General features: G+C 62.2%; 32 protein-coding genes (1 of these 32 cut by a window edge). 12 read left to right on the forward strand and 20 right to left on the reverse strand.

The annotated features are described in order from the left end of the window. The 5 genes from AC1DX5_RS20550 to AC1DX5_RS20570 all read left to right on the forward strand — a co-directional run. Window positions 1–1623: the final stretch of a hypothetical protein gene (locus AC1DX5_RS20550; protein WP_478017160.1), read on the forward strand. The gene continues 1971 nt to the left of window position 1, outside the view; 1623 of the gene's 3594 nt are visible here — the last part of the coding sequence; its start codon lies beyond the left edge, outside the window; the stop codon is at window positions 1621–1623. After that, on the forward strand, window positions 1616–2230 hold the full coding sequence (locus AC1DX5_RS20555; RefSeq protein ID WP_478017162.1) for a hypothetical protein: 615 nt from the start codon (window positions 1616–1618) through the stop codon (window positions 2228–2230). Before AC1DX5_RS20550 ends, AC1DX5_RS20555 begins: the two co-directional genes overlap by 8 nt. After that, entirely contained in the window at window positions 2227–3054 is an 828-nt protein-coding gene (locus AC1DX5_RS20560; RefSeq protein WP_478017164.1) for a hypothetical protein, read from the forward strand. Before AC1DX5_RS20555 ends, AC1DX5_RS20560 begins: the two co-directional genes overlap by 4 nt. Beyond that, the gene (locus AC1DX5_RS20565) at window positions 3051–4598 is read left to right on the forward strand and encodes a sigma-54-dependent transcriptional regulator (protein WP_478017166.1); all 1548 of its coding nucleotides are present in this window, start codon (window positions 3051–3053) and stop codon (window positions 4596–4598) included. The genes AC1DX5_RS20560 and AC1DX5_RS20565 overlap by 4 nt, the downstream gene beginning before the upstream one ends. Before the next feature lie 179 nt (window positions 4599–4777). Next, window positions 4778–5248: a hypothetical protein gene (locus AC1DX5_RS20570; protein WP_478017168.1), complete on the forward strand. Its 471-nt coding sequence runs from the start codon at window positions 4778–4780 to the stop codon at window positions 5246–5248. A gap of 221 nt (window positions 5249–5469) precedes the next feature. Here AC1DX5_RS20570 and AC1DX5_RS20575 read toward each other — a convergent pair whose 3' ends face one another. The 6 genes from AC1DX5_RS20575 to AC1DX5_RS20600 form a co-directional block, all read right to left on the reverse strand. Beyond that, the gene (locus AC1DX5_RS20575) at window positions 5470–6096 is read right to left on the reverse strand and encodes a papain-like cysteine protease family protein (protein ID WP_478017170.1); all 627 of its coding nucleotides are present in this window, start codon (window positions 6094–6096) and stop codon (window positions 5470–5472) included. Window positions 6097–6178: 82 nt separating this feature from the next. Beyond that, a complete protein-coding gene (locus tag AC1DX5_RS20580) occupies window positions 6179–10678 on the reverse strand; it encodes a hypothetical protein (protein WP_478017172.1) in 4500 nt (1499 codons plus the stop codon). Further along, on the reverse strand, window positions 10671–17495 hold the full coding sequence (locus tag AC1DX5_RS20585; RefSeq protein ID WP_478017174.1) for a hypothetical protein: 6825 nt from the start codon (window positions 17493–17495) through the stop codon (window positions 10671–10673). Before AC1DX5_RS20585 ends, AC1DX5_RS20580 begins: the two co-directional genes overlap by 8 nt. Window positions 17496–18310: 815 nt before the next feature. After that, a complete protein-coding gene (locus AC1DX5_RS20590) occupies window positions 18311–18640 on the reverse strand; it encodes a putative quinol monooxygenase (protein WP_478017175.1) in 330 nt (109 codons plus the stop codon). A gap of 226 nt (window positions 18641–18866) precedes the next feature. Beyond that, a complete protein-coding gene (locus AC1DX5_RS20595; RefSeq protein ID WP_478017176.1) occupies window positions 18867–19628 on the reverse strand; it encodes an SDR family NAD(P)-dependent oxidoreductase in 762 nt (253 codons plus the stop codon). 106 nt (window positions 19629–19734) lie between these two features. Beyond that, window positions 19735–20919 (reverse strand): acyl-CoA dehydrogenase, encoded by a 1185-nt coding sequence (locus AC1DX5_RS20600; RefSeq protein ID WP_478017198.1) that lies wholly within the window; start codon window positions 20917–20919, stop codon window positions 19735–19737. A 450-nt stretch (window positions 20920–21369) separates the two neighbouring features. On the opposite strand from AC1DX5_RS20600, the gene AC1DX5_RS20605 reads away from it, so the two are divergent. After that, a complete protein-coding gene (locus tag AC1DX5_RS20605) occupies window positions 21370–22590 on the forward strand; it encodes a CaiB/BaiF CoA transferase family protein (protein ID WP_478017177.1) in 1221 nt (406 codons plus the stop codon). Between the two features lie 159 nt (window positions 22591–22749). On the opposite strand, the gene AC1DX5_RS20610 is transcribed toward AC1DX5_RS20605, so the two are convergent. The 6 genes from AC1DX5_RS20610 to AC1DX5_RS20635 all read right to left on the reverse strand — a co-directional run bounded on the left by AC1DX5_RS20610 (window position 22750) and on the right by AC1DX5_RS20635 (window position 28543). After that, window positions 22750–23952 carry an MFS transporter gene (locus AC1DX5_RS20610; RefSeq protein ID WP_478017178.1) on the reverse strand — a complete coding sequence of 401 codons (1203 nt, stop codon included), beginning with the start codon at window positions 23950–23952 and terminating at the stop codon, window positions 22750–22752. Window positions 23953–24334: 382 nt separating this feature from the next. Continuing rightward, window positions 24335–24901, reverse strand: coding sequence for a cysteine hydrolase family protein (locus AC1DX5_RS20615; protein ID WP_478017179.1), 567 nt, complete (start codon window positions 24899–24901; stop codon window positions 24335–24337). A gap of 208 nt (window positions 24902–25109) precedes the next feature. Next, window positions 25110–26213 (reverse strand): NADH:flavin oxidoreductase, encoded by a 1104-nt coding sequence (locus AC1DX5_RS20620; protein WP_478017180.1) that lies wholly within the window; start codon window positions 26211–26213, stop codon window positions 25110–25112. A 185-nt stretch (window positions 26214–26398) separates the two neighbouring features. Further along, a complete protein-coding gene (locus AC1DX5_RS20625; RefSeq protein WP_478017181.1) occupies window positions 26399–27496 on the reverse strand; it encodes an amidohydrolase family protein in 1098 nt (365 codons plus the stop codon). After that, a complete protein-coding gene (locus AC1DX5_RS20630) occupies window positions 27450–28013 on the reverse strand; it encodes a thiamine pyrophosphate-dependent enzyme (RefSeq protein ID WP_478017182.1) in 564 nt (187 codons plus the stop codon). The genes AC1DX5_RS20625 and AC1DX5_RS20630 overlap by 47 nt, the downstream gene beginning before the upstream one ends. Before the next feature lie 14 nt (window positions 28014–28027). Next, entirely contained in the window at window positions 28028–28543 is a 516-nt protein-coding gene (locus AC1DX5_RS20635; RefSeq protein WP_478017183.1) for a hypothetical protein, read from the reverse strand. 263 nt (window positions 28544–28806) lie between these two features. Between AC1DX5_RS20635 and AC1DX5_RS20640 the strand changes: the two genes are divergently transcribed. The 5 genes from AC1DX5_RS20640 (at window position 28807) to AC1DX5_RS20660 (ending at window position 33955) form a co-directional block, all read left to right on the forward strand. Continuing rightward, window positions 28807–30297 (forward strand): aldehyde dehydrogenase family protein, encoded by a 1491-nt coding sequence (locus AC1DX5_RS20640; RefSeq protein WP_478017184.1) that lies wholly within the window; start codon window positions 28807–28809, stop codon window positions 30295–30297. A 91-nt stretch (window positions 30298–30388) separates the two neighbouring features. After that, the gene (locus tag AC1DX5_RS20645) at window positions 30389–30769 is read left to right on the forward strand and encodes a nuclear transport factor 2 family protein (protein WP_478017185.1); all 381 of its coding nucleotides are present in this window, start codon (window positions 30389–30391) and stop codon (window positions 30767–30769) included. A 162-nt stretch (window positions 30770–30931) separates the two neighbouring features. Next, window positions 30932–32257, forward strand: coding sequence for a histidinol dehydrogenase (hisD, locus tag AC1DX5_RS20650; RefSeq protein ID WP_478017186.1), 1326 nt, complete (start codon window positions 30932–30934; stop codon window positions 32255–32257). Between the two features lie 8 nt (window positions 32258–32265). Continuing rightward, entirely contained in the window at window positions 32266–33033 is a 768-nt protein-coding gene (locus AC1DX5_RS20655) for an SDR family NAD(P)-dependent oxidoreductase (protein WP_478017187.1), read from the forward strand. A 64-nt stretch (window positions 33034–33097) separates the two neighbouring features. Further along, a complete protein-coding gene (locus AC1DX5_RS20660; protein WP_478017188.1) occupies window positions 33098–33955 on the forward strand; it encodes an acetoacetate decarboxylase family protein in 858 nt (285 codons plus the stop codon). Window positions 33956–34209: 254 nt separating this feature from the next. Here the strand turns inward: AC1DX5_RS20660 and AC1DX5_RS20665 are convergent, their stop codons facing one another. The 8 genes from AC1DX5_RS20665 to AC1DX5_RS20700 all read right to left on the reverse strand — a co-directional run bounded on the left by AC1DX5_RS20665 (window position 34210) and on the right by AC1DX5_RS20700 (window position 42736). Then, the gene (locus AC1DX5_RS20665) at window positions 34210–34893 is read right to left on the reverse strand and encodes a helix-turn-helix domain-containing protein (protein ID WP_478017189.1); all 684 of its coding nucleotides are present in this window, start codon (window positions 34891–34893) and stop codon (window positions 34210–34212) included. Window positions 34894–35098: 205 nt separating this feature from the next. Beyond that, entirely contained in the window at window positions 35099–36751 is a 1653-nt protein-coding gene (locus tag AC1DX5_RS20670) for a thiamine pyrophosphate-binding protein (RefSeq protein ID WP_478017190.1), read from the reverse strand. A 97-nt stretch (window positions 36752–36848) separates the two neighbouring features. Further along, on the reverse strand, window positions 36849–38066 hold the full coding sequence (locus tag AC1DX5_RS20675; protein WP_478017191.1) for a CaiB/BaiF CoA transferase family protein: 1218 nt from the start codon (window positions 38064–38066) through the stop codon (window positions 36849–36851). Window positions 38067–38095: 29 nt separating this feature from the next. Further along, a complete protein-coding gene (locus AC1DX5_RS20680; RefSeq protein WP_478017192.1) occupies window positions 38096–38512 on the reverse strand; it encodes a Zn-ribbon domain-containing OB-fold protein in 417 nt (138 codons plus the stop codon). Further along, the gene (locus AC1DX5_RS20685) at window positions 38509–39612 is read right to left on the reverse strand and encodes a thiolase family protein (RefSeq protein WP_478017193.1); all 1104 of its coding nucleotides are present in this window, start codon (window positions 39610–39612) and stop codon (window positions 38509–38511) included. Before AC1DX5_RS20685 ends, AC1DX5_RS20680 begins: the two co-directional genes overlap by 4 nt. A gap of 42 nt (window positions 39613–39654) precedes the next feature. Then, entirely contained in the window at window positions 39655–40434 is a 780-nt protein-coding gene (locus AC1DX5_RS20690) for an enoyl-CoA hydratase/isomerase family protein (protein WP_478017194.1), read from the reverse strand. A 3-nt stretch (window positions 40435–40437) separates the two neighbouring features. Further along, window positions 40438–41661 (reverse strand): acyl-CoA dehydrogenase family protein, encoded by a 1224-nt coding sequence (locus AC1DX5_RS20695; RefSeq protein ID WP_478017195.1) that lies wholly within the window; start codon window positions 41659–41661, stop codon window positions 40438–40440. Between the two features lie 184 nt (window positions 41662–41845). Further along, the gene (locus AC1DX5_RS20700) at window positions 41846–42736 is read right to left on the reverse strand and encodes a hypothetical protein (protein ID WP_478017196.1); all 891 of its coding nucleotides are present in this window, start codon (window positions 42734–42736) and stop codon (window positions 41846–41848) included. A gap of 341 nt (window positions 42737–43077) precedes the next feature. Between AC1DX5_RS20700 and AC1DX5_RS20705 the strand changes: the two genes are divergently transcribed. After that, window positions 43078–43383: 2Fe-2S iron-sulfur cluster-binding protein (locus AC1DX5_RS20705; protein ID WP_478017199.1), on the forward strand; the 306-nt coding region annotated here is incomplete at its 3' end.

Below are 43383 nucleotides of genomic sequence, written 5' to 3' on the forward strand. Positions count from 1 at the left end.
GGCCGGTCCCGCGACAAGCTGCAACTCGACGTCAAGGCAACCGTCTCGTCCGACGACCCCGACCTTCTCCAGATCAGGATCGTCGATCCCAGAACGCGGCTTGAGCGGGACGGCCGGCTTGTCGATTCACATCGCGAGGACAAGGACGTTCCGCTGCCGGTTCGGATCAATGGAATAATCGATGACGCGCCAATCCTCGACTCGACAGGAGCACCCATGGCGGGCTTCTGGGGAATCCGCGAGATGCAGATCTGTGCCCATTATCTTCGCGGCAAGCGCCTTTCGGAACTGGAGCTCAAAGAGCCGGGTCCCGCCGTACTCCGCGCCGGCACGCACACCCTCGATAATGGCAGTCATTGCCTCAAATATGAGTTCTACCTTCAACGCCCCAAGATCGCGCTGATCGTACGTCCGGGGCACAGCAATCGGGAGCCGGCGGGTCTGGGCATCGCGGCGATTGAGGTTGACGAGGAACCCGATTGGGGGCGAATCGCCGAGGCCGCCCGCGGATACAGTTTTCTGATCGTCGACACCAACCTCAAAGCGACAGCAGCGATCAACCAGTGGGGCGCGCAACTGCCGGTGCGCACTCTACAACTCGCCCCCGATGCGATCGCGGCCTTTCTGGCAAAGGCCATCGAAGGCAGGGCCTGGATAGAAGACCTGCACCGTGCGGTAGCGCTTGGCTATCGCGATCAGCACCCGGTGTGGCAAGGCCGACCAATAGTCGGGATCGCTGGTTCGGACTGCGATGCGCTGCCGCTGTCGGGCGTCGACGGACCGATCTTGTTCACGCGCCTCGCTGACCCGTACATGACCGATACCTTGAAATTCCCTTATCCGCTCGATCGTGAGTTCCTTCCTGCTCCGCATTTGGGTAGCGATCATCTGGCCGCGATCTGGCTCGATCATGCCGGTGAAGAGAAGTTCAGCCCCGCCCTGGGAATCGACAAGGCGGCCCAATTCGACAACGCCGGGATGCCGGAGCGGCCTTACTGGATCAGCGCCGAAGCGGCGAACGGTATGTGTGTCCATTCTGCCGCGCTTCATGAAGCAGCACGGGACGGGAGTGGATGGGAATTGCTCGCTGCCTCCCTGGCGCGCGTCGCGATATTGGACGAGCGCGTTCAATCCCAGGCTGGCATTCTCGCCAGAAATGGCGCGCCGCATGATATTGTCTGGAAGCGCTCGGGCATCTGCATACCGGACAAGCGGCTCGCCGATCTCGATTTCCCCGACCTTGAGGAATGCCGATCCTTCCTTATCAACCCACCTGCGGGCGTAACCCCCGGTCCTATTGACTGTCTGGTTCTTCATCTCTCGACGCTGGAAGCATTGAGCGCGCAGGTGAACGGTGGCCTGGTCGAAGCGGCCGAAGCGCTTGTTGACAACACCCGGGCCGCCAGGGCGGAAATCTTCATCGTGACGGGACGCGGCGTCCCCAGCGTCGCGATGACATCCGAGCGCGCCTCGACGCCGAAATTTCGCTATCTGCCGGTTTCGGCGCTGCTTGAGAATCTCGTGTCCAACCCGAGCAAGCTCGGGCTGATGCGGACCCTGTGGAGCGCCGCGCAACCGGGCGTACGCGGCGCGCGCGCCGCTGCGGTAACCTGCGATGGCTAACCCGATCGTGGCCTTTTTCGACCCGGACAAACGGCCCACGCACATGGTGCGCGCGTTGCCGCTTGGCTGGACGTTGGATGACCGGCTGGTGGATCCCTTGGTCGAAGCCGAACACTGCCAGTTGCTGCTGCTCGACGATCGCTCGCCCGTTCCCTCCGGCCTTCTCCACTCAAACCGGGTCCCGGCAGCGACCCTTGGCGTGATCTGGCACCTGAACTCGCTGGTAAACACCGCTCCTGAGCAAGACCCCAACCTCCAGATTCTGGGCCGCGCCAAAATCATCACGGGTTTTCACCATGTCGACCCGGACGATACATTCAAAGCCCTGTCCGAGTTGATCGCCGGCAAGGCAAAGGCCAGCCAATTGTGCGCAGACTGGAACGCGCAGGCAGAGCACGAGGCGCTCACCGAAATGGCAATGCTGTGCCAGCAAAAGCTCCTTGATCCCGACGCGGTGATCGAGGCGGAATGCCGCACGCTGCTGTCCTCGTCGCCACACCGGCTACACCGCAAGCTCGAACGCTGGTTGGAGTATCCCTCCCCTGTCTGGCAGCGCGAGATCGAAGATCTCGTATTTGTCGTTAACCGGCTGGAAAATGCGCGATGAACTCGCCACCCGGCATTAGCATCGCCTGGCCCGCTATGGAGAAGATCATTTTGCGGGCGCTCCGCGACGCGGGCGTGACGGTGGAGAACCTGATCCTGGTCGAGCGCGATCATGATCCTGAGGTCGGGCATGCCGTGCTTGCCGGCGTACGGCATGCTCGCGACCGGCTGCTGCAGTATCGGCTTCTGGGTGCTCAACCTGCAGCCATTCTGGTCATCGGCTGGTCCACACCGGATGAAACCGACGACGAAGCCTTGCTCGCCGTGCGCGCATGGCCCGGACTCGTATTCTTGACCTATGGGTTCTCACGCGACGATCTCGAGCGCGCAGCGCGAAGCGCGCTCATCGGACGGGCGGCGCCGCTCCCGCATCTTGGGGTATCAACGCAAAATGAGGCTATTATCCAGTTTGGGCGCATCGCCCATTGGCTTGCTGGACGGGAGAGCACGCTTGGCATGCTTCGGGAACATATCGCCCAGGCGCTCAACGACGGAAGCGTGCTCCCTGACGGATATCTCGAGGCCAACGCGTTCATCACGCCGCAGCGGCGATATATGATCGACTACGCAGTGCAACTTGGCGCCAGCGTCGCGCGCGCCGGCACCCAGCGCGCGACACTTGATCGTTTCGAGCGGGGGATGTTCGATCTTGAGGCCCGTGCCGAGATGCTGAACACGGCGCGGCGGGCCTGTCGCCAGTCGGGGGTCAGTGGCCAGCCGCGCCTGCTCGCCATGATGGACGCCGTCAGGGGCGAGCTCGCCGGGCTGCACCGTGCCGCTCTCGATATGCAGGCGGCACTCCAACCCGCGAGGCAATTGTCATGACGAAGATCCTGGTCGTCGATGATGACGAAGACATCGTCACGCTCCTGGAGACGGTCCTTCCGAACGGCACTTTCACATTGCACCTGGAGCCGAATCCCGACCTGGCGCTCCGGACGATTGATCGGTTTCTCCCCGATCTTGTGCTCCTCGACCTCGAAATGCCGAGTCGTATCTATGTCGGCGTCGGGCGAACGGCGGGCGGGCTGCTGCTGACCGAGATCAAGCGCGCCCACCCTGATTTGCCAGTGCTGATCTGGTCCACCCGCCTCGCGCGGCAAGATGTGGAGTTTGAGCAATTCGACGTCCAGCCCGATGCGATGATCTTCAAGCCGTCGCCCGCGGAGCCACAATGGGGGGCGGACTTCATGGCCACGACGAATGAGGTGATGGAGGACAGCAAACGTCGGTCCAGGCCCAATCTGGACCTGCCCTTCGTGGTAGGATCGACACCACGCATGATGGAGATCGCCCGGCGCATCCCCGCTGCGGTCCGCGCCGGCGGCCCGGTCCTGCTGCTCGGTGACTCTGGAACGGGCAAGGAGCTCGTTGCTCAGGCGATCTATCAGGAGCGCACGCGGCATTTTCCAGGCACCAGGTTGGTCGTGATCAACGCTGGCAATCTGACCGAAACCCTGGGTGTGGCGGAGCTTCTTGGTCATGAACGCGGTGCCTTTACCGGCGCGACCACTCAGAATCCCGGGCTGTTGCGCGAAGCAAATGGCGGCACCTTGTTCATTGACGAGGTAGCCGACCTCAACGCCGCAGCGCAGACGGCGCTGCTGCGCGTGATTGAACAGGGAACGTTTCGCCCACTGGGCTCGGGACATGACACACACGTCAATTTGTTCGTGATCGCGGCCACCTGCAAAGATCTGACAGCAGAAATAGAAGCTCGCCGATTTCGCGCCGACCTCGAATACCGGCTGAGAAATACCACGCTCACGCTCCCGCCACTGCGCGAGCGGCTCGGTGATCTTCCGGCGCTGTTCGAGCGCTTTGTCAATGAGGCGAACGAAAAACAGGGAAGGCACGTCCGCCCGATGTTGCGTGACGAAACGCGCCGCAAACTCGAAGGCTATTCGTGGCCCGGCAACATCCGCGAGTTGCAGAACGCCATTCGCGCCGCCGTCTCGCGCAACCGCGGCATGATCCTGATGCCAAACGATATCGAACTGCCTGAAGACGCAGCGACGCAGTCCGATGCCACATCGCCTTCACACATAACGCCGAACGCGGTGCCTGCGCTGGAGGCAGGTGTAAGTGCGCGCCTATCTGCGCTGTACGCAGCGCCGATCGAACGACGTTATGCACTGCTCAAGCGGGACGAGGATCCAAAGGAATTGCTGACGGCGCTTGCGCGCCATGTCGCTGCGCAGCACGGCCGGCGCCCCGACCACAAGCAGCTCGCTCAATTGTTGCACCCGACGGGCTCAACGGCTGCAATGCAGAAAACGATCGACGACAAGATACGCAAGTTCGTCAGCGTGCATATTACATTGACCGATCCCGCAATCTATTCCCCGGGCGCGTCCGTACAATTGTGAGCCTGTGAGATAATATTTTGTGCCGGCATTTCTGTTTCTCACAAAATCACAGGTGAGCGAATTCACGTTTCCCCATAATATTAATCTTTTCAATTACTTAAAATTACTCCAATCGATCGCCTGATCATGGCACGAACCTTGCTGAATGATGAAGGCAACATTCAGATTGGAGAAAGGAAATGGTTGCCGACTATATCCTCCTCGTTCCCGCGCTGGCGACGACAGGGGGCACCGCGACCGCAGCGTATCTGTGGCAGCGCACCCGCGACCGCGAGCTCCGCAAGGACCTGACGTCCCGCCTCGACGCGATCCTCAACGACGCACGGCGCCAGACGCTCGACGTGATTGGCACCCGCAATGTGGACGCACTCGTCTTCGACCATGACGCGCGCGACGAAGCCCTGGTAGCATTTCTCGAACTGCAGAAAATTGCGAGCTCGGTTACCGACAATCCGCGCCTGTGGGACAAGGCACTTGCCCATGACGACCATGAGCGAGTTCGTTTGGCACTCGAGCGCGCGCGTCCGCTGCTCCAGATGATCCGCTGCACGGTGGTGCCGCTGAATCGCCGGGTGTGGAATGGGCACCGTGCCAAGGCGTTCGACGCCCTCATCAAGGCGCTCCGCATCAAATTCGAGACGCCGCAATAACGACTTGCAAGACCCGTCCCGGAAGGTGGCGTCAGCCACCTTCCGGGACGGCCGATTTTCGGCGGCTGATCAGTATCGCAGATCAACGGAGTGGGGCATTGCCGCCGGCGATCAAGGGCGCTGCGCCGCGAAGGCGCCGCACCGATGACGTCTGCCAAGGTCAACTCGTTCGGCTGCGAAACGGTTGAGCACGGCAGGTCTGGCGACCGAGCATTTCTATCTCACGGATAGTGAATGATCTGCGGATTGAGGTTCGCCCCCGCGCCCAGATCCTGCTGTGCGATCGTCTGGAGTTCGGTTGCAAACGCGGTCACCGAGCTTTGATACCGACGTCCGCCATCGGGATCGATAATGTCGAGCCTGGACCCATCCATGGTGCCGTCACCCGAAATGCCGGCGACAATACGAATGTGGCGATAGACCCTGTTCGGAGAGGAAATCGCGGTCCCGACCCAAAGGGGCCCGTGCGCAAGCAGGCTGCGATACCCTTGCGCATTATAGTTCTGCGGCACTTCAACCGAAAGGTTCAGCGCTCGCGCCAGCTCGGCGATCTCCGGCCCCAGAATGCCGGTGTTGTTATTGAACGCGATGACGAAATTGGGTCCAGCTGCCTTGGCTGCCGCGAATTCGCTGGTCGGCAGGTTGGTCTTCCACTGGATGAGCATCGCTGCGGCGGCCGCCCAACAGCTCATCGTCTTGCTTTGCGCCACGACGGGGACGTTATAGGAAATGGCAAACCCGGCTGGCGAAGTGGCAATGGCGGTTCGAGCCTGACATGCCGCGCTCAACAAGACGCCGAGTGCAAGGGTGAGCACTGCGGCCCGTCGATAAACCCATATCAGTGGCATTTTCGGCCTCCTCTACCTTCGTCGTTGCCTCAATCTGAGCAGCTTTGCCGCGTGTTCGAATACGTCCGCACCGTCAGGTCATTCAGGGCGGCGGCTTGTGCGTCGCCTGTTGGAAGTCCACGATCTGGCCATAAACGATGCGCTTGTGCTCGTTGCCCTGCTCGTCCCGGTAAACCTCATATTCCTCAATGAGCACACCCAGCCAATTGTCGCTGAAGTAGCGATCCTTCGGCATCTTGAACTCGGCGACCGTCCATCCATCGGCGTTCGGCTTCAGACCTTCGAGTTTCGCGATCTTTCCACCACTGACCTGAGCGATCCAACGCGGCCGTTCATGACCGTTATCGACGCGCACGAGCGCGGTGACATCGAGCACTGAATGATATTTTGATCGCGGATCGACCTGCCCGGAGAGTTGGAGCGAGAACCGTTGCCCTTCGGACCTTCGTCTGAACTTGATCTTGCCGACGCGGCGCGGAAACAATTGAATGGTGGTGCCAACCGGGAGGGACAGTTCGAGCCCCTTGACGGAATGTTCCTGATATCGCGCCAGACCCAGTTGCACGAACGGCATATAGGCCTCTTCGACGCCGCTCGTCGGAGCGATCTCGATTTCGCTGTAATAGGTGCCGGTTTTAGGGTCGAGGATGAGTTTGAAGGGAAGCGCGGTCGCGGAAATGGGCTTTGCCGTGCTGGTGCTTCCGTCAACAGGATCGGCTCCTGGCAAGAGCCGGAGCGCATTGACGGGTGGTCCAACCGAACCCTGGAACCGCGCTGGCGAGATGTTGCGTTGTGGCACCGGTGAATAGTGCAGCGGATCGCGGCCCCACCGGGTCAGACAGGAGGCAAAGGGTTTGAGGGTCTCTTCCGCATAGTCGCAAATGTCCGGATCGCCCGAGGGAAAGACGAGAGCGAGCTTTTCATCTTCGCCGCTCGTAAATCCGTCGCGTCCGATTTCCACTCGGTAGCTTATGTCGCGGGAGAACGTATATTCCTGTTCACCCTGTTCGCCCGTTTGATGATAAGTGAACCAGGGCGTGACGCGCTTGATATCGAAGGCGCTCGGTCGGTAGGTGCACGGTATCCAGATTTGCTGCCACGCGGTGGACGCGCGCTCACAGTCGCCGGCCTCGCCAGGCACATTCCCCGTTGGATTCTTGACATCATAATATTCGGCGAATCGCGATACTGCCATCAAACGGGTTCGAAGCGAACGGGCACGCCCATCGCGGAAGCTGAACGCCAGGTTGCGCGGCTTCTTCATGTTGTCCAGAACGAGAGAAACTTCATCCTCGCTCACGCTATTGGGGCGGTTGATGTCACTTTCGAGCTTGGTAAGCGAAAACAAGCGCCCCGACTGCGCCGCCGGTTGTTCAATCCAGCTATTGGTCTTGCGATCCCATGTGACCATCTGGGGTTCGAAATCATGCCAGGTCGCATCCAGTCCCAGCGCGCCGGTCGACGGAGCGTCGAGCCCGACACTGCCCGTAAAGAAACAGGTGGCGCCGCCGGGCTGGCTCCATTCCGAGAAGGGTGCGCCCGCACTCGAATTCGTATCGATGATCTCTTGCCATGAAGGGTTGGTCGGCGACGACTTTCCTTCGGGCGCGACCGTCACGAGCACAGGGACCAGTTGGATCGAGCGGGCCGGGATGAGCGGTTTCTGGACCGCGTGAACGAGACGCAGGACCGATTTGCCCTGAAGATCGTCGATCCGGCCTGCGGTCAACGCCTTGGCCAGCTTTGTGCTTGCCTTCGGTATGTCCGCCAAATGGTTCATGCCCCATGCCGCCATCAACGGGGCCGACAGCAAATGACCCGCAAGCGCCGCGGCGGGATCGAAATCGCTATCGAGCGCGATGTCGACGATGGTGGCAGGCGCGAGCGCGATGGCGATCTTGTTGAGCGAATAGCCGTTGGGTTGGTCAGGCGAGACCTTGTCATTGACGTCGATCCAGGCACGTCTCGGGTCCGTCGTCTTGCCGGGCTTCAACTCGAGCATGACCGGGCGCGCGCTGACGGCCGGCTCGGTCGCCTTGCGGTAGCTCGCCGGTTTCGTCATGGGCGAAAGCGTCGCGCCGCTGGCGGGAACATTCGCCGTGAAGCGCGCCCAGACCCCTTGGCAGTAGCTATCCGGATAATAGGGGTCTGCCTGCACATCGTCGGGATCCGCGAACTGCGCCACCGGCCCTCGACTGTTCTTGGCCTTGGGATCGTTTTTAGGGTCCGTCGAATCGACCTTGCCGTCGACCGCCCGTGGAAAGTCGCCGGACGCGGTTCTGGTCAGGCCCACTCTCTGGAACGCGCCTTCGGGTTCGTCATCATCCTTGCTGCCAAACATGTCCTGCTGCTCGGCGCGGTCGAAGGCGATCCGGGCCGGATACAGATAACGCTGCGCGCGATTGCCGTCCTCCTGACGGATGACCAGGGTCGTCAGGTTCTCGCCCTTCAGCCTCTCGATATGGCGTGTCGTAACGAGCTCGGATTGGTCTGGCAGGAGGATAACCGGCGGCGGGATGCGCTCGCACCTTACGTAACGAAAGGCACCGCCGTCTTTGGCGCCGAGCACATGCCTTGTCGCTGTCGCGCTGGCAGGTTTGGGCCTCGTCGCGTTGGCATGCGCCGTGACTGAGTCGGCGATCGTCGGGCCACATCCGTTTAGAAAACATGCGCTGACGCCGACGACATATGCACGACCTTCGCGAAGCGGCAGCAACCCGATACCGGGTGCAGGCTGTGGCAGGTCATAGGTGATATCGACAGGAAGGTCGGTCGCGGCATCCGCCACGAGTTCGTTGGCAGCGGCGGCGTTATGGCTAGGCACGCCGAGGCTGTCACCGGTCCAGACGAACAGTTCCTGGAACAGCAGCGATTGGCCATTCTGCTCGGAAGCGATGGTTTTGACATGACCGTGTTCCCGTTCGGCATCCAGGGAGGTTCGCACGAAGGTATCATCGATCGTCGCGCCATAAGTAATCTTGCGGGCAACAAGCGAACGCCATCGGTCGGAGGGAATGTTGAGCGCGTCGTTGTTCCTGAGCGCTATGCCCATCATCGGACGGTACCCGTTGACGAGATCGCCTGCGAACAGGAGTTTCGTGGCCGTTGCGCGCTGCAGATCGTCGTCGCGCTGCTTCGCCGCATGCGCGTCCTCGACACAGTCGCGATCCAGCAGCGCGATGCCGCGGCCACCTATTTCCGGCTGTTCGTCGTCGAACGGCGTCGACGCTAACGACGCCTCGTGCTGCCGCGCGCTGAAGGCCGTGTGGCGCATGAACGACGGCATCGGGTCGACCACCTCCAGCGCATAGCGAGGACTCCCGGGGCTATGTTTCGAAGGCGCCCCCAGATCGAGCATACCGCGGATGAATTTGCGATCTGATTCCGGGGCCAACCCCAGTTCCGCAGGGTCGGCGGGACCAAAATAGCCAGGCGGTCCGTCTTGGATCGCCGGAAGATCGACATAAGCGGTCCATGTCGTCCCGAGGTCGGTCGCGGCAGAGCCAAAACTGGCCGAAACCGCGACGGCCCGCGGATTGCCGAGTCGCTTGAGCGCACCTGCCCATTCCGTCCTAGGAATCTGGATGTCGAACGACATTCCGAGATATTTGGCGACCGTCGGATAGTTCAGAATCGCCGTGAGCTTGCGGCGAACATCGCGCGACGGATCGGGGGCATCCTCGCTGGCCTTCGCCGTCGTTGTTGGCGCGTTGAGCACGAGCGCGAGACTCTCCACCCGGCTGGCAATGAGTTCGAACGGATCCTCCGGTCTTGTCGCCTTGACCGCGGCATCAAGCCCTGGATCGAACCGGTTCATCACCTGTTCCGCGCAGTGCATCGCGTCGAGTTCAGCGTGCGAGTTGGCGTCGTGCCAGAACAGCCGGTCGGCCCCTTCCGGCACGAAGCTGGCGAGTCTGCTGCAGAAATCGCGCCTCCGCTGCGAAGCGAGTTCGGACTCACGCACTTTCGCGAGCGCCCCGCGCGCCGGAACCGGCAATGCCCAGGCTTCGTGCTCGGTGATCGGCGCATCAAGTGACTTTGGCGGCGCGACACGACTGGCGACGGCCGCGCCGTGAGGGCCGGTCAGGGCATCGATGCACCTGACCAGAGACCTGGCGCGCGTTTCGATCAGCGCCTGGCAAAGGGTGGCGCTATCCAGGCGCGGGGCGAGCCTGGCACTGGCCGCTTGTTGTGTTGTGACTGGGTCGGGTGGCTCGGGCTTCGCGAGTTCATCCCAAAGCTGCGCAACCTCGATCGCGGAGAAGGTCTGCTGCCAGAGACGCATCGCACCGTTCGCGGCTGAACCGCTGAAGCCCAAGGGCGCATACTGCCCGACCGTTACGGTGTTGTTTTTGATCGTCGTGACGGTATCGACGGTAGCAAGGTCGATGCGGAATTTGCCGTTGGCGATCGCCGCGACTGCATCCGGCCAGGCCTCAAGCGCGATTGGTGCGAGCGACGACGCACCGCCCGCCGGGTCGGGGCGAAATGGCGTTACCCTGAGGTTTAGCCGAAGCACATTCTTGTCGCCGCCATTTGGAATGACGACGATCGCTGGCTGGACCGGATACGAACTAATCACGGAGAAGCTCCAGAGAGACGTAGCGGCGATATCGCGTCCATGCGTGAGATTTGCTGGGCACGATGCTTTCATGCTTGTGCTGCGCGGGCGGTACTCCCACGGCGCGGAGCGCCTCGTCGGCAAAATACGTCACGCGCTGGAAGCCGGCCTCGAGCATCGCTATTGCAGTTGCAGGTCGGGGAGGGTCACGATGCGTCGGTCCGGCAAAATGCCGATGCGCGACAACCTTATACTTGAAGGTGCAGAACGACACCTTGAATTTGAACTCGAGTATGGCCTCGCCGTCGAGACTACCCGTCGCGTTGTCGTGCGTGAGGAAAATTCCGATATAGATCGAGATAGAGAAGCACGCGATATTGCCCTCGCCGACCGCCTGGACGAAAGACGATATCTTGTCGCCCATGAATTCGATGCCGGCGCAAATCCGCCCCTGGCCCTGGAGCGGGCCAAAATTGATCGGCGCGACCGCGCCGAACATCAGGGAAATTCCGATGTCGAAGTGCCGGCCGGTGCCGACATTGCCCGGATGGGAAATGACACTGACCCAGCCGCCGCCGCCATAAGGCGGATAGCTGATCAGGAATGGCCGTGCGGCGCTCGCGAACAGGAAGCCGAACTCGGGCGACTCACCGCCGAACGGTAGCTCAGCATAGACATCGAGCGCGACGTTGCTGACGATGAGCGGACCGACATTGACCTGATCGCGCGAGAAACCGTAGCCGACACGAATCCTGTCAAGTTGCGGTAGGGCATAGAGGCCATTGCCGGAGGACCCGAGGAGCTCCTGGAGTTGTTGCAGGAATGTCAGTGCGGGACCGAGTTCGACATTCTTGAAACTGGCACTGAACGTCGGGCTCGCACCATTCAACGACGCAAAACTCGCGCCGTCGAAGTGCAGCGTGAAGAAAGTCCCGCTCCCATCGATGGCAAGGCTGAACGGTTCGAGTTTGCCGGTGATACTGGCCGTGCGCTGGCCGCTCAGAAAATCGAAGTCGATGGACGACGCGATCGTCAGGTTGGTGTCCGCGGGAACGTCCATCTTGAAGGCCAGGAGGCCGGCATCGACGTCCCCGATTTTAGTGTTCCAGTCATATCGGGTCTGAATCTTTGTCGGGACGAACTGTTTGATGAGATCGCGCAACTCCTCCTCGAGTTGTTTCATCAGGTTGCGGATGGTGTCGCCAACGAGTTCGCTAAACTTTCCTTTGAGAATTGCGTCGACGAAGGCACCTAGTCCGCTGACGGCGCGCAGAAGCGGGATTCGTTGGCCCTTCCAGGCCTTTTGCAAGGCGCCGGTCGCAGCAACGAGCGAAGCGAAATCAGGGGCATTTTCGATTGCTTTGAGGCGTTTGATGTCGGCCTGCACATCGGCAACGATTGTGTTGAAGTCGGCAAATCCAGCTAGCAGATACGCGACCACTGGTTGCCTGTTACCCAGTTGCTGCACCGTCAGAAGCGGTTGCAGTCCGGTCTCGTGCAGCACACGAAGCGAGCCTGCCGCGCCCTTGATCAATTTGGTCGCGACATCTTCGATTTTGCCCCGGGCGTCGTCTGCCAATGCCACCGTTTCGACGATCAAACCGGCAAAACGTCGGTCGGGGTCGGCTAGCAGGATCGCCTGCTCGGTCAGGTCGATCAGCAGATCAGGCGTGGCATTGACGAGTGCGGTGCGGATCGCTGTTCCTTGCACGATCAACGCTGCGTAGCTGGCTTGAAGGTCCGTTTTGAAGTCGTCGACAGCTATATCGTTCAACAGGCGATCTTTCGCCTTGGCAACCGTGTCGTGCCAGATCCCTGGCTGGCCCGCGTTACCGGCGAGGGTGACGCCGGCAACGAGGTTTTTGGCGAGGCTGATGATTTGTCCGAGGTGGACAGCGACAGCGGTTTTGAAGTCCCCGGGCGAAGTGTTCGTCAATCGGTCGAGCGCGCGAATTTGCAACACGACGCCACGCATCGCACGGATCATTCGGCCTCGCTCGGCTATACAATCGGCGAGCGATTTCGCGAACGCCGTCGTTGCAGCGCACGTATCGGCCGATGTCATCTGGCTGAGCCTGGCGCGGGCGGTGCCAAGCCGTTGCGCCGCCGCGAGTGCGGCCGCGACCGCCCCGCCAAAATCGGTCTTTATCGTATTGAATTGCTGGACGACGGGCGCTGGTACGCTCGCGGGAAGCTGTACCTGGGCGATTTCCGTTCCGATCTGCGCGATCCAGGTCTCGATCATGGGCTGGCTTGCCAGGACCTGATCGCCAATCGCCTTGACGACGCCGAGCACGCCATCGACGACATTCATGCACCAACTGGTCGTCCGGTTGCTGGCGACTACCGCCAACCGCTCCAGCGCATCCGCTCCGTCAAGCGCCGTCTGCAAGGCTTTGAGCGCCAGGTCGACGACGACGTCGAGCGCTTTCTGCTCAAGCGCCCGGACAACGGGAAGCACCTCTGCGATCTTGCGTGTCAGGGCGGCAACGACCGTCGTCATCAGCGCACTGGTCACAGCGGCGGCGAAGCGATCCAGTGCGATTTGCGGGTCATCTGCGCGGAACCACGCCCGGTGGAGCCGCATCTCCGCATCCAGCGCGCCGGAAATTGCGAGAAACGTTGCCTGGCCTGAAGCGAGATCGCCCGATATGCGCTGCAGCGTGGCGATCGCCGTGTCGAGATCGGCTGAAGTCGTGACTGCTCGAATCTTGGCCAGCGCCGCGTCCGCCAGTGCCGCCGACAGCGCCTCGATCTGCTCTTCGCGCAGGATATTGGGGGCGCTATCGCGCGGATCGTCAACAAGCACGCCGGCCAGCGAACGTATCGTTTGATGAATCGCGTCTTCGGCGGCATCGTGGAGTTCTGTCCAGTCCAGCAGGATGGTGCCGGACAGTTCGACGAGCAATTGCTCTGCCGTGTCGAGCAACCGGACGATCGGTACGCCGATCTGCTCGAACAATAATGTTTCGCCCAGTCGTGCGCGCGCTTCTGGCTTGGTTGCGAGATCGAGAACCGTCTCGCCGCTGTCCAGCCCCAGCAACAACGCCAGTTGATCGGCGCCAAGGGCGGTCAGCCTTGCGAGCTCCTGACGGACCAGGGCCTGCAATTTAGCTGCGATAGAGTTAGGCAGCTCCCCGATAAGCTTGGCGAAGTCCTCCCAATATCCGATGATCTGGTTGATCAAGTCGTTGACCAGCGGCGGAACGGGATCTCGCGCTATTCGACCGACTTCCGAAAAGAACGGTTTCGCCAGCGCGCTGACGCGAACTGCCGCAGTAGTCGCGTCCGCGAGATCACTGTTCGGCGACGCGACGATAGCAAGTTGTGCGTCGAGGCCCGTCATGAGCGCGACATAAGCCGCATTGAGCTCTGGGTAGAGTTGTTGGAATGTGATGCCGTTATGCAAATTTAATCTGAATTGCTCGACAGCAGCATCGATATTTTTTCTAAGTTTGCCGACCTCCGCTCTGGCCGCTGTTGCCGAGGCCCGGATTGCCTCTGCTCGATCTTTGCCGACACCTTGTTCGACAAGTTCGGACAGTCGCGGCGCGCGGCCGAATTCCTTCGAGAGACTCTGCAGGCCCGACAGGATGTCGATTCCGAAGACTTTGGGGCTGAAGAATTCACTGGGGTCGAACTCACCCCTGGCAGCGCTGCTGAAGTCGAGCGTGGCGTCAGCATCGTTGCGCGGCGCCAGGGTTGTGATCGTGCCACCGCTTTTGCCGCCAACCACGCCGTTTATCCGCGACAATGCCGCAACGAGGGTTTTGGGTTGCGCGACCCCGCCCGTCGCCGGATGACCTTCATCGGCGACGTCGAGCTTGATGATCGGCCACATCACCTCGAGGAAAATTTCAGCCTTGTTGTGCGTCGGGTCGAAGCCGGACGAGACATAGGGCTGGTATAGCCGTGTCTCGATCACGCCCTGTGGCCTGCCCACCAGCCGGTCGATGCTCTGCGCCGAGATCGCAGCGCGGCGTATGCTCGGATAAAATGGCGGCTGGTCCGCCCCATTCATCCGGGCATCCATCACGAAGTTTTCGGAATCGTCACCGTCACTCGAGCGGCCACGCGCGATCAGCAACCAGCTATCGGTATCATAGGCCGTATCGACTGGGGGAAGCTCACCCGGACTTCCCGGCATTGATGGCGCAGTCTCACGGCGCGCAGCATAGGTTCGTCGCGCGCCGCCGAGTCTCGCCACGTTATGGGCGGGCCAAGTCGCTCGCCGACCAGGGTCGCTGGTCGCTATCGTGCCATTATAATATTCGACGATCTTCTTGACGTCATCCTCACCCGTCATCGTCTGGTCGACGAACAGCATGCGGTTGACGAGCGGCGTCACGTCACTGTCGATGATGCACTTCCAGTCGAAATCTACCACCTCGGTCGCGCTGACCTTGATCCGGGGCCAGAACACCGTCTTCGGCTTGAAACCGGGCACCAAGCCGCCTGCGGCGTCGTCGGGCGCGACCAGATCGGGGGTCTTCGTCGTCTGCATGGTCAGTTTGCTGACCGGAAAATCCAGGCCGTCGTCAGGCTGATTGACGGCCGGAAATCGCTTTGAGTCACTCGATGTCGTGATAAACCGACGCCTGACCTCCTTGGCGATCGGCTTGCCTAGCGGACCGCGCAGGAACACCCGCTCGGCAACAATGATGAAGCTTGCCGGGATACCGAACGGGAAAAGATACCCCTTGTGGACCGCGATCACCCTGACATCGCGCCCAAGCCAGGTCTGATACAACAAGCGCTCCAGCGAGAAACTTTTCGGTACGGTATTGTCGCGCGATCGCAACAAGGGGGGCTGCCCGCTCCATTCGACCCGCATGGTGGCGCCAAGCGACGTTAACGTCACATCAGCGGTCTGAAACACGCTCGCGAGCGCTATTCCGGTCTCCGGCGCGCCTTTGGACAGGGCAGTATCGATTTCTTTGAGATAGGTGAAGCCGTCGGGCCGCACGACGCCGCTCCGCGCGACCTTCGTCACGATCAGATTGGGGTCCCCAGGCGCCTTCTCGATCGCTTCCTTTGTCTTTTCGTCCGAAATTCGACGAAAGGCCGGCAATCCATATACGGAGGTCTGACCGATAATCTCCCAATGCTCCTTTGCGGTCAGGGGCGCGTCGGGCTCGTCTGCTGTCGAGAGATCCGCCTCTTTGGGAATCGATCCTGACAGCCCTGGAATTCTGCGTGAGTATAGCGCACGCAGACGCGTCGTCGCGGCAACGCTCGCATTGCCCGCATTTCCGATCCGCATGCCGAAAATGGGTGTCGATCCACCGCTGGGCAGCTCCGAGCGCTCCCAGACCGCTTTCTCCGATGGCGAGAAGACCAGCTTGTCGACCAGCTCGAGCGCCGTTTCCGAAGGCTTGGGCATGACGATCGTTCTGCCAATCGCGGCGAGCGCGGTCGCGACGCTGTCATTCTTGGTTATCCCGGCAGCCTTTATCTGCGCGTCAATGTCGGCGTCGCCGATCACGGAATTCGCGCGCGGGTCGACCTTCATCTCCAATCCGGCCCAATTGGTCAGGTTGTCGATGGTCAGTGGTTGCGATTTCCAGATCGCCAGGCTCGACGGGTTGCGCGGGAAGGTGAATGCGACACGAGAAGGGCCAGAGAGACGCGCCGCGGTCGTCGCGTCCGCATCGATGCAGCCGGGCTGGCCCTGCGGGTCCTGGATTGTCTCTGTCAGATGCTGGGGTGGGAATTCAACGACCATTGACCCGTCGACAAAATAGCCGCCGCTCTTGGTTCGTTCGAGCAGGGGGGCTCCCAGTTCGCCCCAGCTCAGCTCGAACCCTTCGAAAGAGAATTTCAAATCGAGCAGATTTTCCGGCGACCTCACCCTGATGACGGCCTTGTCGAGCTTGGTGACAATTGCCGGGTGATCATCGACGACGATCAGTTCGTCGATCTGGCGTGCGAGCGGTCTCGTCGAGAGCACCATCGGTTGGTCCGGCAGCGCGATTTGGGCTTCGCCGCCGGCCATCGGTAATCGAATCTCCGAGGTCCGCACCAGCGCTTCGAAATGGGCAGGACTATTGGCGGCGAACACAGCGCTGAAGGGTGTCGCGTCTTCGCCACGATACCGAACGGCAACATGCTTGGATCTGATATAGGCCGGGACGCTGCTGATCGTGCCGGCAATCCCGATCCGGTCCCGGTGCAAAGCGGTGAAAGCGCGATTGAATTGTAGTGGGGCACCGTCGAAGTTGCGGCGACGCAGTTCCAGACGAGCAGGGCCGTCAATGAGGAACGCCTCATCCGATCCGGCGGGCGTGTCAAAGAATTCGCCCGACACATTGTTCGCCTTGTCGATGCGAAGCAACGTCAGGTCAGCGCCGCTGCCGCACGACAATGCTCTGCTCGATACCTTCGGCGTGTCGACCTCGAACTGGCTCACCCAATCCATCTGCTCGAAGCCGGTGTGGAACACTGCATTCCGACGAGCGGTCCGCAGCGTCAGCCCGCGACCGTCGCACTGCGCACGACCGTTCAGCGCGACCTTTCCGCTGAAATTGACGGCCAACCCGCCGTCGCTTGATAGCGTCGCGCGTCCGCGTTCGACCGTGAGCGTCCCCTGGCCGGCGCGATAGCGACTTGACAGACTGCCCGACTGTGCGGGCTTTCCGCGCATCCAATCCGCCAAGTCCATTTCGGCGGCAATGCGCAAACCGGGAATGGAGATATTGATTCGCCACGTCCGACGCTGAAACAGCGATATCTCGAAGCTGACCGGGACCGAAGTTCCCGGCATCGTCGCGCGAGCGAGGCGGATCGTATGCCCACCGGCCGTACGCAAAAGGCTGACGGAAGCCTTGCGGCCGAACATCGACTGATCGATGGTCCAGTGTTGCCCGGCATAGGATAGCGAGAAGCCACCGCGGGTCCGGCGGAGCGAAAAGACGACGTTCCGGGGAACGACGGAGTGAGCCGCTACGAGCGAAGAGGCGCCAAGCGAGCCAAGAAACGCTCGGCGACTCAGCTTGGAACAAGTTGGCCAGGCTTCGACCGGCACGGAAGCCAGCCGATCTCGCAAGAACTCTTCGAGCAGACTACGAGTGGACACTAGCCTCCCCCCCCGGTCGGCACAGCTAACGCTGCAGCATTCTGGACAGATGCTTCAGGTAATCACGTATCTCTCGCGATCTCGATCTTCTGACCGAGTCGATTCGCTTGAAAGCGTACGCGCAAATCTGTCCCCGGAATATATAATTTATAAAGCAATAAAGAACCAAAATGGATGGATATTTTTCCAATTCCCGGAGAGTTGCGACGTACATTCCTGGTTCAATTGTCGTCGCAATGTTCACGACGAGCTTGCAAGTCTCGCCTGGCACCCGCCAGAACGCGTCCGCCGGGCGTCCAGATCATCAAACCGGCCGTTGACTGAAGGACAATATTATATCGAGGCAGCGATTTGGGCCATGCTTTGCGCCCTCGCACTGTCGTCGACGGAATCTTTCGCGCCACATCCTTCGATGCTGAGACGATACAGTTTATGCCGGAACCCGGTAGCGCCTGGACGATCCGTCGGCACGTGCCTTAGAGCGCCGGATCGGCAGCGACGTCCCGCCGGGCACTCAAATGGCCGGTCCTGGACACCCTTGACCGCCATGAGCATTGCACGATCAGATTGCGCCCGCTTTACGACCGCTCCGGTCGCCAGGCTCCATCATTGAACAATCCCTGGCCGGCGACCGGCGTTACAACGACGCGCAGCTCCCGCTCTATCAAGAGATCTCTCGCCTTGACGTCGTTGATACATGCCCGCACGTCCGGCCTGTTGATGGCCAGATCATGCGCCTCGTGGCTCTCCCAGATCTGCGTGGCCCAGATCAGGTCCTCGTCAGCGGGGTCCACAGCAAAAATATAGCTGTGGCAGCCTTCCATGTTTTGATATCCCGCGCTCAACACGTCGATAAACTCATCGCGCTTGCCGGGTTTCGCACGAAATCTGATGATCAGGCCGTACATATCGTCTCTCTATCCTGCGTTGCTGGAAGGCTGGAAAATCGGCCGACACGACCGCGCATATCGGCTCGTCCGTCCGGGCTGAGGCACCTGTACAATTCAACAGGTAAACTGACAAGTTTCAACTCGAAATTTTCTCCCGAGCAGCGGAGCGGGAGGTGATCGGTCGGCCGGGCAGAACGGTTCGCAGCGGGGCGCCGGAGGGGCGTTCGCGCGGGCTCGCAACCGTCTAGGCGAGCGCCCCGCCATCAACGGGGATGGCCAGTCCGGTGAGATAGGAGCCGGCATCGGACGCCAGGAAGGCTACGACCTGGCCGACATCATCAGCGCTGGCGACACGCCTGAGCGGAATCGTCTGGGCGAACGCCGCCAGGCCCTCGGCGCGCTTCTCCGGGTCGGGCTCCCCGCCGGCGAACGGCGTGTCGACGGCACCGGGACAAAGGGCGTTGACCCGTATTCCGGAAGGTCCGAGGTCCCGGGCCATTGTGCGCGCCATCATGATCACGGCCGCCTTTGTAATCGAATAGAGCGGAGAACGTCCCGAGTAACTGAGCCCCGCGCCGGACGACATCAGGGTCACGGACGCTTTCGGCGCGCCCGCGCGCAGGAGCGGCAAGGCGTCGACCACCGAATAATAGTGCGCCTTGACGTTCAGATCGAACGTATCGTCATAGGTGGTTTCATCGACCTCGACCCCCCTGGGGCCGCGGGTCCCGATGGTATTGAACAAGATGTTGAGACCACCGTGGTTTGCCTCGATGAACGCGAACAGGGCAGCGCGATCGGTCGAGGATCGGGCATCCAGCGCGCGCCCCACGACCGCGAGGCCCTCCTCTGCCATCGCTTTCGCCTCGCGCACCGTTGCGGCTTCATCATGATCCGCGATGATGACCCGGGCGCCGCGACCGGCGAGAATGCGCGCGGTGGCCTTCCCCATGCCGGAGGCCCCGCCAATCACGAGTGCCACCTGCCCCGCAAAGTCCGTCGTCATGTAATTTCTCCGCTTCGCGTTGCGCCGGGTTCATTGGCGTTGTTGGTGCCGGCCACATAGTGCCGGGCCAGTTTCTGCAGATCGCACGCCTTGGCCCATCCACGCATCAGAACGCCGGGATCCCGGTGATCGCGCGCCCGATGATGAGCGCGTGGATGTCGCTCGTTCCCTCATAGGTGTTGACCGTTTCGAGGTTGACCATGTGGCGCATGACCGGAAACTCGCCGGAAATGCCATTGCCGCCGTGCATGTCGCGGGCAAGCCGCGCGATCGAAAGCGCCTTCTCGCAATTGTTGCGCTTGACGATCGAGATCATCTCCGGCGCCATACGGCCTTCGTCGAACAGACGTCCGACCCGAAGCGATGCCTGAAGACCCAGCGCGATTTCGGTTTCCATGTCCGCCAGCTTCTTCTGGACGAGTTGCGTTGCGGCAAGCGGGCGGCCGAACTGCTTGCGGTCGAGCGTATATTGCCGCGCTGCATGAAAACAGGCTTCCGCGGCTCCCATGGTTCCCCAGGAGATACCGTAGCGCGCCCTGTTGAGGCAGCCAAAGGGGCCTTTCAGACCGACAACGCCGGGCAGTATGGCATCTTCGGGAACCTCCACGTCATCAAGCACGATTTCGCCCGTGATCGACGCACGCAGCGACAGCTTCCCCTCGATCTTGGGCGCCGAGAGGCCTTTCATGCCCTTGTCGAGCACGAAACCCCGGAGCGCCCCGTCATGGGCCTCGGACTTTGCCCAGACGATGAAGACGTCGGCGATGGGCGCATTCGAGATCCAGGTTTTGGCCCCGTTGAGCCGATAGCCGCCGGCAACCTTATGGGCGCGTGTCCGCATGCTGTTGGGATCGGACCCGGCGTCCGGCTCGGTCAGCCCGAAACAGCCGATCCATTCGCCCGTCGCCAGCCTGGGGAGATATTTGTGCCGCTGCTCGTCAGAGCCATAGGCGAACAGCGGATACATCACGAGCGACGACTGGACGCTCATCATCGAGCGATAGCCGGAATCGATCCGCTCGATCTCGCGCGCGACCAGCCCGTACGCGACGTAGGAGGCGTTGGCGCATCCGAATTCCTCGGGCAGTGTGACGCCCAGCAGGCCAAGGCCGCCCATCTCCCGAAAAATGTCCGGATCCGTCTTTTCCGCAGCATAGGCGGCGACAATGCGGGGCGCCAATCTGGACTGCGCATAGTGCCGCGCCGTGTCCCGGATCTGGCGCTCTTCCTGCGTCAGCTGGTCATCGATCTGAAAAGCATCGTCCCATTGAAATCTCGGTGCATCTGCCACGTTCTGTATTCCCCTAGAAGATTGTCGTTCCGCGCCGCGTCTCATCGGCGGCACGCGTGTCGAACATGGCGCATCTTGTCCGTGCCACCGTGACGGCAAGCCGCGACCGCGCGGACGCTGCCCGGCACGCCGGGACGAGGGATGGTGTCGCCAAGGTCTTGCGCGGAGTGCCGGCTGCAATCACCGCCCGGTCGCGAGTGCCCCCTCGCCCGGCCGGGTGGACCGCAAGGCACGGCTTTCTGCCACGCGATCCTCGCCCGCATGATCGCATTCGTGGCTCAGGCAACACTTGCATCTTGACGCCGGTCGTACCAAGCGCGCATCCACGCTACAAGCACATATGTGTAAATATTATTCATAGACAGGAAATGTGAACTTGTTTCGATTGCCCCGAAATCGCCGACACGCCGGATCGGTCGACATTTCCAGATCCCGCCAGGCGCGCGCCGCATGATGTCGCCTCCCCCTGCCCCGCTGTCCGGTATCAAGGTGCTGGATCTGACGCGTGTCCTTGCAGGTCCCCTGTGCGGTGCCATTCTGGGGGATCTCGGCGCGGAGGTCGTCAAGGTCGAGCACCCTTTGCGCGGTGATGACACCCGTAAATGGGGTCTGCGCGTCGGCAAGTCCGAGACGACCTATTACAACGCCTTCAATCGCAACAAAAAGTCCCTGACGCTCGATCTGGAGCAAAAGGCGGGTCAGGAGATTGCCGTCGCGATCGCCGCCAGAAGCGACATCGTCATCGAGAACTTCAAGGCCGGCGGCGCCGACAAGCTCGGGCTCGCTTATAACAGGCTGAGCGCGCTGAACCCGGGCCTGATCTATTTGTCGATCAGCGGTTACGACCCGGCAGGAGAAGAAGCGTCTCGCCTCGGCTATGACCTGGTGATCCAGGGTGAAGCCGGCCTGATGGCGATCAACGGGGAGAAGGATCAGCCGCCGCTCAAATTCGGCACCGCGGTCGTCGATATGTTCACCGGCATGTATGCGGCCCAGGCGATCATGGCCGCCCTTATTGAGCGGGGCCGCACCGGCAAGGGCCGGCATATCCAGCTTGCGCTTTTCGACTGCGGCCTGACCCTGACCGCCTATGCCGGGCTTGAGGCCTTGCTCACGGGAGAGGAGCCCCTGCGCTATGGCAACGGCCATTCTTCGATCGTGCCTTATGGCGTCTTCGACGCGCAGGACGGCCCCCTTGTCCTGGCGATCGGAAATGACGGTCAATATGCGCGCTTCTGCGAGGCCGTCATCGAGCGCCCCGACCTGGCGACGGATCCCAGATTTGCCACCAATCAGAGTCGATCGGAACATCGCGGCACGCTGTTGCCGCTGCTCGAGGACGTTCTTGCAAGGCTTTCCCGCCATGATCTGCTCGCCCGCCTGGCCGCAAACGGCATCCCATGCGGTGAAGTCCTGAAGCTCGGGGAGGCGCTGACCTCCGCGCGGGCGAGGTCATCGGGCCTGATAACACTGCAACAGCATCCCGATGCCGGCGCGGTACATGTCCTCGCATCGCCCTATCGTTTCGATGGCGAGCGCTGTGGCATCCGGCTGCGCCCGCCTCGGCTGGGCGAGCATTCGGAGGAGATTCTCCGCGAAGTGCTCGGGAAGACACCGGTGGAGGTGCAGGGTCTGGTTGATCAAGCTGTCATACGGCCGGCAAACCCCTGATCTCCCTCGATCGCCGCAACAGCGTGTTTGAGGTCAATGCACGCAAATCGCCGGTCAAGGTCTCGCCGGATATTCCGGGCACTGCTCTTCTTGCCGCCAGGTTGCACCTTCGCGGGCACAACAACCACGGTCCGGCATCAAGGTCGAAAAGCTGCGGCGTCAGGCCGCTACGGCATTCATGATTCGTCGCTGCTGTGCCGCGATGAGCATCATGCACAGAGCAGCGATGATGATGCCAACGACCATCAAGCCAAACCCGGCGGCGAACGACCCGGTCAGCTTGACCAGGCCGCCGATCGCTGCCGGCGCCGCTGCACCCCCGAGATGGCCGACCGTGTTGTAGACCCCGACAAAAGCCCCGCGGCCCCTTTCGGGCGCCAGGTCGAGGATGACCTTGCCGAGCGGGGCGGTCCCGCCAAACAGCCCAAACGCGGCAATCGAGAGACCAACGAGCGAGAGTGTCAGGCTGTCCGCCTGATAGGCAAGTATGAGCCCGACTCCCTGGCCCATCCACAAAAGCGCGAGGAGTTCGGGACAGTGACGTCGGAAAAGCCCGCCGCCCAGCCAGCCGCCGATCACGAGGCCAAAGAAGCCGACGAAAAAAGGGATACTGGCAAGATGACCCGACTTCGCCAGGTCAATATGTCTTGCCATCGCGAGATAACTGGGCATCCAGCCAAGGAATCCCCAATAGGGGATGTTGCAGGTGAACGCCACGAGGCAAATCAGCAAGAGACCCGGCGTCGTCAGGACTTTCCGGAAGGAAGGTTTTTCAGGCCTCTTATCATCGATGACCGGTTCAAGTGGCATTTTCGCCGGAAGCAATTGATAGTTGAGCAGGGCGACCAGCACCGACAGCACGGCCATGATGAAGAACGCTGTCTGCCAGCTGAAGGCGCCAATGAGCTTGCCGACGACCACCCCGGCGAGCAACGGCGCCAGCGGCGTCGCCGATGTGCAAATTGCCAGCGCGCGCGAGCGGTGTTCCGGTCTGAACACGCCACCGATAATCTTGTAATTTGACGGCTGGGACAGCCCTTCCGACACGCCGAACAGAAAGCGGACGATCACGAAACCGGCCACGGTGCTGACAAGGCCCGTGGCGCCGGTGAACAGGCCCCATGCCAGGGGCCCTGCAACAAGAAGCGCTTTTGCCCCGAACCTGTCGGCCAGCAGGCCTCCAGGAATCTGTGCCAGCATATAGCCGATGCTGAAGGAAGACAGCACCACGCCGAATGCCGCGGGCGACATCGAGAAGGCTGCCATGATTGACGGGCCGGCGAAGCTCATCACGACACGGTCGAGATAGTTGACGAGTCCTAGAACCCAGAGAGCCAGAAGGACCCGCGCACCCGTTTTCAATTACCGTCTCCCAAAGCCTTTTTTGCCAACCTGCATAGTGGTCGGCAATCGCGCGATCTGGTGGCGCGTTCGATTGCCTTATGTCTTACGTCAGCTTTCGCCCGCCCTGTCGCGAGGGCATGGAAAAAGCTTCACATATATAAAGCATTTTTTCTCAAGAGCGCAAAGCACAAACTGGCTTCCCATGTTTTTTCAGCGCAAGCCGGCTCATGCCACCGCGGTTTCACGGGGCATGGCCGGCGCAGCGACGGGAAGGATGACGAATGAAAGCGGCTTTCCGGTCAGGGATGCGATCGAGCGAGCGCGTCCCCACCTCCCGCAAACTGTTCAGGATTGAAGAGCGCTGTCGCACACAGGCATGCGGGAATAGTCGTGCGGCGGATCAAACGCCCTGCGCGAGTTGCGCGAGGACATCGGCAGTCGTGCCGACTTCGGCAATTCGGGGGAAAACTTTCGTCACGGTCTCCGCATGAGTCTCCGGCCCGCCGTCTCTCATGGCGTCGGTCGGCAGCGTGACGTTGAAGCCAAGCTCATAGGCCTGCCGTGCCGTGGCATCGACGCCCCCGCTGGTGGCAACCCCGACGATGACCACCTGGGTAACCCCAAGGTCTCTGAGCTTGTCCTCCAGTCCGGTTTTCGCGAACGCCCCGGGGGTGTATTTGGTGAAATGAATATCTGTCTCCGCCTGGATCAGGTCGGGCACGATATCCGTTCCGCCGGGCGGCAGGGTGGCCGGCCCCCGACGCGGCTGATCGGTCCTTCCCGGTGCCCGCCCGGCAGCAACGACGAGCACGACCGGCAACCCCTTCGCCCGAAAGGCATGGGCGAGGCGATTGGTGTTCGCAACAACGTCCCTCAACGCATCGGCCTCGTTGAACGATGCGGCGATCGCCATCTGAAGGTCGATCGCGATAAGCGCGGTCTGCGGGTCGAGTGTGGTGATAGGCAAGGTAATCTCCCTCCAAGAGTGCGTTGTGTGAATAGGGGTGAAGAGGTGCGCCGCCCTTCAGGCAGGGCGCGCTCGCCCTTCGAGTAATCGACTGCTCGCCCGCCAGATCTGCCCGAATTTCTGATGCGGAATTCCCGGGTCGTCCGGCGCGAGAGGCGGCAACCTCAACAGCGGGCTCCCGCCATTCTGTCCGACCAGACGGGTCAGCTTATGCCATCGCAGCGGTAAGGTCGTCCTGCACCACGAACCCGGGCCAGTTGGTGCCCACATAGGTGATGAAGGGCGGGCTCAGTCTCTCGTTCCGCAAATGCTCGGATGTGGCGGGGAGTGCGATGGCGCGGAAATCGGGGTCCGCGGCCGTCTTGCGCGGGAAGTCGTGGTGCAGGATCGCCGCCCGCCCGATAACCGCGAAATCGGCTCCGCGGTCGAGCAACTGGCGTACGGCATCAGCACTTGTCAGTTTGCCGGCCGCCCCCAGGCGGGCCTTGCCACGCGGCAGGTCCGCGAACCAGTCGATCAGCGATTTACCGGCAAAGTCCGGATCATCCGGCTCCTTGAACACGTCCCAAAGCGACATATCGAGATAATCGACATCGCCCGATGCAAAGGCGCGGCGGGCAACCTCGCGCTGCTCGGCAAAGCGCAGGCCGTTCCGCTCCGTCGAAAGACGCAGACCGAGCTGGAAGTCGGGACCGGTGCGGGCGCGCACTCCCTCAATGATGTCGAAGATGATCCGGGCGCGGTTCTCGGGCGAGCCGCCATAGCGGTCAGTACGCCGATTATTCTCCGGGCTCAGGAACGCGCAGAGGATGTAACTATGCGCGCCATGAATTTCGACACCATCGAAACCAGCCTGTTCCGCGCGCACCGCGGCCGAGACGAAATCCTCGACCAACGCCTCGACCTCGCCGGTGGTCATCGCTCGCGCGCCCTTGTCGGCTTTCTCGGAAGGCGCGCGCGGCGCCTCGCCGATCAGCGATGGCACGGCACTGGCGCCCCCATGATGAAGTTGCAGCGCCGACACGCCCCCCCAGCGCTTGATCCCCGCGGCCAGGCGCGAGAGTCCGGGGATATGATCGTCGGAAAAGACGCCGAGCTGCCCCGGCCAGACCTGCCCGCTCGGGTGAACCAGGGTGGCGCAGGTGGTCACCAGACCGAAGTCTCCTTCGGCGCGGTAGGTCAGCCAGTCAAACTCCTCATCGGAGAGCCGTCCGTCGGCATGACTCTGCTGATTGGTCATCGGGGCGAGCATGAAGCGATTCTTCATGGCCGGTCCGTGAGCGAGGGAGAGCGGCTCAAAAAGATCAGACATGAAGCAGCCTCTATATGGTTGGTCCGGCGGGCTAGTCCGCGGCCGGCGAGGCGGAAGGTCAAACCGTCGCCCCTGATCTTCACCTATATCGGTCCGCCCGAAAATTCAACAGTCTTCCTGATAATAAAGGGGCGAAAATCGCCTGCCGCGGCATTGGCGTTCACCAGATAACGGAACAGCGATCCCTATTCGCCCAATCTGTAAAAGCGCGTCGCCGTGGCGCGAAACAGCTGGTCCTTTTCGTCCTCGTTGAAGGGCGCAGCGATGATTTTGAAGGCGTTCCAGATCGTGGCGTAAGGCAGGCTTGCCTTTTCGACCGGGTAATTGCTCTCGAACATGCAGCGCGCCGGCGAGAAGAGGTCAATGGCAGCGCGGTAGAAATCCCCCTGCGCGTTGACGAAGTCCATCGAGCTCGGCGGCAACTGCGCTTCATGCCAGCCATAGCCATTGAAGGGCATGGCCATCCCGCCCAGCTTGATGAACACGTTCGGCAATTGAGCGAGGGACGCAATGTCGCGGCGCCAGTCGGCGAATACCTGTGGACGACGGCCGGCATAGGAGCCGATGCCAAGCGGCCCGCCGAGATGATTCAACACGATACTCGTTTCCGGAAAGGCGCGGGCGAGATCGGTCAGATCCGGTATCTGCGAATGATAGAGCAACGCATCGAAGCTCAAACCCAGGGGCGCGAGACGAGCAAAACCAGCCCTGAAATCGGCATTGAGATAAAGATGCGGCGGCGCCTTATGGTGTGATCTGAGCGTGAGGTTCGCGGCGTCCCAGTTTGCGGCATGCCGCAGTCCGCGAAAAAGGCCGCCGCCGGCGTCGATATGGGCAGCGAGGACCTCCTCGACGACCTCCCCCTGCCGCAGATCCGCCGCGCCGACGATAGCGGCGATACGGGAATGGCCGCCCTGGCCAGCGCCTTCCGCGATCGAGCGCACCAGTTCGGTTTCGCCAACACAGCGCATCGGCTCAGGGCCGTGGCGGCGATAGCCGCTCAGGCATTCGACAAAGACCGTCTTTTCGATCCTGTGACCTGAGTCGGTATCGCCGCGCAGGTCTTCCAGCAGATAGGACGGACGGTCCTCGCGTGCCCAGAGATGGTGATGCGCATCGACAATCGGGCGGTCTGGATCGAGAATCGGTTCCGCAGGCGCGCTGGTGGTCCGGACGCCCTCCCCGCGCAAGGAAGCCTTTTTCCCCGGCGGGCTGGAGGGGGGCCGGGACGCCTGGTTACGCAACGTCGCTGAGGGACTGCCGCAGAGCGTCGGCCCAGTCATGCGGGCGCGCGGGCACCCCCTTGTCGGCCGGCTCCTGATCGACCTTCAGCGCCACGAGGACAGGCCCTTCCATCGCCATGATCGCCGGGATCTCGCGCGCGAACGCTCCATAATCGTCGAAGGTGAAAGCGTGGGGGTATCCAGCCCCGAGCGCCAGAGCGGCGAAATCCACCTTGTCTTCGGCCGGGATGGGTTGAGCCCCCGAGGTCTCGTAGATGCCATTGACGAGGACGAAGTGGAAGAAGTTCTTCGGTGCCTCGCTGGCGATGCTGACAAGGCTGCCAAGCTGCATGCAGAGACTGCCATCGCCATCAATGATGATCACGCGACGGTCGGGCTGGGCAATCGCGATGCCGAGTCCGGTCGCTGACGAACCACCCATACAACCCTGGTTGTCGAGATGCATGTGCGGACCGCCGCCGATCTCGTACCAGTCCGGAATCGCCTGCATCGTCGCGATGCTCACGCCGTCGCTCTTCACGTCGAGCAGCAGTTTCAAAACTTCCATGCGTTTCATTGGAATATTTCCTCTTACGCCGTGGGTGCGGTCAGCAGGCAGACCACGGGCCGACGCTCTGCGCGGCTCTGGGCGTAGGCCCTGGGCAAGGCCCCCACATCGGACGGCCGGTCGACGATGAAATAGGGAACCTCCATCGCCTCGAGCACGGGCTTGATGAGGCGGACCGCGGTGTTGGGATCTTCTTCCACCGGCACGGTAACATCGTGCGCGAATTGGCCGATGACCAGGAACGTCGGGATTTTCCGGTCGATCGCGATCCCGCGCAGTGCGTTGACGCCCGCGAAAAAGCCCGTGTTCTGGATCAGCACAAGCGCGTCCATCCCGCCGATCCACATGCCGGCATTGCACGCAATGACCTCATGCTCTGTCGAAAAGGTGTGCGTCGTGATCGCCGGGTCGTCGCGGAGCGATGCCATGAAGGTCTTCTGGGCGGTGTCCGGCACCGTCAGGACATGTTTCAGACCCAGCGCCGTAATCTCCTTGTGGAGAAGCGCGGCTGGTACGGACTCGCAAAGGGTATCGGGCATCTGTCCCCCATTTTGGCTCTGTCAGCGGATCCTGACGTCGCTTCTGATTAATTCGACCACAGCACAGGCGCCCGAATCTGGCGCCGCCAATGGTGAGCGGGGGCGTCACAACCCGACCGCCACCGTGATTCGATCGCTGCCTCGGCTTACAAAACCGCCGAAAGTTTTTCAAGACTGTGCAAAGAAGTTTTCTAAGTGTAAAGTCATGTCCTGTTTCAATGGTCGGGCGGGCAAGCTCACCACAGCTGAGGGCAGAGGAAAACATGCAAGCGGTTCAAGCATCGTCCCGAGCGGACCACCCCTTTCTGACCGACCAGCCAAAACGCCTCTTCATCGGCGGCAAATGGCTTGAGGCGCGTAGCGGGCGCACTTTCGATGTCCTGAATCCGGCGACGGGCCAGCGCATCGCGACGGCGGCAGAAGGTGATGCGGAAGACATCGACCTGGCTGTGGAAGCGGCGCGCACTGCGTTCGAGGGGCCATGGAGCAGCTTCAAGCCCTATGACCGCCAGACCCTAATGCTCGCGATCGCCGACCTGATCGAGCGTGATTTCGAAGAACTGGGCCTGCTGGAGACGCTGGATACCGGCGCGCCGCTTTCAAGCGTGCGCCTGAGAAAGCGCTTCATGCTGCAGGCGTTCCGGTTTTATGCCGCCCAGGCTGTCGGGATTTATGGCGAGACCGTTCGCAATTCGGTTCCCGGCGACATGTTCAGTTTCTCCCTCAAGGATCCGATCGGGGTCGTGGGCGGGATCATCCCGTGGAACAGCCCGATGATCTCCCAGCTCTGGAGTATCTGCCCCACCCTGGCGACGGGATGCACCCTGGTGCTGAAGCCGGCCGAGGACGCCCCCCTGTCAGCCTTGCGCCTGGCCGCCCTGATGCAAGAGGCGGGGCTTCCCGACGGGGTCGTCAACATCGTCACAGGCAAGGGCCGAACCGCCGGTGCACGCCTCGCCGAGCATCCCGGTGTCGACAAGATCGCCTTTACCGGCTCTACCGCCACGGGCCGCACGATTCTCCAGGCTGCCGCGACAAACATGAAGCGGGTGGCCGTCGAACTGGGCGGCAAGTCTCCCGACATCATCTTCGCCGATGCCGATCTGGACGCCGCTATACCCGGCGCTGCGCGGGGCTGTTTCAACAACAGCGGCCAGATCTGCTTTGCGGGAAGCCGGGTCCTTGTGCAGCGCCCGGTGTACGATCGGGTCGTCGAGGGAATGGCAGCGTTCGGCAAGACGCTGAAGGTCGGAAACGGGCTCGGCCACGATGTCGATCTCGGCCCCCTGATCTCGGCCAGGCAGCTGGCGACCGTCAGTGGCTATGTGGATATTGCCAGGGAGGAAGGCGCCATCGTGGTCTCGGGTGGAGAGCGGCTGCAGGACGACCTGGCTGATGGCTATTTCATGCCGCCCACCGTGCTCGCCGGCGTCTCGAATGACATGAGGATCGCGCGCGAGGAGATCTTTGGCCCCGTCGTGTCGGTCATCCCGTTCGATACGCCCGAAGAAGCGATCCGGCTGGCCAACGACACGACCTACGGCCTGGGCGCCGCGGTGTGGACGCGAGATGTCAGCACTGCCCACCGCACGGCCAAGGCCATCAGGTCCGGCATGGTCTGGATCAATTGCTATGGCGTGACCGAGCCGGCGGTGACCTCGGAAGGCTTCAAGATGAGCGGCTACGGCGCCAAGGGCGGGCGCCGTCACCTCGACGAGTATCTGTACACCAAGTCGGTGTGGCTGAACGTCTGACCGCGCCGGCGCCGGGCGTCAGCCTGGCTCGGCATATTTCGGGATCCTGGAAAGGCCACCTCCCTTTCCACCGTCGCACTCAAGGATGACCATGATGGATTTGGCAGCACAGGAAAAGGCGCTGACAGAACGAAACCTCGCCATCGACGAATGCGTCTCGCGCTCTGACGCTGCCGCGCTCGCCGGCTATCTCAATGACGATTTTCGCTACACCCATTCCAAGGGTCTGACCCAGACGAAACAGGAATATGTCGACTTCGTCGCCGGCAGCAAGGATCCGGCACTGCGTCGACTGATCGATACGATCGTCGAAATCCATGATGATATCGCCATCACGCGCGGCGATGCCGACCTGGTCCGCGACGACAAGCCCTTTCTCTTCCTTCGCTACGTGCGCGTCTGGCGACTTGTCGAGGGTCAATGGATGGCGATCTCGCAAAGAACCCTCCCGGCGACCGATCGAAATCCATGATCGCGCCGGAGGCACGCACCCGGACGCTGGCGCGTGGCACCCGCCGGGGTCCCGGCGTTCGTGATCGCTCCGGCTTCACCGAGCAGCCGGCAGCAAGAAGCCCGGATTTCCCCAAGCACCCGGGCGCCGGCCACTATTACGCATCAAGATGGAGTTCTATGAATGGCTGAATGGCTAAAGCGTGGCGCCGACGCAGACCTGGTGGCAGCGAGCGATCGAAGCGTGCGCGATACCGTCGAGGGCATCCTGGCCGACATCACCGCACGGGGCGACGAGGCGGTGCGCGAGCTGTCGATAAGGTTCGATCGCTGGGAGCGCGACGATTATCGCCTTTCGGACGCGGAGATCGCCGAGTGCATCGGCCAGCTTTCCCGTCAGGATATCCACGATATCGAGTTCGCACAGACGCAGGTGCGCAATTTCGCCCGGCTCCAGCGCGACTCCATCAAGGACATCGAGGTCGAGACGCTCCCGGGCGTCGTGCTCGGTCACAGGAATATCCCGGTGAACGCGGCCGGCTGTTATGTGCCCGGCGGCAAATACCCTCTCCTCGCCTCGGCCCATATGTCAGTCATCACGGCCAAAGTGGCCGGCGTGCCGAGGGTGGTGACATGCGCGCCGCCGTTCCACGGAAAGCCCGCCCCCGCCATCGTCGCCGCTCAGGCAATGGCCGGCGCGGACGAGATCTGGTGCCTGGGCGGCATTCAGGCGGTCGCCGCGATGGCGATCGGCACACAGAGCATGAAGCCGGTCGACATGCTCGTGGGTCCAGGCAACGCCTTTGTCGCCGAGGCCAAGCGTCAATTGTTCGGCCGCGTCGGTATCGACCTGTTCGCTGGCCCGACCGAGACCCTCGTGATCGCCGACGACACGGTTGATGGGGAGCTGTGCGCGACCGATCTCCTGGGACAGGCCGAACATGGCCCTGACAGCCCGGCCGTGCTGCTCACCACTTCGCGGAAGCTGGCCCTGGACACGATGAAAGAGGTCGAGCGGCTGCTGACGATCCTGCCCACCGCCGATATCGCGCGCCGCGCCTGGGAGACTTTTGGCCAGGTAATCCTGGCCGAGGATGATGCGGAGATGGTGCGCATCGCTGACGACATCGCGTCGGAGCATGTGCAGGTGATGGCGCGCGACCCCGACTATTTCCTGAACAACATGCGCAATTACGGCGCCCTCTTTCTCGGAGCCCGGACAAATGTCTCCTATGGCGACAAGGTGATCGGGACCAATCACACCCTGCCGACGAAAAAGGCCGCCCGATATACGGGCGGCTTGTGGGTCGGGAAGTTCATCAAGACCTGTACCTATCAAAAGGTGCTGACCGACGACGCCAGCGCGCTGGTTGGCGAATATTGCTCGCGGCTATGCGCTTTGGAGGGCTTTGCCGGGCATGGCGAACAGGCCAACATCCGCGTGCGCCGCTACGGTCATCTCGACGTCCCCTATGCCGGCGCGGCTGCGCCGCGCGTCGCCGCTGAATAGACGCACTGATGCAGCCGACGCCGCGCACACCTTCGTTCCGGCTGGACGGCAAGCGCGCCGTGGTGACCGGCGCCGGGCGCGGCCTCGGCCTTGCCTGCGCGGCTGCTCTGGCCGAGGCCGGCGCCCATGTCGTCCTGTGCGCCCGCTCGATCGAGGAAACCGAGGCCGTTGCTTCGGCGCTTAGGGCCAAGGGCGGCTCGGCCGAGCGCCTGACCCTCGATGTGAACGATGTCGGCGCGACAAGGGCAGCCTTCGCGCTGCTCGATCCGTTCGACATCCTCGTCAACAACGCCGGGACCAATCGTCCGAAGCCCTTTATCGACGTCACCGAAGATGATTATGACGCCGTGATCGATCTCAACCTGCGCGCTGCCTTCTTTGTCGCCCAGGCCGCCGCCGGGCGCATGATCGCCGGCAGCCGGCGCGGGTCCATCATCCATATGTCTTCCCAAATGGGTCATGTGGGCGGTGCCCGCCGCACGCTTTACTGCGCCTCCAAATGGGGGATCGAGGGGCTCAGCAAGGCGATGGCGCTGGACCTGGCGCCCCATGGCATTCGCTCCAACACCATCGCCCCGACCTTTATCGAAACGCCGATGACGCGCCCGTTTTTCGAGGACAAGACCTTCCTCGACAACGTCCTCGCCAGGATCAAGCTCGGCCGCCTGGGCCAGATTGAGGACGTCATGGGGGCGGTGGTGTTTCTCGCGGGTGACGCGTCCGCCCTGATGACCGGGACCTCCATGGTTATCGATGGCGGCTGGACAGCGGACTGACCGGACACCGGACGAGCCGCACGCTTTGCTGAGCAAGAAATCGAACGCAGAAAGAGGATAGATCATGACCCAGATCCACAGCGACGGCACCGGCACCGACGTCGAAGAACTCGAAGATATGCGCCGCATGCCGGTCCTGCTTGGCCGCGCCTCCGGTCCCCGAAACATGCCGCGTAGCAAGGCGCATCTCACCTATGTTGCTGACGCAACCCGGATTGCGGTTCACGCCCTGACCGACGCGACGAAATTGTCGCAATATCTTCCCCCACGCTGCCGGCTGGCGGGGGAACCGGTGGTTTCCGTAGCGGTCACCCAGCTGAGAAACCTTGGCTGGCTCGCTGGCCGCGGCTACAATTTCGTCAACGTCTTCACCAAGGTGATCTTCGAAGGTGAAGAAGAGACGGTTCATGGCGATTTCAGCCTGTGTCTGTGGGAAAACAAGGCCGATCCCATCCTGACCGGGCGCGATGAGCTCGGCATGCCCAAGCTGTTTGCCGATATCCCGGATCCCCGGGAGATCGATGGACGCTGGGAGTGCTCCGCGAGCTGGGAAGGCTTTCCCTTCCTCCATCTGGACCTCGCAACCTATCCCGACAGCGACAACAACCCCGCACCAGGCGCCTATAGTCACAGTGGCGTCTACATCCTGCATCGGTATCAGACGCGGACCGGTCAGTGGGACCAACCGGATATTGACGACATCGTCGTCGGCCATGCGAGCCCCGCTTCGCGGCCGACCGTCCTGGAGAAGAAAGCCGGCGCCGGCCGGTTCGAATTTCGCCAGTCGCGCTGGGAAGACATGCCGACCCAATATACGTTCGTGAACGCCCTGGCCGGGTTGCCGCTGCTCGAGTTCCGTGGCGGCGAGATCGTGAAAGCCTCCGGCATTCCCGACCTGAAGGCGTTCCACGTCGCAAAGTAGAGGCTCGCCTCAGCGAGAGGCTATCTGTCGACGTTCCTGACGTCCCGTCGGGACGTCGCAGGAAAGAGCAGCTCGCAGCGATTCAACGATAGCTCCTGTTCCTGAAACGTCGTCGAGATGGATGGCATGGAGCGGTTCGCGCGATGCGCGGTAACGCGGCACGTCGGGCCTCGTTGCGTCACTGCGGCCAGCAGGCGACGCCATGACACGCGCTGCAGATCATCGTCATGGCCGCTCACCTCACGGGGATGCGGTCACGTTTCGATATGAGAAATATCATTCGCGGCGACAGGTCCTGGATCGGCGTTCGCCAGGAGATTCCACGTGCGTTGTGCCGATTGTGCGAAAATCTGTATCCCCACGCCGGCACATACCGAGAGCACACGGCAGGGCACATCGCCCGCCCAGACATAGGCATGCGCCATGCCGCTGTCGAAATAGACCGAGTCGCCGGGGCCGAGCCGCAGCGGCGCATAGAGGTCGGAATGAAGCTCCATCGCGCCGGAGAGAACGTAGAGATATTCCTCGCCCGAATGGCGGACGAGGCCGCCCATCTCGTCGACGCTGCGCGCCTTCACCTCGATGACGATCGGGACCATCATTTTCCCGAGCAACTCTGCTGCGGGATAGTGATGGGTATGGCGCTCGGAGGGCACCTTGGGCCGATCGTCCGCGCGCGACACGCTGCGGCGCCCGACCGCCGGGGGTGCCTGCTCGGCCGGCGGGGCGCAGGCGATCAGGCTGCCAAGATCGACCCCGAGGCCCTGGGCAAGCCGTGCCAGCTTGTCGTAGGTCATCGCCATCTTGCCATTTTCGAGCTTCGACAGAGTCGAGAAGGGCATGTCGAGCCGCGCCGCCAGCGCCCTGAGCGTGAGGCCCTGCTCGACCCGCGCCGCCCTGACCGCGAGACCGGGGTGCGTGCTGACAGGCTTTGCCAAGGTCTCTCGCATGACCAAGGCTACCGCAAAGTCGATTGCAGGGGAACCATGCAGCGAAAATATGGTGCGGTTGCGAGAAATTTTTCCCAACCGAAAACACGCGCTGAGACGCGCGCATCCCGGAAAGACCTGAGACGACTTCGGCTCAGAGCGTTGTGGCAGACCTGCTCCTGCCTCGATCGGCCAACATTCAGGGCAGCGCCAGCTAGAGACGTATTCGCGCCGGATCCAGCTTGAGGTCGATCAGCAGCGGTCGGCTACGATCCCTGACCGCCTCCATGGCGATGGTCAGGTCCGCTTGCGATCTGACGGTGACGCCCTCACCCCCAAGGGCGATCGCGACAGGCGCAAAATCCGGCCAGTCGAAGGCGATCGTCTCGGGATCCATCTCCCGGTCCTGGTATTTGTCTTCGAACTTGGAAATTTCGGCCCCGTACGCGCTGTCGTTGCAGACGATGGTGATCACATCCAGCTTATACCTGACCGCCGTATTATATTCGGCCAGGCCGCCGTGCATGAAGCCGCCGTCTCCCAACACACAGATGATCGGGCGTCCGGGTGCGGCGAAAGCCGCCCCGACCGCATAAGCGAAGCCCATGCCGATTGAGCCGATATGCCCCGATGGCAGGAAGGATTTCGGATCGGGCACGCTCAGCAGCGGCCAGGCATGGATCATGAAACGGCCCTTGTCGGTCACCAGCACGCGATCGGCCGGCAGCTCCGCGTCCAGGCGCAGCATCGCGTTCCGGATATCGATCGTCCCATTGTCATAGTCGCCCTGCGCGTTCGGCTCGGGAACATAGGAGGCGATCCGGTTCCTGAGGTCTTCGGAATACCAGCCGGACGGTGGGATCTCCGCCTCGTCGAGCCATTTCACGATGATGTCGGCTGTCCCCGCCGGATCGCCGACCAGTCCGGCATCCGGCACAAAGTTCTTCCCGATCTCGGCCAGCTCCAGATTGACCTGGATGATCCTCTTGCCCTTCCGGAAGGTGCCCATCGAGGTCGTGAACATCGTCAGGCTTGCGCCGAAGGTGATGATGCAGTCGCTCTCCATCAGGATTTCGACCCCGACCGGGGTGCTGAAGGTGCCGCACAGACCCAGATTATAGGCCTCACCCCGAAACAGATCCTTGGCCTTGATCGTGGTCGCTACCGGTGCCTCGATCCGCGCGGCGAGCCTCAACAGCGCGGCTCTGGCCTCGGGCGACGTCGCGCCGCGCCCGGCGACAATCACAGGCCTCCTGGCAGAGGCTATGATGCCGATCGCGTTGTCGAGATCCGCGCTTGCGCCAATGACCGCCCGACCGTCGGGGACATAGGCCCGGACCGGCTGATATTCGATCTCGGCCCAGTCGAATTCGAACGGCACGTTCAGCACGATGGGCCGATATTCGACCATCGCCCGCCGCAGCGCCCTGGCGACATCCTCCACTGCGGTCCTGGGTGAACGCACCTGCTCAAACCCCGCGCCGGTCGAGACGGCGATATCGCGCTGGGCTAGGTTCTGGTTGATTTCGCGCTCTTCCTTGTTGGTATCGCCAGCGATGACGACCATCGGAATTTGCCCCTTGACCGCTTCGACCAGCGCGGTGACCGTGTTCGTCATCGCCGGGCCGAAGGTGACGCTGCAGATTCCGACCTTGTCCGCGGTCGAGGCATAGCCCAGCGCCATCAGCGCGGCGCCAACTTCATGCGAACTGGACACAAAGGTCCCGCCGCAATCATGAACAAAGCTGTCGACCATGAACATGTTGGCGTCGCCACAAAGGCCGAACATCGTATCGACGCCATTGTCGGTCAGCGCGCGAGCGATCGCCTGATGTACCTTCATCGATTTCCCGGTCAGCTCGTTCACTGGACTTCTCCGCTAACGTCAGATGGTTGGAAGCAATATTTGGAATTTTCCGGTGTCATGACGGGCAGGCGCGCGCGTCCTTCGGACCGGTTGCCGATCAGATGACACCGTCGCGCCGATAGGCCGCGATCTCCTCCTTCGGCACGCCCAGCCAGTCGCCGTAAATCTCGTCATTCTGCGCGCCGAGTTCCCCGATGGCCTGGTACGGGACCTTGTCGGCACCATGGATCCGAAGCGGGCTGCCGGGCATGACGACGCGACCAAGCCGCGGATTGTCGACCCATTCGAGCATGCCGCGCGCGTGCATATGAGGGTCGCTCACGACCTCATGGACGTCGCGCACCGCGGCCGAGGGCACCTTGTGGGCCTTGGTGATCTCGACGATCTCCTGGCGGGTAAGCCGCGAGGTCCAGGCCTCAACGAGGGCATCAACCTCATCGATGCGTTGCGAACGCGTCGCCTGCGTCTCGTAGCGGGGATCGTCCTTCAGATCCTCCCGTCCCATCGCGACAAGAAGATTGGGCCAGTGGAAATTGCCGACGCAAATGATTGCCACGAAACCGTCCGCAGCCCGATAGACATTATAGGGCGTGACCGAGAGACCGCTATGCCGGTTACCGGTCCGCACCGTCGCGGCATCGCCAAGTTCATACTGAAGACCGAGCGATGACGCGAGCGTGGGATAGACCGTCTCCTCCATCGCAACTTCGACAAGGCGCCCCTTGCCGGTCCGGGACCGCTCGAAAAGCGCCGTCATGATACCCGCATAGAGATGCGTGCCACCCAGGAAGTCGGCGACCGCCGGCCCGGCCTTGACCGGTGGGCTGTCGGCGAAGCCGGTCGATGCCATGATGCCGGAAATCGCCTGGATGGTGAGATCCATGGCAAGATTGTCGCGGTCCGGACCATCAAGGCCATAGCCCGTGGCGGAGGCGTAAACGAGTTCGGGATTGATCTCGCGCAGGACCGACCAGCCCACGCCGAGCCGGTCCATCACGCCGGGCGCGAAATTCTCGAGGAGAACGTCCGACTTGCGGACCATGCGCTTGAGCAGCGCCTTTCCCGCCTCGGCCTTGAGGTTCAGGGTCACGCATCGCTTGTTGGCGTTGAGCATTTCAAACGGAAGCGAGGCCCCTTTGTTGACCTTGATGCGGTTTCGCGACGCCTCGCCCGTGAGCGGCTCGACCTTGATGACGTCCGCGCCCGCCTTCGCCATCAGGAACGCGGCATAAGGCCCCTGATAATGCTGGCCGAAATCAATGACGCGAACCCCGGCCAGGGGTTTGTTCTCAACATCGCTTGTCTCAGATGACACAATATTACTTCCGTGATTGGGGGGAGCGGTCAGGCAGGCGCGAACCTGGGGACCGCCAGATCGGCTTCCTGCTCGATGCGCAGGCGAAGCCGCTGCTCGATGTGCAGGGACTCCGGGTCGTCCATGTCGACGATGTTGGTCGTCATGCGCGGGCCCTCGTCGAGCTCGACGATCGCAACGGTATAGGGCACGCGGCCGGCGAACGCGGCGTTGGGCGCGCGATGATAGACGACCCAGCTGATCAGGCGCGCGTCGCCCGATGCCCGCTCCCATTCAGCCCCGGGCAGCAGGCAGTTGGGGCACTCACGCCGCGCCGGAAGAAAAGGATTGCTGCAGTGCGGACACCGCATGAACAATAAATGTCCTGCCTTGGTGGCCTCCCAGAACGGCGCCCAGAGCGGGCTGTCATCGGGCGCCGGCAGCGACGTCTCCGGGACACCGGTCACAGCCTCTCTCCGAGGATCAGGGTACTATGGGTCTGCATGATACCGCCCTGGTTGCTGATGATGCAGTTGCGCGCCCGCTTTGCCTGGAGATTGGCCTCACCGCGCATCTGGCGAACGCCTTCAATGATGAGCTGCATCCCCGGCATGCCGGTCTCGGAGAGCAGACCGCCCGCAGTATTCATGGGCAGATCGCCGTCGATCTCGAGCCGGCCGCCGGCGGCGAACGGGCCACCCTCCCCTTTCTTGCAGAAGCCGTAATCCTCAAGGGTCATGATCGGGACGATCGTGAAACAGTCGTAAAGCTGGGCGATGTCGATATCGCCCGGCGACATGCCCGCCATCTCGAAGGCAGTCCTTGCCGAGACGACGGCCTGGGTGGTTGTGAGATCGGGCCTCAAATAGGGCTCCCAGGCCGTCTGGCCCTGCCCGAAGCCAAGGATCGGCACCGGACGGCTCACCTTCAGCTCCCTGGCACGCCTGGCGCTCATGACCACGATCGCCGCGCCGCCATCGCTGACCAGGCAAACGTCCTCGCGGCGAAAGGGCGCCACGATTGGCCTGGATGCGCGATACTCATCCAGCGTCAGGGGCTTGCGAAGCTGCGCGTTCGGATTTTCGCTGCCATGGCGACGGGACGCGATAGCGATCGCGCCGAGATGGTCGTACGAAGTGCCATATTGTTCGATATGGCGCCTTGCGATCATCCCATATTTGCCGAGCGTTCCGAACAGCCCGAACACCGCGTCATTACCCCTGGCCTTGCTATAGGCGGTGCTGCTGGCACTTTTGGCATTGTCCGCGAAACACAGAAGGGCGACGTCGCACAGCCCCGCCTCGATCGACAACGCCGCATAACTGATCATCGCGATGTTGGCGGCGCCGCCCTGATTCCAGTTCGGGTTCAGTTTCGGCTGCAGGCCGAGAGCTTCCGACACACCGACCTGAAACATCATCTCCGGATTGGAGGTCGGCGGCTTTACGAGAACCGCGTCGACCAGATCCTTTTCGATACCGGCATCTTGCAACGCCCCGGCCGCCGCCTCGACGATCATGGAGACAGTCGTGCGGCCCGGCAGTGAGCCGAACTGCGTGGTGCCCACGCCGGCGATGACGATCTTCTCGCTGAGCGGATGACGGGCCACCTACCGCCCCTTGAAAGCGGGTTTGCGTTTTTCCTTGAAGGCCGCCGGGCCTTCCGCGGCATCCTCGGTATAGGTGAGCATGCGGTTCGCCAGCATTTCCATGCGAATGCCCTCGGCAAGGGGAAGACTGCCGCTCCGGATGGCCAGTTCCTTGGTGGCCTGAACGGCCAGCGGCGCATTCTCCGCGATGCGCCTGGCATAAGCCATTGCGGCCGGAAGGACGTCAGCGGCGGTCGGCACGACCTGGTTGATCAACCCCCAACGCTCGGCCTGGGCGGCGGTGATGGTGTCGCCGGTCAGGAGCAGCTCCATCGCAATCGCATAGGGCAGCTGCCGGACAAGCCGCTGGGTTCCACCATTTCCGGCAATCACGCCCCGCTTTACCTCGGCGACATTGAACGTCGCGCCGGCGCACGCGACGCGGATGTCGGTGGCCAGCATCAGGGTGACCCCGCCGCCGAGCGCATAACCATTGACCGCGGCGATAACGGGCTTCCACACCTCGAGGCCGCGATTGAGCAGCATGTCCGTCTGCGTCTTCCACGTGTCCGCGAACGTGATCTTCCGTTGCAGGAACGACTTGATGTCGGCGCCGACCGAGAAGGATTTCTCACCGGCGCCCGTGATGATGGCGACCCGCACGTCGTCATCGTCCCGAACCCGGGTCCAGGCTGCCGACAGGCCGGCATAATGCTCGGCGTCCATCGCGTTGAGCCGGTCCGGGCGATTGATGGTGATGACCGCGATGCCGTCATCGTTCAGATCAAAGTCGATGGACATGGCTCAAGCCCTCCCGCCAAGGAGATGCCGCGCGACGACCATGCGGTGCACCTCCGATGGCCCCTCGCCGATGCGCTTGATCCGCAGTTCGCGGTACCAGCGCTCGAGCGGCATTTCCTGGGAAACGCCCAGGCCGCCGAACATCTGGATGCAGCGATCCACCACACGTCCGGCGGTTTCCGTCGCAACCACCTTGGCGATCGACGATTCCACCTTGAAATTGCGCCCCATGTCGCCGAGCCAGGCGGCCTCGTAGACGAGCAGCCGGGCGGCACGGATTTCCATCTCGCTGTCGGCAAGCATCCACTGAATCGATTGCTTGTCGGACAGTCGCGACCCGAAGACCTGGCGCTGACGCACCCAGTCGATGGCGAGTTCAAGCGCTGCCTGGGCGGTGCCAAGCACATTGGCGGCATAGGATATGCGCGCGTCGATCAGCCATTTCTCGGCGACCTGAAAACCCTTGCCCTCTTCGCCGATAAGGGAGTCGGCGGGGATCTCGACGTCTTCAAAGTGAATTTCATAGGGGGAATAGGAACGGATCACCTTGACCTCGCGGTAGGTGATACCCTTCAGGTGCGCGTCGATCGCGAAACAGCTGATGCCGCCCCGGCTGCCTTGCTCGCCCGTCCGCGCAAAGAGAATGCCCCATTTCTTGTTGGCCGCGTCGGTGATCCAGAGCTTGCTTCCGTTGATGACATAACGGTCTCCCTTGCGCTCCGCGCGACACTGGATCGCGCGCCCGGGATCGGAGCCCCCGGATGGTTCGCTGATGGCAACAAAGGCGCCGCCCTTTCCTCCGATCGTAGGTTTGGCAAAGCGCTCGATCTGTTCGGGACTGCCCATCCAGATGACGTTGGGGGGATCACTGCCAAGGGCACCCGCCGCCCAGACATAGCATCCCATCCGGCAGCGCGCCGCCTCCTCCGCCACGATCGCCTGACCAAGCAGGTTCAGGCCGGCCCCGCCATATTCGGCCGGCGTCCGGAAACACCACAAGCCAAGGCTGCGGGCCTTCTCCTGCAGCGGCGCCAGCATCTCCCTGGGGACTTTGTACGCGTCGTGCGGGAGCTTGTCCTCCACCGGCTTTACGTCCGTATCCATGAAACGGCGCATCACGTCCTTGAGCTGCTGGTATTCGTCGGGGAGTTGCCAGGCTCCAAAATCATTCTGCACGTTGCTCTCCTGTGATTTTGCGTGGCCGCGGGACACCAGGCCGCCGGACAAGGCACGGCGGCGGATTGCCCAACGTCGCTCGACGTTGCGATCCGGACCAAGGCGAACCCCGAAACGGCCGGCGGGGTCGCCTGGAGGTCAGCGATGTCTGGCGGCGCCTTCGAACCAGTCCCCCGGACGCCGGCGCTCGCGAAAGAGACCAGGGGACCGCGTCGTCACGCCAACCGATCCCCCGTCAGTCCAGACGCGGGAATTCGACCACGAAGACCTCGAGGCCATCCTTCCCGCTGATCTCGCCGTCTTCGCCGCGCGGGCTGTAGACCGAGGCCCGTTCCGGGAGCGTGCGACCCTCGACCTCCAGGCCAGCGGACAGCGTCCACGCGACCTGCGGCCGATCCGCCCGCAGCGGATAGACGCCGCCGGAGAGGCGCACGACGGCCATGCTGACATCGCCGTTGGGACCGTCCTGGTCGAAGAACCGTCCCAGTTGCTTGACCTCCACGCCCGGCCCGGCCTCATAATAGGTGAAGTTCTCGGGCTTCATGATGATCGGCATTTCGTATCGCGCCGGCGGGATCACCAGATGCTCGCCCTTCACCATGAAATAGCGCTCGTCATACAGCGCATCCATCGCGTCGCGGGTCGTCACCTTGCCCGTGGCGGGATCGGTCTCGATGAAAAGGCCGTTCTCGATCTTTCCGCGGGCCTTGAGGCTCTCGAGGGCAGCGGCGCGATGCGACTCCCAGAAGTCGCCTCTCTGAAGCTCACCGCCAAAGCCGTACTGAAAACCCCATGCGGTCACGGGCGATACGACATGCTGTGGGCCGTAATAGGCGCCTCGCGGCATGTAGGCGAGCATACCCTCGGTAATGAACTGCCCGGGCGCCCAGTCACGCTCGCCTTCCTCGATGAACTGAATTTGCTGGAAGGTGTGGTTGTGGCGCGGAGCCTTGAAACCATCCTCCCCGACATCCCGGTGAGCGCTCCGGAAAAACCAGAAGTTGAAACCGTCCGGCGCGTCATCGATCAGGAGCCGCTTGAACTCCCGATTGGGAGCCCCGTTACGGAGGCGATCGGGTGCGTTGGCATCCAGCGTTTCAGAGTCCTCCACGAGTCCGATCTGCATGACTACTCCTCTCAAAATTTCTCGCGGCTCCGGGTCGCAGCGTACATGCAGGCTGCTCCCAAAGGTTCGACAAACCCTAGGACTGAACAGGTAGACTGGCAAGTGTTTTCGACACATTTTTCATATATAGGAATATAGATTACATCCATGTGATAGGATTTCGCGGCTTTGCGCGGGGGTGGAATGCTGTGCTGTGTGGTTGGAAAGGCAGGGCATGCGGTATGTCGGGCGCGGCGCCGGGCACCCCTTTGCCCCAGGGCTCCAGCCCTTGCACATCGGTATTAAACAGGTAACCTGTCTAAATTGACTGTCGTTCGCCGGAGAGTGTCGTGCCCAGGGTTGTGTACATCGAGCATGACGGAGTTCAGCACGCGGTGAGCGGGGTGGCGGGGCACACGCTGATGGAGTCGGCGATCGTGAACGGTGTGCCGGGGATCCTGGCGGCGTGCGGCGGGGACGGCGGTTGCGCGACCTGCCAGGTCTATGTCGATGAGGCCTGGGCTGCTGTGACCGGCACGGCGTCCTCGCGTGAGCGCAACACATTGCGCTTTGCGTTCGAGCCGAACGCCCATAGCCGCCTTGCGTGCCAGATCGTCCTCACAGAAGAGCTCGACGGTCTCGTCGTGCACCTGCCCTCAGATCAATAT

The organism is Sphingomonas sp. P2_B6 (assembly GCF_056404755.1).

Bases quoted from the DNA above. Each gene is read 5' to 3' on its own strand.
- AC1DX5_RS20555 (WP_478017162.1), top strand. From the start codon at position 1,616: ATGGCTAACCCGATCGTGGCCTTTTTCGACCCGGACAAACGGCCCACG.
- AC1DX5_RS20560 (WP_478017164.1), top strand. From the start codon at position 2,227: ATGAACTCGCCACCCGGCATTAGCATCGCCTGGCCCGCTATGGAGAAG.
- AC1DX5_RS20565 (WP_478017166.1), top strand. From the start codon at position 3,051: ATGACGAAGATCCTGGTCGTCGATGATGACGAAGACATCGTCACGCTC.
- AC1DX5_RS20570 (WP_478017168.1), top strand. From the start codon at position 4,778: ATGGTTGCCGACTATATCCTCCTCGTTCCCGCGCTGGCGACGACAGGG.
- AC1DX5_RS20575 (WP_478017170.1), bottom strand. From the start codon at position 6,096: ATGCCACTGATATGGGTTTATCGACGGGCCGCAGTGCTCACCCTTGCA.
- AC1DX5_RS20585 (WP_478017174.1), bottom strand. From the start codon at position 17,495: ATGTTCGGCCGCAAGGCTTCCGTCAGCCTTTTGCGTACGGCCGGTGGG.
- AC1DX5_RS20590 (WP_478017175.1), bottom strand. From the start codon at position 18,640: ATGTACGGCCTGATCATCAGATTTCGTGCGAAACCCGGCAAGCGCGAT.
- AC1DX5_RS20595 (WP_478017176.1), bottom strand. From the start codon at position 19,628: ATGACGACGGACTTTGCGGGGCAGGTGGCACTCGTGATTGGCGGGGCC.
- AC1DX5_RS20605 (WP_478017177.1), top strand. From the start codon at position 21,370: ATGATGTCGCCTCCCCCTGCCCCGCTGTCCGGTATCAAGGTGCTGGAT.
- AC1DX5_RS20620 (WP_478017180.1), bottom strand. From the start codon at position 26,213: ATGTCTGATCTTTTTGAGCCGCTCTCCCTCGCTCACGGACCGGCCATG.
- AC1DX5_RS20625 (WP_478017181.1), bottom strand. From the start codon at position 27,496: ATGACTGGGCCGACGCTCTGCGGCAGTCCCTCAGCGACGTTGCGTAAC.
- AC1DX5_RS20630 (WP_478017182.1), bottom strand. From the start codon at position 28,013: ATGAAACGCATGGAAGTTTTGAAACTGCTGCTCGACGTGAAGAGCGAC.
- AC1DX5_RS20635 (WP_478017183.1), bottom strand. From the start codon at position 28,543: ATGCCCGATACCCTTTGCGAGTCCGTACCAGCCGCGCTTCTCCACAAG.
- AC1DX5_RS20640 (WP_478017184.1), top strand. From the start codon at position 28,807: ATGCAAGCGGTTCAAGCATCGTCCCGAGCGGACCACCCCTTTCTGACC.
- AC1DX5_RS20645 (WP_478017185.1), top strand. From the start codon at position 30,389: ATGATGGATTTGGCAGCACAGGAAAAGGCGCTGACAGAACGAAACCTC.
- hisD (WP_478017186.1), top strand. From the start codon at position 30,932: ATGGCTGAATGGCTAAAGCGTGGCGCCGACGCAGACCTGGTGGCAGCG.
- AC1DX5_RS20655 (WP_478017187.1), top strand. From the start codon at position 32,266: ATGCAGCCGACGCCGCGCACACCTTCGTTCCGGCTGGACGGCAAGCGC.
- AC1DX5_RS20660 (WP_478017188.1), top strand. From the start codon at position 33,098: ATGACCCAGATCCACAGCGACGGCACCGGCACCGACGTCGAAGAACTC.
- AC1DX5_RS20690 (WP_478017194.1), bottom strand. From the start codon at position 40,434: ATGTCCATCGACTTTGATCTGAACGATGACGGCATCGCGGTCATCACC.
- AC1DX5_RS20700 (WP_478017196.1), bottom strand. From the start codon at position 42,736: ATGCAGATCGGACTCGTGGAGGACTCTGAAACGCTGGATGCCAACGCA.